This window comes from Metabacillus sp. B2-18, assembly GCF_021117275.1.
GTDB lineage: Bacteria > Bacillota > Bacilli > Bacillales > Bacillaceae > Metabacillus.
Genome location: NZ_CP088245.1, coordinates 3842473 through 3900143 on the forward strand (window position 1 = coordinate 3842473; position 57671 = coordinate 3900143).

At 37.3% G+C, this 57671-nt stretch carries 47 protein-coding genes, 21 tRNA genes, 3 rRNA genes, 1 pseudogene and 1 riboswitch (1 of these 73 running past the window's edge); of the genes and pseudogenes, 20 read left to right on the plus strand and 52 right to left on the minus strand.

Annotated features, from left to right (window positions below; genetic code table 11):
* Positions 1–30: 30 nt before the first annotated feature.
* A complete protein-coding gene (locus LPC09_RS19475) occupies positions 31–363 on the minus strand; it encodes a hydrolase (protein ID WP_098794914.1) in 333 nt (110 codons plus the stop codon).
* 141 nt (positions 364–504) lie between these two features.
* Between LPC09_RS19475 and LPC09_RS19480 the strand changes: the two genes are divergently transcribed.
* Entirely contained in the window at positions 505–717 is a 213-nt protein-coding gene (locus LPC09_RS19480) for a DUF6154 family protein (protein WP_231308066.1), read from the plus strand.
* A 42-nt stretch (positions 718–759) separates the two neighbouring features.
* On the opposite strand, the gene LPC09_RS19485 is transcribed toward LPC09_RS19480, so the two are convergent.
* The gene (locus LPC09_RS19485; protein ID WP_098794912.1) at positions 760–1200 is read right to left on the minus strand and encodes a Dps family protein; all 441 of its coding nucleotides are present in this window, start codon (positions 1198–1200) and stop codon (positions 760–762) included.
* A gap of 158 nt (positions 1201–1358) precedes the next feature.
* On the opposite strand from LPC09_RS19485, the gene ytzI reads away from it, so the two are divergent.
* Positions 1359–1532 carry a YtzI protein gene (gene ytzI / locus LPC09_RS19490; RefSeq protein WP_098794911.1) on the plus strand — a complete coding sequence of 58 codons (174 nt, stop codon included), beginning with the start codon at positions 1359–1361 and terminating at the stop codon, positions 1530–1532.
* 25 nt (positions 1533–1557) lie between these two features.
* Here ytzI and LPC09_RS19495 read toward each other — a convergent pair whose 3' ends face one another.
* Both LPC09_RS19495 and LPC09_RS19500 read right to left on the minus strand, forming a co-directional pair.
* Positions 1558–2499: a TIGR03943 family putative permease subunit gene (locus LPC09_RS19495; RefSeq protein ID WP_231308067.1), complete on the minus strand. Its 942-nt coding sequence runs from the start codon at positions 2497–2499 to the stop codon at positions 1558–1560.
* Positions 2500–2521: 22 nt separating this feature from the next.
* Complete coding sequence (locus LPC09_RS19500; protein WP_098794909.1) at positions 2522–3526, minus strand: permease; 1005 nt, start codon at positions 3524–3526, stop codon at positions 2522–2524.
* A 218-nt stretch (positions 3527–3744) separates the two neighbouring features.
* Between LPC09_RS19500 and folE2 the strand changes: the two genes are divergently transcribed.
* A complete protein-coding gene (gene folE2 / locus LPC09_RS19505; protein ID WP_098794908.1) occupies positions 3745–4653 on the plus strand; it encodes a GTP cyclohydrolase FolE2 in 909 nt (302 codons plus the stop codon).
* Positions 4654–4690: 37 nt separating this feature from the next.
* On the opposite strand, the gene LPC09_RS19510 is transcribed toward folE2, so the two are convergent.
* Positions 4691–5164, minus strand: coding sequence for an S-ribosylhomocysteine lyase (locus tag LPC09_RS19510; protein WP_098794907.1), 474 nt, complete (start codon positions 5162–5164; stop codon positions 4691–4693).
* Positions 5165–5298: 134 nt separating this feature from the next.
* Here LPC09_RS19510 and yidD point away from each other — a divergent pair, with 134 nt between their 5' ends.
* Together yidD and LPC09_RS19520 are read left to right on the plus strand one after the other, a co-directional pair.
* Positions 5299–5529: a membrane protein insertion efficiency factor YidD gene (gene yidD / locus LPC09_RS19515; RefSeq protein WP_098794906.1), complete on the plus strand. Its 231-nt coding sequence runs from the start codon at positions 5299–5301 to the stop codon at positions 5527–5529.
* A gap of 103 nt (positions 5530–5632) precedes the next feature.
* The gene (locus LPC09_RS19520; protein ID WP_231308068.1) at positions 5633–6991 is read left to right on the plus strand and encodes an IS1182 family transposase; all 1359 of its coding nucleotides are present in this window, start codon (positions 5633–5635) and stop codon (positions 6989–6991) included.
* A gap of 142 nt (positions 6992–7133) precedes the next feature.
* Here LPC09_RS19520 and LPC09_RS19525 read toward each other — a convergent pair whose 3' ends face one another.
* A complete protein-coding gene (locus LPC09_RS19525; protein ID WP_098794905.1) occupies positions 7134–7697 on the minus strand; it encodes a beta-class carbonic anhydrase in 564 nt (187 codons plus the stop codon).
* 216 nt (positions 7698–7913) lie between these two features.
* Between LPC09_RS19525 and LPC09_RS19530 the strand changes: the two genes are divergently transcribed.
* The 5 genes from LPC09_RS19530 to LPC09_RS19550 all read left to right on the plus strand — a co-directional run bounded on the left by LPC09_RS19530 (position 7914) and on the right by LPC09_RS19550 (position 13259).
* Positions 7914–9059, plus strand: coding sequence for a metal ABC transporter solute-binding protein, Zn/Mn family (locus LPC09_RS19530; protein WP_231308069.1), 1146 nt, complete (start codon positions 7914–7916; stop codon positions 9057–9059).
* A 91-nt stretch (positions 9060–9150) separates the two neighbouring features.
* The gene (locus tag LPC09_RS19535) at positions 9151–10059 is read left to right on the plus strand and encodes a nuclease-related domain-containing protein (RefSeq protein ID WP_231308070.1); all 909 of its coding nucleotides are present in this window, start codon (positions 9151–9153) and stop codon (positions 10057–10059) included.
* Positions 10060–10584: 525 nt separating this feature from the next.
* Positions 10585–11937, plus strand: a complete 1353-nt coding sequence (locus LPC09_RS19540) for a cytochrome ubiquinol oxidase subunit I (protein ID WP_231309785.1) — start codon at positions 10585–10587, stop codon at positions 11935–11937.
* Between the two features lie 24 nt (positions 11938–11961).
* The gene (locus LPC09_RS19545; protein WP_098794902.1) at positions 11962–13002 is read left to right on the plus strand and encodes a cytochrome d ubiquinol oxidase subunit II; all 1041 of its coding nucleotides are present in this window, start codon (positions 11962–11964) and stop codon (positions 13000–13002) included.
* Positions 13003–13073: 71 nt separating this feature from the next.
* Positions 13074–13259, plus strand: coding sequence for a hypothetical protein (locus LPC09_RS19550; RefSeq protein ID WP_098794901.1), 186 nt, complete (start codon positions 13074–13076; stop codon positions 13257–13259).
* 46 nt (positions 13260–13305) lie between these two features.
* Here the strand turns inward: LPC09_RS19550 and LPC09_RS19555 are convergent, their stop codons facing one another.
* The 10 genes from LPC09_RS19555 to LPC09_RS19600 all read right to left on the minus strand — a co-directional run bounded on the left by LPC09_RS19555 (position 13306) and on the right by LPC09_RS19600 (position 25332).
* Positions 13306–14217: a metal ABC transporter permease gene (locus tag LPC09_RS19555; protein WP_098794900.1), complete on the minus strand. Its 912-nt coding sequence runs from the start codon at positions 14215–14217 to the stop codon at positions 13306–13308.
* Positions 14207–15523, minus strand: coding sequence for a metal ABC transporter permease (locus tag LPC09_RS19560; protein ID WP_098794899.1), 1317 nt, complete (start codon positions 15521–15523; stop codon positions 14207–14209). The genes LPC09_RS19555 and LPC09_RS19560 overlap by 11 nt, the downstream gene beginning before the upstream one ends.
* 81 nt (positions 15524–15604) lie before the next feature.
* On the minus strand, positions 15605–16354 hold the full coding sequence (locus LPC09_RS19565) for a metal ABC transporter ATP-binding protein (protein ID WP_098794898.1): 750 nt from the start codon (positions 16352–16354) through the stop codon (positions 15605–15607).
* Positions 16355–16458: 104 nt separating this feature from the next.
* Positions 16459–17412 carry a metal ABC transporter solute-binding protein, Zn/Mn family gene (locus LPC09_RS19570; RefSeq protein ID WP_231308071.1) on the minus strand — a complete coding sequence of 318 codons (954 nt, stop codon included), beginning with the start codon at positions 17410–17412 and terminating at the stop codon, positions 16459–16461.
* Between the two features lie 473 nt (positions 17413–17885).
* On the minus strand, positions 17886–18992 hold the full coding sequence (gene menC, locus LPC09_RS19575; protein ID WP_098794897.1) for an o-succinylbenzoate synthase: 1107 nt from the start codon (positions 18990–18992) through the stop codon (positions 17886–17888).
* Complete coding sequence (locus tag LPC09_RS19580; protein WP_098794896.1) at positions 18989–20458, minus strand: o-succinylbenzoate--CoA ligase; 1470 nt, start codon at positions 20456–20458, stop codon at positions 18989–18991. Before LPC09_RS19580 ends, menC begins: the two co-directional genes overlap by 4 nt.
* Positions 20459–20548: 90 nt before the next feature.
* Positions 20549–21367, minus strand: a complete 819-nt coding sequence (gene menB / locus LPC09_RS19585) for a 1,4-dihydroxy-2-naphthoyl-CoA synthase (RefSeq protein WP_098794895.1) — start codon at positions 21365–21367, stop codon at positions 20549–20551.
* 11 nt (positions 21368–21378) lie between these two features.
* Positions 21379–22182, minus strand: a complete 804-nt coding sequence (gene menH / locus LPC09_RS19590) for a 2-succinyl-6-hydroxy-2,4-cyclohexadiene-1-carboxylate synthase (protein WP_098794894.1) — start codon at positions 22180–22182, stop codon at positions 21379–21381.
* Positions 22179–23930 (minus strand): 2-succinyl-5-enolpyruvyl-6-hydroxy-3-cyclohexene-1-carboxylic-acid synthase, encoded by a 1752-nt coding sequence (gene menD / locus LPC09_RS19595; RefSeq protein WP_231308072.1) that lies wholly within the window; start codon positions 23928–23930, stop codon positions 22179–22181. The genes menH and menD overlap by 4 nt, the downstream gene beginning before the upstream one ends.
* The gene (locus LPC09_RS19600) at positions 23917–25332 is read right to left on the minus strand and encodes an isochorismate synthase (RefSeq protein ID WP_231308073.1); all 1416 of its coding nucleotides are present in this window, start codon (positions 25330–25332) and stop codon (positions 23917–23919) included. Before LPC09_RS19600 ends, menD begins: the two co-directional genes overlap by 14 nt.
* A gap of 380 nt (positions 25333–25712) precedes the next feature.
* Between LPC09_RS19600 and LPC09_RS19605 the strand changes: the two genes are divergently transcribed.
* From LPC09_RS19605 to LPC09_RS19620, 4 genes are all read left to right on the plus strand, one after another.
* On the plus strand, positions 25713–26645 hold the full coding sequence (locus LPC09_RS19605) for a 1,4-dihydroxy-2-naphthoate polyprenyltransferase (RefSeq protein ID WP_098795063.1): 933 nt from the start codon (positions 25713–25715) through the stop codon (positions 26643–26645).
* 123 nt (positions 26646–26768) lie between these two features.
* On the plus strand, positions 26769–27524 hold the full coding sequence (locus LPC09_RS19610; RefSeq protein WP_231308074.1) for a yteA family sporulation protein: 756 nt from the start codon (positions 26769–26771) through the stop codon (positions 27522–27524).
* 147 nt (positions 27525–27671) lie between these two features.
* Positions 27672–28643, plus strand: coding sequence for a bile acid:sodium symporter family protein (locus LPC09_RS19615; RefSeq protein WP_231308075.1), 972 nt, complete (start codon positions 27672–27674; stop codon positions 28641–28643).
* 144 nt (positions 28644–28787) lie between these two features.
* Complete coding sequence (locus tag LPC09_RS19620; RefSeq protein ID WP_098794889.1) at positions 28788–29579, plus strand: TIGR00266 family protein; 792 nt, start codon at positions 28788–28790, stop codon at positions 29577–29579.
* Between the two features lie 100 nt (positions 29580–29679).
* Here LPC09_RS19620 and LPC09_RS19625 read toward each other — a convergent pair whose 3' ends face one another.
* From LPC09_RS19625 to LPC09_RS19770, 31 genes are all read right to left on the minus strand, one after another.
* Complete coding sequence (locus LPC09_RS19625) at positions 29680–32085, minus strand: glycogen/starch/alpha-glucan phosphorylase (protein WP_231308076.1); 2406 nt, start codon at positions 32083–32085, stop codon at positions 29680–29682.
* Positions 32075–33520: a glycogen synthase GlgA gene (gene glgA, locus LPC09_RS19630; protein WP_231308077.1), complete on the minus strand. Its 1446-nt coding sequence runs from the start codon at positions 33518–33520 to the stop codon at positions 32075–32077. Before glgA ends, LPC09_RS19625 begins: the two co-directional genes overlap by 11 nt.
* Positions 33517–34545: a GlgC family sugar phosphate nucleotidyltransferase gene (locus LPC09_RS19635; protein ID WP_231308078.1), complete on the minus strand. Its 1029-nt coding sequence runs from the start codon at positions 34543–34545 to the stop codon at positions 33517–33519. The genes glgA and LPC09_RS19635 overlap by 4 nt, the downstream gene beginning before the upstream one ends.
* A 151-nt stretch (positions 34546–34696) precedes the next feature.
* Positions 34697–35851, minus strand: coding sequence for a glucose-1-phosphate adenylyltransferase (locus tag LPC09_RS19640; protein WP_231308079.1), 1155 nt, complete (start codon positions 35849–35851; stop codon positions 34697–34699).
* A complete protein-coding gene (glgB, locus tag LPC09_RS19645; RefSeq protein WP_098795062.1) occupies positions 35808–37730 on the minus strand; it encodes a 1,4-alpha-glucan branching enzyme in 1923 nt (640 codons plus the stop codon). The genes LPC09_RS19640 and glgB overlap by 44 nt, the downstream gene beginning before the upstream one ends.
* Positions 37731–38373: 643 nt before the next feature.
* Positions 38374–38445 (minus strand) — tRNA-Glu (locus LPC09_RS19650).
* Positions 38446–38461: 16 nt separating this feature from the next.
* Positions 38462–38552: transfer RNA gene (locus LPC09_RS19655), tRNA-Ser, on the minus strand.
* Between the two features lie 4 nt (positions 38553–38556).
* Positions 38557–38631, minus strand: a tRNA-Asn gene (locus LPC09_RS19660).
* 14 nt (positions 38632–38645) lie between these two features.
* Positions 38646–38722 (minus strand) — tRNA-Ile (locus LPC09_RS19665).
* 6 nt (positions 38723–38728) lie between these two features.
* Positions 38729–38802, minus strand: a tRNA-Gly gene (locus tag LPC09_RS19670).
* A gap of 5 nt (positions 38803–38807) precedes the next feature.
* Positions 38808–38883 (minus strand) — tRNA-His (locus tag LPC09_RS19675).
* Positions 38884–38901: 18 nt separating this feature from the next.
* A tRNA-Phe gene (locus LPC09_RS19680) sits at positions 38902–38977 on the minus strand.
* Between the two features lie 158 nt (positions 38978–39135).
* Entirely contained in the window at positions 39136–39261 is a 126-nt protein-coding gene (locus LPC09_RS27415) for a hypothetical protein (RefSeq protein WP_255301512.1), read from the minus strand.
* Positions 39262–39355: 94 nt separating this feature from the next.
* Positions 39356–39432 (minus strand) — tRNA-Asp (locus tag LPC09_RS19685).
* A 64-nt stretch (positions 39433–39496) separates the two neighbouring features.
* Positions 39497–39573 (minus strand) — tRNA-Met (locus LPC09_RS19690).
* 169 nt (positions 39574–39742) lie between these two features.
* Positions 39743–39835, minus strand: a tRNA-Ser gene (locus LPC09_RS19695).
* A 10-nt stretch (positions 39836–39845) separates the two neighbouring features.
* Positions 39846–39922 (minus strand) — tRNA-Ile (locus LPC09_RS19700).
* Between the two features lie 30 nt (positions 39923–39952).
* Positions 39953–40029 (minus strand) — tRNA-Met (locus tag LPC09_RS19705).
* 153 nt (positions 40030–40182) lie between these two features.
* Positions 40183–40258 (minus strand) — tRNA-Ala (locus LPC09_RS19710).
* A gap of 23 nt (positions 40259–40281) precedes the next feature.
* Positions 40282–40358, minus strand: a tRNA-Pro gene (locus tag LPC09_RS19715).
* 104 nt (positions 40359–40462) lie between these two features.
* Positions 40463–40539 (minus strand) — tRNA-Arg (locus LPC09_RS19720).
* A 62-nt stretch (positions 40540–40601) separates the two neighbouring features.
* Positions 40602–40690, minus strand: a tRNA-Leu gene (locus LPC09_RS19725).
* A gap of 8 nt (positions 40691–40698) precedes the next feature.
* Positions 40699–40773 (minus strand) — tRNA-Gly (locus LPC09_RS19730).
* A 37-nt stretch (positions 40774–40810) separates the two neighbouring features.
* Positions 40811–40896: transfer RNA gene (locus LPC09_RS19735), tRNA-Leu, on the minus strand.
* Between the two features lie 12 nt (positions 40897–40908).
* Positions 40909–40984, minus strand: a tRNA-Lys gene (locus LPC09_RS19740).
* 185 nt (positions 40985–41169) lie between these two features.
* Positions 41170–41245 (minus strand) — tRNA-Thr (locus LPC09_RS19745).
* Positions 41246–41427: 182 nt separating this feature from the next.
* Positions 41428–41503: transfer RNA gene (locus tag LPC09_RS19750), tRNA-Val, on the minus strand.
* A gap of 5 nt (positions 41504–41508) precedes the next feature.
* Positions 41509–41624, minus strand: a 5S ribosomal RNA gene (gene rrf, locus LPC09_RS19755).
* A gap of 261 nt (positions 41625–41885) precedes the next feature.
* Positions 41886–44818: ribosomal RNA gene (locus tag LPC09_RS19760) — 23S ribosomal RNA — on the minus strand.
* A 366-nt stretch (positions 44819–45184) separates the two neighbouring features.
* A 16S ribosomal RNA gene (locus tag LPC09_RS19765) occupies positions 45185–46735 on the minus strand.
* The 16S, 23S and 5S rRNA genes sit together here with 14 tRNA genes alongside, the layout of an rRNA operon.
* Before the next feature lie 282 nt (positions 46736–47017).
* Positions 47018–47647, minus strand: coding sequence for a hypothetical protein (locus tag LPC09_RS19770; RefSeq protein WP_098798972.1), 630 nt, complete (start codon positions 47645–47647; stop codon positions 47018–47020).
* A gap of 142 nt (positions 47648–47789) precedes the next feature.
* Positions 47790–47892: riboswitch (TPP riboswitch) on the plus strand.
* A gap of 102 nt (positions 47893–47994) precedes the next feature.
* Here LPC09_RS19770 and thiT point away from each other — a divergent pair.
* The 3 genes from thiT (at position 47995) to LPC09_RS19785 (ending at position 50239) form a co-directional block, all read left to right on the plus strand.
* Positions 47995–48567: an energy-coupled thiamine transporter ThiT gene (gene thiT / locus LPC09_RS19775; RefSeq protein WP_231308080.1), complete on the plus strand. Its 573-nt coding sequence runs from the start codon at positions 47995–47997 to the stop codon at positions 48565–48567.
* Between the two features lie 211 nt (positions 48568–48778).
* The gene (locus tag LPC09_RS19780; RefSeq protein ID WP_098798970.1) at positions 48779–48967 is read left to right on the plus strand and encodes a hypothetical protein; all 189 of its coding nucleotides are present in this window, start codon (positions 48779–48781) and stop codon (positions 48965–48967) included.
* Positions 48968–49333: 366 nt separating this feature from the next.
* The gene (locus LPC09_RS19785) at positions 49334–50239 is read left to right on the plus strand and encodes a peptidase MA family metallohydrolase (protein ID WP_141549724.1); all 906 of its coding nucleotides are present in this window, start codon (positions 49334–49336) and stop codon (positions 50237–50239) included.
* On the opposite strand, the gene LPC09_RS19790 is transcribed toward LPC09_RS19785, so the two are convergent.
* A complete protein-coding gene (locus LPC09_RS19790) occupies positions 50236–51144 on the minus strand; it encodes a DMT family transporter (RefSeq protein ID WP_231308081.1) in 909 nt (302 codons plus the stop codon). The two genes, LPC09_RS19785 and LPC09_RS19790, sit on opposite strands and share 4 nt — an antisense overlap.
* Positions 51145–51319: 175 nt before the next feature.
* Between LPC09_RS19790 and LPC09_RS19795 the strand changes: the two genes are divergently transcribed.
* Positions 51320–51820 carry a DinB family protein gene (locus LPC09_RS19795; protein WP_098798967.1) on the plus strand — a complete coding sequence of 167 codons (501 nt, stop codon included), beginning with the start codon at positions 51320–51322 and terminating at the stop codon, positions 51818–51820.
* A gap of 159 nt (positions 51821–51979) precedes the next feature.
* Positions 51980–53158, plus strand: a complete 1179-nt coding sequence (locus LPC09_RS19800; RefSeq protein ID WP_231308082.1) for a GDSL-type esterase/lipase family protein — start codon at positions 51980–51982, stop codon at positions 53156–53158.
* A 36-nt stretch (positions 53159–53194) separates the two neighbouring features.
* Here LPC09_RS19800 and LPC09_RS19805 read toward each other — a convergent pair whose 3' ends face one another.
* Positions 53195–53932, minus strand: a complete 738-nt coding sequence (locus LPC09_RS19805) for a hypothetical protein (protein ID WP_231308083.1) — start codon at positions 53930–53932, stop codon at positions 53195–53197.
* A gap of 219 nt (positions 53933–54151) precedes the next feature.
* Between LPC09_RS19805 and LPC09_RS19810 the strand changes: the two genes are divergently transcribed.
* Positions 54152–55564 carry a protoporphyrinogen oxidase gene (locus LPC09_RS19810; protein ID WP_231308084.1) on the plus strand — a complete coding sequence of 471 codons (1413 nt, stop codon included), beginning with the start codon at positions 54152–54154 and terminating at the stop codon, positions 55562–55564.
* A gap of 106 nt (positions 55565–55670) precedes the next feature.
* Here the strand turns inward: LPC09_RS19810 and LPC09_RS19815 are convergent, their stop codons facing one another.
* The 3 genes and pseudogenes from LPC09_RS19815 to LPC09_RS27680 all read right to left on the minus strand — a co-directional run.
* Positions 55671–56549, minus strand: coding sequence for an SMP-30/gluconolactonase/LRE family protein (locus LPC09_RS19815; RefSeq protein WP_231308085.1), 879 nt, complete (start codon positions 56547–56549; stop codon positions 55671–55673).
* A gap of 43 nt (positions 56550–56592) precedes the next feature.
* Positions 56593–57438, minus strand: coding sequence for an ABC transporter ATP-binding protein (locus tag LPC09_RS27675; protein WP_442920045.1), 846 nt, complete (start codon positions 57436–57438; stop codon positions 56593–56595).
* A gap of 84 nt (positions 57439–57522) precedes the next feature.
* Positions 57523–57671: pseudogene (locus LPC09_RS27680) on the minus strand (ABC transporter permease); its annotated part runs 765 nt beyond the window's last position; the annotation flags it as partial.

Sequence of the window (57671 nt, forward strand, 5' to 3'; positions counted from 1 at the left end):
TATCACAATGTCAAAACTCTGTATAACGGTTTATTCTTGTTCATTAATTTTTGACATGAGCTGATTTGTCCGAATATGCTCTTTTGCCTCTTCATCACCTAGCTCATAAATCATACGATATATTTTCATATTCGTATCATCAATTGCATCATTTTCTCGATCATAATGGTACTGAACATATGGTGTATGTGAGCGAAGGAAACCTTGAAAATCGCTTGAGTATACTTGATCGAAATACTCCCTGAGCTGAACGATTTCTTCATCGGTTGCCTCTATTTTAAAATCCCATGCAGAAGCTGTACTTAACTGTGAAATTTGCCCACTTCCCACCGTAATATAATACGTTTTCTTATTATTCTCCATGTCGACAACTCCTTCAATTATCCTTATGTTATGTTTTGTTCATATTCTTTGTAATATTCAGCGAGATATTAATTAGAATAGTTCTACTCTTAATAACAAAAAATACGAAGAAGCTACGATTAAAAACTGGAGGACAATACTGTGAACATTGAACTTTTTACAAATCCAGAGCTTAGTAAATTCCGCGCAGATGAAGAAGATGTGTATGCCTATGTTAAATCAATCCTAGAAAAAACAAGCAAGCAGGACATGCTCTCTTGGCTCAATACTCTATCAGAGGAAGACCTGCACTCTCTTATGATTCCATATTTTTCAGAGAAGCTTTCTGAAGACCTTGCTGATAGAGAGCTTTAACAGTGAAAAAAGCAGGCGATGATCACATCACCTGCTTTCTGCTTATTTTCCTAAGAAAGACTTTAACATCCAATTATGCTTTTCTAAGCTTTGATGAATAGCCAATAGCATATCACCAGTTGTTTCATCTCCTACCTCACCAGCTAAATCCATTCCTTCTTTTAGCTCATCTACTAACACACTAAAATCATCGTAGATGTTTTGAACCATTTGTTCTGCTGTTTCACTTCCATCAGCTTCTTTAATTGAAGCAAGCTCTAAGCTTTCTCTCATTGTAGCAACCGGTGCTCCTTCAAGAGCTAATAAGCGTTCAGCTAGTTCATCAATATGGACAGCTGCTTCGGTATAGAACTCCTCAAACTTTTCATGCAATGTAAAGAAGTTTTTCCCTTTAACAAACCAATGATAATTATGTAGTTTTACATAAAGCACCGTCCAGTTGGCAATTTGTTTATTTACTGTAGTTACTAGTTTCTCTGACATCTTAATTCCTCCTTTATTATCTACTAGTACTTTACCCCAGTTTTTCTACTTTAAACGCCTGAACATACTAAAAACATTGTATAAACATGTTAGATCTTTCATGATATGATAACTAGTAATAGAATAAGTAGAGGAAGATTTTTTGGGAGGATAATGTATTGAAAAATGTTTTTATTATCTGCATCATCATTGTCATTATTGTGCTTTTGCTTAGCCTTTTAACGACAAGAAAAGCCTATCAATATAAACATACTGTTGATCCAATTAAAAAGCCAGTTAACAATCAAGAAACACAAGAGAAAGATCAAGAAAAACCCACGCAAAATCAATAAATTGCGTGGGTTTTCTCTTAGCCTTTTAGTAACTTTCATAAACATAAGGTGATTCCGGTTGTTCAACACGGTCAATTTCGGAAACCTCAATTGAAGGTAATGTCCAATCTTGATACTTTACTGTTGTAATTGTACCAGTTAGTTTCACCCATTGATCATCACCCAATGTCTCTGCTTCTGGAGATGTTGCCAATGTTCCAAACACTGATGCATCTGCCACACAACATGATAAACCAAACCTTGCGATGACAAATTGATTTTCTTTAAAATCATGTTCTCTAAAAACAAACCCTAACATCTCTACCTTTTTTCCAACGAACTTATCAGGGTTTTCGTCAAGTATCGAGGTCATTGCTATAAAATTTTCTTCAGTAAATTGAATGGTTTCCATTTCAAGCATTTTCTGCTCAAGTTGTGCATAAAAGTCCACTGGTTTTTCCTGAACCTCAAATCCTTCAGGGTGTTCAAGTGGTACATCCGGAATGTTGGAAGACTGCGCAACTTTATTTCCTACACTTTCATCTAACTCATTCAAATAAGCTTCAGGATCACTTAAGTAAGCCTCAGCCTTTGATGTATCTTGCTCTTCTAGATTTGTCTTAAATCCTCTTTTGGCAGCAACAGAGCTATCCAACACAACATCTGGAAATAAAAATCCAGTTATAATAGGAAAAACAAATAAGGAATAAACAAGTAGCGTTTTTATTGGAGAAGATGAAACAGCATGGTCTGTTCCACAATCACAGTAAAGCTCAGCTTGCTTTTTAGAACCACTTCTCCAGATTTGGATCGCACCTAACAGGGCAAAAACAATAATTGCAAAATTCATAAAAGGCATCATTTTTGGTGCAATAAAATGAACCATATTTCCTGTGATGACTAACTTAAGCATTAATAAGGTAAATCCAATTAATATAATTCCTCGGATATATAGTTGAAATCGATACTGCGCATGTTGTTTTTCCATATAATCTCTAAACCTCCTTTACTTATAAAAATAGAATCTGGTAAATAATAATAGAGATATAAACAACAATAGTAACGACTAGAATAAACGCTGCAACAAACCTTGCTTTAAAGAAAGCAAAAAGCATAATTGTATTCTTCAAATCAAGCATTGGACCATATACTAAAAAAGCAAGTAATGAACCGGCAGTAAATGTACCACCAAAAGAAGCTGCAACAAAGGCATCTGCTTCAGAGCATAGTGATAGAATATAACCAAACCCCATCATTAATGCAGGAGAAAGGAACTCGTTCGTTCCAAGCTCAGTCAACAGAGTACGATCAAGAAATGTTTGAAAAAGACTGGCGATTAATGCCCCCATTATTAAAAATTTTCCCATTTCAAAAAATTCATCACTTGCATGAAATAACGTAGATTTTAACTTTCCTACTTTTTCTTCTTGATTAGTATTCCCTTCTACTACTACATCCTCTTTCGTCCATTTTAATTGATTGGTGTTCTTAAACAAAAGATAAATGATAAACCCGATCACAATCGACAAAACAAACGCTAACCCCATTCTTGCATAAGCAATATGAAGCTCTGAAGAAAAGGCATAATAGGTTGAAGCAAATACAACTGGATTTAAGATCGGTGCCCCAACCAGAAAGACTACCCCAATATGTAACGGCATTCCCTTTTTCATCAACCTTCTTACAATCGGAACAATTGCACATTCGCAAATAGGGAAAATAGCTCCTAGTAATGCTGCTGGCAAAAGAGCAAGAATCGCATTTCTAGGCAATGCTCTTTTAATTAAATCTTCAGAAACATATGTTTGAATAAGCGCTGAAACAAAAACTCCTAACAAAATAAAGGGTATCGCTTCTAATAGAATACTTAAAAACATCGTGTTGACTGTTAATAATTCTGAAGGAATGTTAAATGATAGATCCTGAAAATCAACAAATAGGAATAAGTAAAAAAATAAACCTATTAACCCGAGAGCAATAAATTCACGAAATAGTGGTATGACGATTTTATTCATTTTTGAACTCCTATCCTATTAATCTTTGTTCTATATCATACTAGTTTTCTTGCGAGATTATGTCTTTTTAATTATGAACTTTTCTTTACATTCTTTTTTCATTCTAGTTCTTTTACTAAAATTCGACACATCCCAACACATTCCAGAGATTTATTCGTTGAAGTTTTCTATTGACTTACAGTATACTCTCAATATCGAGTAAGTGAGAGGGGATTAAAATGACAAGAAAGATAAATTTACCACCAAAAAAGGAACGACACCGTTTATTCGGCTCTGTTGAACCAGGAGTAAAGCTAAAACCCACAGAAAAAGAGCAGATGCCTGATTTACAAAACACAAAAAAAGATTTTCTTTTTACTATAGACGCTGTAGGAATTAGTAATGTTAAACATCCTATCATTATTCATTCTGACTTACTGCCAAAGGAACAAACGACTATTGCTACTTTTAAAATGACAAGTAAAATTTCATATGATTCAAAAGGCACAAACATGAGCCGTTTTACTGAACAGCTTGAGCAATACCGTCAAAATGGAGGATTTGTTCTTACTCTTTCAAATCTGTATGATTTTACGAAAGAATTGGCAGAACGTCTAAAGCAAAAAGACGCAAGTATAGAGGTAACATTCCCTTGGTTCTATGAACGCAAAGGACCAAGCTCAGAATTAGTAGGATTAAATCATGCCGAAGCTACTGTTTCTGTTACCTACGAAGATGGTGTTGGATTTACAAGCTCAGCTTCTTTAACTAGTGCAATCACAACACTTTGTCCATGTTCTAAGGAAATTAGCGAATATAGTGCGCATAATCAACGTGGATTCGTAACAATGAACGTGGAGTTTACTGAGGGTTATGATGAAAAAACAGATTGGAAAGCAGCACTATTAGAAGCAGCTGAATCAAATGCAAGTGCAATGATACACCCTGTTCTTAAGCGTACAGATGAAAAGGTTGTAACAGAAACTGCATATGAAAATCCTCGTTTTGTGGAAGATATGGTTAGACTTGTTGCTGCTGACTTATATGAATTAGATTTTGTACAGGCATTTACAGTAGAATGTCGTAACGAAGAATCTATTCATTTACACGATGCGATTGCTAGTTTAAGTTATAGAAAAGAAGACTAATGAAAAACGGTGTCCCATTTGGAACACCGTTTTTTTCTTAACCAAATACTTTGGCTAATTCTTCTTTATCTTGATCAAGCCAAAAACGCATTAAACGCTTTGCTCCTTCTAAGTCATGAAGCTTTGCTTGACCACATTGTTTTTCATTAGCTGCTGGAATTTCCGTAATTTCAACAGCAGTTTTCATAGTATCTTCTAAAAGATCAATGATTTCACTTACTTCTGGCTTTCCACTTACAACTAAATAATAGCCTGTTTGACATCCCATTGGTGAAACATCAATAATATCAAAGTGATCATATTTTTCTGAATGCTCACGAATATTAAAAGCCAGTAAATGCTCTAACGTGTGAATGGTATCAGGCTTCATCGCCTGTTTATTTGGCTGACAAAAACGAATATCAAATTTATTTACTTCACCGTCACTACCAACTTTATGAACGCCACAATGACGAACATATGGTGCCTTTACGGCATTATGATCTAATTCAAAGCTTTCTACTGAAGGCATCTTTTTCACTCCTATAATGTTAATAGACTAGCATACTATGCTCGTTTATATTGTAACACATGAATGAAAAATGGCGAATGATCAACTATTCTAGTTATGAAAAACTGCATTATTAAAAGTGAGGTCAACAAGTTATGAAGCAAATTTTCATCTCCGGTATCCGTTTCTATCAAAAATTTATATCGCCCCTTACACCACCTACCTGTCGCTTTTACCCAACATGTTCACATTACGGACTCGAAGCGTTTCAAAGGTTTGGGGTACTTAAAGGAAGTTATTTAACGATAAAGCGTATTTTAAAATGTCATCCGTTTCATCCCGGTGGTGTTGATCTAGTACCGGAAAAACAAGAAAAAAAGCTATGAAATTTTTCATAGCTCAGACTGTAGACAAACTCAAAAAAAATTGAGTTTGCTTACAGTCTTTTTTAATTTAAACTTGTATTAAGAAAATCTTGAGGTGATAAATATGCTTTCGAAACATAATTCCATACAACGAGATCAAATTGAAATGATCGCTTTAGATCAACTTGTACCAGCGGACCATTTGGTTCGCAAAATAGAGGCTGCGATTGATTTCTCTTTTATTTATGACTTAGTGGAAGATATGTATTCTGAAGTAGGCCGCCCGAGTATTGATCCAGTCATTCTGATTAAACTAACCTTCATTCAATATACCTTCGGTATTCGTTCGATGCGAAAGACAATTGAAGAGGTTCAAACAAACATGGCCTATCGATGGTTCTTGGGCTATGGTTTCCATGATAAAGTGCCGCACTTCTCTACCTTCGGGAAAAATTACGAACGTAGATTTAAAGATACAGATATATTTGAACAAATATTCTATCGTATATTAAAGAGTGCTGCCGAGAAAAACCTTATTAGTGCAGAACACATATTCATTGATTCTACTCATGTAAAAGCTAGTGCTAATAAGCATAAATTTCAAAAGAAGGTCGTACGGAAAGAAACAAGAGCTTACCAAGAGCGTCTTCAAGAAGAGATTAATCAAGATCGTGAAGATCATGGGAAAAAGCCTTTTCCACCAGATAAGTTTGACAAGGCAGAATCAAAAGAAATCAAGGAAAGTACAACTGATCCAGAAAGTGGTTACTACGTTAAAGACGAACGCACAAAACAGTTTGCCTATTCATTTCACGCAGCAGCAGATCGCAAAGGTTTTGTATTAGGCGTGGATGTTACACCAGGTAATATTCATGACAGTCAAATGTTAGAGCCATTGGTTGAAGATGTAAGCGAGATAATAGGAAAACCAAATGCTGTTGCTGCAGATGCTGCTTATAAGACTCCAGCGATTACAAAGTACTTAATAGAAAACAATATTATTCCAGCAGTACCTTACACAAGACCACGTACAAAAGATGGATTCTTCCGAAAACATGAATATGTTTATGATGAACACTTCGATTGTTACTTATGTCCAGCTGGGGAAATCTTGAAATACTCTACAACAACTAAAGAGGGATATAGAGAGTACAAATCTCCAAATCACATTTGCGCAACGTGTCCATTATTGGCTCAATGTACAGAGAGTAAAGATCACCAAAAAGTGGTGACGCGCCATATCTGGCAAGAATACGTAGAAGAGGCAGACCATCTACGTCATCATCAAGATGTAAAACCGATATATGCAAAACGGAAAGAAACAATTGAACGTGTATTTGCAGATGCCAAAGAAAAGCATGGGATGCGTTGGACAACTTTGAGGGGACTCAAAAAATTGACAATGCAGGCGATGCTTACTTTTGCTGCCATGAACTTAAAGAAGATGGCCAACTGGAATTGGAAAGGTCCAGTAATAGTATAATATAGAGACTCGAAGAGTCTCTTTTTCATAAAAGTTGAACGAAATTAATATAAAATCGCAAAAAGGGTTTGGAATGTATTACATTCCAAACCCTTTTTGTCGACAGTCTGAGCTATGAAATTTTTCATAGCTTTTTCTTATCTTAATCTTCGTATCCATTTACAACAACATCAAGTTTTCCTGTTGCAGGATCTATAACAAGACCATGCACTGGAATATTCTCTACTAGTAATGGGTGATTTTTAATTGTTTCTACACTATCACGAACACTATCTTCAACTTTCTCAAAGCCTTTTAGCCATTGATCTAAATCTATTCCAGAATATTTAATTGTATCAATTTTTTCAGAGGAAACTCCGCGTTCCACTGCTTTTGATAAGAAAGATTCTGAATTTAATTTACTCATTCCACAATCATGGTGACCTACTACACAGATTTCATCTGCTTTTAATTCATACACAGCGACTAAAATACTTCTCATGATACTTCCAAAAGGATGAGCAACAATGGCACCAGCACTTTTCACAATCTTTACGTCACCATTTCGAATGTTCATTGCTTGTGGCAAAAGCTCCACTAATCTAGTGTCCATACAAGATAAGATGACAAGCTTTTTCTCAGGAAATTTTGTTGTTTCAAATTTTTCAAACTCTTTATCTGCTACAAATTTTTCATTATGTGCTAAAATTTCATCTACTAATCTCATATTCATTCCTCCACTATTCTAGTTTTCTGTTTTTTTATCATATCATAACTCTTGAAATTTCTCTAATGATGAGTTACTATGGTTAAGGAAATTAAATCGTAACAGTTACTATTTGTTTTTTAGAAATAAAAATTAGTTCTCAAATCGTAATCATTAAGATATAATAATGAAGTCTTAATCGTAATCATACTGATTTATTGAAAGGAGATTATTTACATGAAAAAGCACACATTACTCATGAGCTCATTCCTGTTACTATCAAGCTTTTTAATCGGCTGTAATGCAAGTAACGAAGAAGGACAATCAGCGAATGAAACAAATACAGAAAATACATTAAAAATCTATACTACGATTTATCCACTAGAAGATTTCGCAAAAAAGATAGGTGGAGATCTAGTTGAAGTTGAAAACATTCTTCCTCCTGGAGTTGACGCCCACACATACGAGCCTACTACTAAGGCGATGGTTGAAATCGCTGAAGCAGATGGGTTCATTTATTCAGGTGTAGGATTTGAAAGCTTTACAGAAAAAGTTCAAGAATCATTAAATTCTGAAGATGTTGCCTTTATCAACGCTGGTGAAGGAATCGAATATATAGAAGGTCATGAAGAAGAAGCTGCTCATGATGAAACAGAACATGCTGAGGACGAAGCCGCTCATGATGAAAGTGCACACACTGAGGACGAAGCCGCTCATGATGAAAATGCACACGCTGAGGCTGAAGCCGCTCATGATGAAAGTGCACACACTGAGGATGAGGCCGCTCATGATGAAAATGCACACACTGAGGATGAGGCTGCTCATGATGAAAGTGCACACGCACACGATCACGGTGATCAGGACCCACACGTTTGGATTGACCCTATTCATTCAATTACTCTAGCAGAAAACATCAAAGATGCATTAATAGAACTTAATCCAGAAGGAAAGCAAACATTTGAGGATAACTTCCAAGCTTTAAAAACACAGCTTGAAGACCTTGATCAATCTTTTAAAGATATAATAAGCAATGCAGAAAAGAAAGAGATCCTAGTATCTCATGCTGCTTACGGTTATTGGGAAAACCGTTATGGAATCGAACAAATCAGTGTACTAGGGCTTTCTCCAACTGAGGAACCTTCACAAAAAGAATTACAAACAATTATTGAAACTGCTAAAGAACATGAAATCAACTACATCATTTTTGAAACAAATGTTACAAGCAATGTAACAGATATCGTTCAAGCTGAAATTGGAGCAGAAGCATTAACCCTTAGCAACCTAGAGTCTATTACAGAAGAAGATGTAAAAAATAATGAGGATTATTTTAGTATTATGGAAAGAAATTTAGAAACTTTAAAAACAGCCTTATCAAGTAAGTGAGCGAATATTTCGTTCACTTTTTTTATTTAGACAGAAAGATACATCTATCATATAATCAACTTGATCTTCAAAAATAAAAAGGATGTGAAATATGATTTACAAGCACCGAAAGGAACCTAATGAATTATGTATTCTAAAAAGCCTAAATACCCGAATGAGTTTGGATGAAAAGGACAAGCAGTATTATTTTAATCTTAAGAAAGGGTATGAAGGCGAGGTATTATTTGATAGTTTACTAGAAAAGCTTAGTTGTGAATGCATTATCCTAAATGATTTGCTTTTAAAACAAAATAACACATTGTTCCAAATTGACTCTTTACTTATCAACCGAGACTCTCTTTACCTTTATGAGGTGAAAAATTATGAAGGAGATTATTATTACGATTCTGATCGACTATATAAGAAAAACCAAAAAGAAATAAGCAATCCTCTCATTCAATTGAATAGAACCGAATCATTATTAAGACAATTACTCAAACATCTTGGTTACCCCACACCGATTTTTGCTTCAGTCGTTTTCATCAACCCAGAATTCACTCTATATCAATCACCCCTAAACAAACCATTTATTTTTCCTACACAAATTAATAGGCACTTGAAAGAACTAAATACAGTATCGTCAAAGTTAAAAGATGATCATAAGAGGCTTGCTGACAAGTTACTTTCTTTACATGTCACGGACTCTCCTTATAGGAAGTTACCTAGTTATGAATATAAGGAGCTACGTAAAGGGGTTGTTTGTGGGGAGTGTTTGTCTTTCACAATTAGTGTTGAGGGAATGCAATTTTCATGTTTAATCTGTGGTCACAGAGAAGAAATTGAGGCTGCTGTTATGCGAAATGTAAGGACATTTAAGCTTCTTTTTCCTGACAATAAGCTCACGGCAAATGTCATTCATGAATGGTGTAATGAAGTTGTAACTAAAAGAAGAATAACAAGAATTCTTCAAAAAAACTTTAAGGTAAAAGGGGTTCATCAGTGGACTTATTATGAGGAATAAAAATTAAATAAAAAACTGTGATATATATCAAATAGCTATTTCACTTAATGATGGTCTTCATTTCACTGATGAAGACCATCTCCTCTGTTTTTTCACTCAATGTTGGTCTTCATCCCGTTGATGAAGACCATCTCCTCTAATTTTTCACTCTATGATGGTCTTCATCCCGTTGATGAAGACCATCTCCTCTGTTTTTTCACACTGTGTTGGTCTTCATTTCACTGATGAAGACCATCTCCTCTAATTTTCCACTCCATGATGGTCTTCATTTCACTGATGAAGACCATCTCCTCTGATTTTTCACTCGATGTTGGTCTTCATCCCGTTGATGAAGACCATCTCCTCTAATTTTCCACTCTCTAATGGTCTTCATCACTTTTATGAGCTTCACCTCCAGCTCTAGCCATGAGTACTTATTTGAAAATTTCCTTCTCCCCTTCAAATAGAAAACACAAGAATATTCTCTAGAAAATAGTGGACACTATGGGTGATTACGACAAGGTAGGAAAAGAAAGGCGGATCGCAATGGATGATTTAGTATTAGCGCGTTCACTGTTCGGAACCACAATGGGCTTTCACATTATTTTTGCCACTTTGGGTGTTGGGTTGCCTTTAATGATATTATGTGCGGAACTTCTTTTTCAAAAAACGAAGGATCAGGATTATGCCATAATGGCAAAGCGTTGGACAAAAGGACAGGCTGTTTTGCTTGGGGTTGCCATTCCAACAGGAACAATTGCCGGGGTTCAGCTCGCATTATTATGGCCGGGATTTATGGAGGTAATTGGGAGAGTCATGTCATTACCTTTCCAAATTGAAATTTATGCTTTCTTTATTGAAGCCTTGTTTATGAGCATTTATGTTTATGCGGCTGATCGAATTTCTCCTAGAATGAGAATCATCAGCGTTACCCTCGTCCTTATTGGGGCAAGTGCTTCTGCCGTTCTCATAACAAATGTTCATGCATTTGAAGGAACTCCCGCTGGTTTCAGGATTCAAGATGGAGAAATTGTGGATGTGGATCCATGGGCTGCGTTTTTTAACCCTAGCTTCTTCATTTCAGCTGCACATGTAGCCGTTTCAGCCTATATGACAGGTGCTTTTATGATTAGTACAATTGCATCATTCAAAATGTTAAAAAGCAGGAAAAATGAACGTGTATACAAATTTCATCGAAAAGCGCTTATGTTAAGTTTGGTTATTGGAGGAATCTTTTCTTTTCTAACAGCAATCAATGGCCATGAGTCGGCTCAAATGTTACATGAATACCAGCCTGAAAAGCTTGCTGCTGCAGAAGGCCTTTTTGAAACACAGGATTACGCTCCCCTTGCTATTGGAGGATTTACAGATCGTGAAAGCCAAGAAGTAAAGTATGGGATTGAAATTCCTTGGGCCTTAAGCTTCTTAGCAGGAGATAGCTTTAAAACAGAGGTTGTTGGTTTAAATGATTTCCCTGAGGAATACTGGCCACCGTTATTTGTGCACACACTTTTTAACGGAATGGTTCTTATTGGGAGCTTTTTAATCTTTTTATCACTTGCTGGGTTTGTTTGGTACAAATTTTTGAAAAAACCACATTTTCCTAAGCTATTTATGTATGCCTTCGTTGTAGCTGGGCCACTGTCCCTTCTTTCCATTGAATTTGGATGGATTTTTGCCTGTACGGGGAGACAGCCATGGGTGATTTATCGCATTTTAGCTACCGAAGATGTCGTAACAAAGTCAACTCAAATCGGGATGTTGTTTCTTCTTTTCTCTTTAATTTATGTTATTTTAGGTATTGCGGTTTTAGCTGTATTAAGATATTACTTTAAGCGCCACCCTGTTGAGGATGAGCTTGATGGAGGAGTACCTAAACAAAATAATCTTAGTTATTAATCCTTAGAAAAGGTGTGAATCAAAATGACTGCAGATTCATTACTCGCAATCACAGTATTATGGGGGTTTGTGTTTATTTATGCCGTTATGGCGACAATGGATTTTGGAGCAGGCTTCTGGTCCATGGTTTATTTTAATAAAGAAAAAACAAATGCAACAAACATCGCAAACCGTTATCTTTCTCCCACATGGGAAGTAACAAATGTATTCATTGTGGCAATTGTTATCGCGCTAGTTAGCTTTTTCCCGGGAGCAACGTTTATCTTAGGCACAGTCCTACTCCTTCCAGGGAGTTTTATCTTGATTTTATTAGCATTACGAAGTGGTTTCTTAGTGTTTTCACATGTTGCAAAAGACTATGAAAAAGGCTTAACATATGTTTCCGGAATCTCTGGATTTATTATTCCAGCGTTACTTATGCTTGTTTTGCCGATTACACATGGTGGCTATATTGATGTTGTAAATGGTGTCCATCAACTTAACTTCGCTGCTTTATTCACAAGTCCAAACATATACGCCTTCATTGGATTTGCTGTTAGCAGTACATTGTTTTTATCATCACTACTGCTTGCTGACTATTCAAATGTAGCAGATGAACTCGAAGCATATCGTGTTTATCGTCGTGATGCATTAATTCTTGGTCCCATTTCCTTATTTACAGCATTGTTAATTATGCTAACCCTAAGGGCCGAAGCAAATTGGCTTTATACGAATATGCTTGAGTACCTCCCCTTTTTAATTGGATCTGTTCTTCTGTTTGTTATTGCTGGAGCTGCTTTATTCATTCCATCTGCAAAACATAAGCAACGTATTGGAAGACCTAGATTAGCAGTAGTAGCTGTAACCATTCAATATTTATTAGCAAGTTATGCATATGGACGAGCTCATCTTCCATACATGATTTATCCTGACGTCACAATTGAATCTGGTTTTACGCATCCGAACACTTTTCGAGCGTTATTCATCACATATATTGTTGGGTTTCTAATTCTCTTCCCAGGATTTGTTTACTTTTGGAAACTCTTTATGAAAGATAAGCGCTATTTAAAACAAAACGAATCTTAAATAAGCTTTACATATTTTTTCTTCTTTTAGAAAAAATAAAGTGGTGATAAAACGAGCAAGGGGGATGTAACATGAAGGAAAGCCTGATTGAGTCATTTCGTCAAGATGTAAAAAATTCAAATGCTGACTCGTTTCCGATTTTTGTAGATTCTTTTACAAATTTATGGGACTATGAGTTCGGCTCACTGGATGACCTTCCTCAAGATGTTGATGACTTAGTTGCTGATCGCGCGATTGAATATGGATTAATGGAATAACAATAACATACTAATGATACCCATAATACTTAAAAAATCCCGGCTGTTAGAGGCCGGGATTTGTTGTTGCAGTTTTAGCAGTAGCTTTTGATAGCTTTTTTTGTGCTCGTTTTTTTGCAAGTAATCCATGCTTTGGTGAAAACAAAAACGCAAGGGCGAAAAGAACACCAGTTGACGTTGCCATAGCACCTGCAATCGACACATTTAATACGGTTGCCATGTAATATCCACATATCGCAGAGAAAACACCTATTCCCGCACTAATAAAAAGCATATTTAGTAGTTTATCTGTTAGTAAATAGGCTGTAGAGGCAGGGACAATGAGCATTGCCACAACTAAAATGGCACCAACACTATCGAATGAGGCAACAGTAGTAATTGAGAGCATCCCCATCTGTAAGTAATGAATAAATAAGACGGGAATTCCAATTGCTACAGCCATCTCAGGATCGAATGAGCTAATCTTAAATTCTTTATAAAAGAAGATAATGATTAGTAAGTTTACAATGAACACAAAACCTAAAAGCCAAACTGCTTTTGGACCCATCTCCATCCCATTCCACTCGACTGTATCCCACGGGATAAATGTGATTTCCCCCATTAAGGCGTGATCCACATCTAAATGGATATTTCCTGCAAAAACAGAAAGAAGAATAACTCCGACGGCAAAAAGAGATGTAAACACAATCCCAATCGCAGCATCACCTTGAACACCCTTACCACTCAAAACCTGAACAAGTAAGGCTGTTAATAACCCTACTATAACTGCACCAATTAAAAGGGATGGACCATCTAGACTACGACTAACTAAATATCCACCGACTATTCCTAATAAAACAGTATGTGAGATCGCATCTGCTAGCATCGCCATTTTTCTTAAAACGAGGAAACAGCCAATCATTGCACATGTAATGCCTACTAATGATCCTGTTATGATAATCCAAGCATCATAAGTCATTTACCATCACTCTCCTATCTCCGAGACTCGTTGACTTAGGTATTAGTAATGGTGCGCGATCATGGATACGCAATAATTTAAGCAGCTGATCTTTCGTTTCTTTTGAAATGGCATTTAAATTAAGATCCTCTCTTGTTTTCAACTCTAAATGGGCAAATTCCATTTCATGCATTAAATACATTTCATATAAACGCTGTTGTAAAACAAGTTCGTATCCTGCCTCAATTCCTTTTTCAGTTAACATCCATTTACCATTACTTGATGGTTTAATATACTCCTTCTTTTCCAATACATTTTTAGCATGTTGGAAAAGGCTTGGTGTAACTTTTCTTTTTAATAAAACCTCATCTTCAGAAATTTCACGCAGATTTCCGCCTTCTGCTACATCATAAAAACTTAAGAAAATTTGCTCTACTGCCGTTCGTTTTCTTAAATGTAGTTGTTTTATTGCCTTTGCAAGCAAGCCTCTTTTTGGAGCAAAAATAAGTGAAATGATAAACATGATTGTTGCAGCAATAATAATAAGTGGTCCAGTTGCCATCCCTTCCATAATCGTACTTAATAGTGTTCCAAATACTCCAGAAATGCCGCCGATAAATCCTGAAATAATGATCATTGAGCTTAATTTTTCTGTCCAATATCTTGCGCTAATCGCGGGAGTAATGAGCATAGCTGCCATTAACACAACACCCACTGTTTGTAAGCCAATTACAACTGAACAAACAATGAGTAAAAGCAACAGCCCATTAAAGAATTTCGCTGGAATTCCAATTCCCTTTGCAAACTGGGGATCAAACGTTAGCAATTTAAACTCTTTATAAAAGATTGCCGTGATGGCTAGCAAAATGATGGCTATGATGGTAATTAAACGTACATCTGCTGCAACCATTGAAGCTGCCTGCCCAAAAATAAAGTCATCTAAACCACTTTGATTTCCAGCACCATTATGCTGGATATAGGTTAAAAGAACAATCCCGAATCCAAAAAACACAGAAATGATAATACCTAGTGCTGAATCCTCTTTTATTCTGGAATGATTAATAATCACTTGAATGAAAAAAGATGAAATTAAGCCTGCAATGACAGCTCCAATTAAAAACCAAAGAAGCGATTTTGAACCATATAGTAAATAGGCAATACATACTCCAGGTAAAGCTGAATGAGCCATCGCATCACCTATTAAGCTTTGCTTTCTTAATAATGTAAAGCTTCCGACAACTCCACTAGCAATTCCCAGGAGCATTGTGCCAATTAAAACCCATTGGGTATTTGGATTTTGAAGTTGTAACAATAGTTCTTCAAACATTTGCTTCACTCCTATTTATTCTAAAGGAACTAACCGTTCCCTACCCTTCTTTAGGAAGGCTATGATCTACTATCTATCTTTTTATTTCCCTTCAACAACAACCGATTGATCTTGTAGAAATGTTAGTTTTCCACCATACGTTTTTTGAAGATTATCGATTGAGAAAGCATCCTTAGTTGGACCAAACGCAACTTTTCTCATATTTAATAGAAGAACCCAATCAAAATACTCTTCTACTGTTTGTAAATCATGATGAACAACTAGAACTGTTTTCCCTTTTTCCTTTAATTCATTTAATAAAGCGATAATGGCTTTTTCAGTTGCTGCATCCACTCCAACAAATGGTTCATCCATAAAGTAAACATCTGCATCTTGAGCAAGTGCTCTTGCTAAAAAGACCCTTTGCTGCTGTCCACCAGAAAGCTGACTGATTTGACGATTTTCGAATTCAAGCATTCCTACTTTTTTAAGACATTCTCTAGCAAACTCAATATCTTTCTTACCTGGACGTTTAAACCAGCCAACATGACCATATCTTCCCATTAAAACAACATCTAAAGCATTTGTTGGGAAATCCCAATCCACAGATCCACGTTGTGGAACATAGCCCACACGTTTTCTCTGCTTCTTGTATTGTTCACCGAATATATTTACTTCACCAGAAGCTGCTGGAATTAATCCTAAAATTCCTTTAATCAAGGTTGACTTTCCAGCACCGTTTGGGCCAATAATGCCAATTAATTTTCCTTCAGGTACCTCAAAACTTACTTCTTGTAAAACAGGTTTCTGATGATACGCAATTGTTAAATTTTCTACTGTAACAGGATTCATTCGTTAACACCAACCTTTTTGCGGTTTCACTTTTAGAGATATACCAATAGCTAAGAACAAATTGTTTTCATTCTTAGCTATCAATCTTATAACCTATCGTTACTCTATTTTAAAGAAGATACAATTGTGTCTACATTGTGTTTGAACATACCAACGTATGTGCCTTCTTCTGTTCCTTCTTCACCCATAGCGTCAGAGAAAAGCTCACCACCGATAACTACTTCATGACCTTGTTTTTTTGCACCTTCTACTACTGCACTAATTGACTTTTCTGAAATACTACTTTCAATAAACACAGCTTTAATGTTTCTTTCTACTAATGTATCTACCAACGCTTGAACATCTTTTAGTCCATATTCAGAATCTGTACTTAATCCTTGTAATCCCATTACTTCCAATCCATATGCATGCCCAAAATAAGCAAAGGCATCATGAGCTGTTACTAGAACACGACTTTCTTCTGGAATGGTTTTAATTTGCTCATTTGCATAAGCATCTAAATCCTCTAATTCTTTTTTATAGTTGGCCGCATTTTCCTTAAATAATTCTTCATTATCAGGAGATTGCTTTGTTAATTCTTCTTCAACTGCATCAACAGCATGAATCCATGCTTTGATATCAAACCATACGTGAGGATCGTGTGCAGTTGAATCATCTGCTGCTAATAACTTATCCTCAGGAATAGAATCACCAACAGCAACTGTTGCTTTATCCTCTGACATCTTTTCGAAAATTTCACCCATTTTACCCTCTAAATGAAGGCCATTGTAAAAAATCATATCTGCTTCATTTAATTTCTGGATATCTCCTTGAGAAGCTTGATAAAGATGAGGGTCGACTCCGGGTCCCATTAATGAAGTAACTTCCACTTTATCTCCACCCACATGTTTTACGATATCTGCTACTTGACCTGTAGTTGTTGTAACGTTAATTGTTTCACTAGAAGTTCCGTTTCCTTCAGCTACATCACCATTTGTCTGTTCACTATCACTACCACATGCCGATAATAAAAATACTGCTAGAATCGCTGTTCCTACACCTGCCAACCATTTTTTCACCTTTTACTCCTCCATTTCGCTTTTCATTTTTATATTCATGGTTGAAACTTTCCTATTTTTGCTGGGTCAAAAGTAGTTTATGTAGTTATTTAGTATGTGTGCTACATTTTTTACTTGCATCATTTTTTGTTAGTTCATCTAAAAAAGTTTCCTTAACGCAACAATAATTCATTTAGACTTTTATGTCAAACATCTTTTCTCGACAATTTAGGAGATAAAAAAAGGATAACTCAAACTATGTACTCAGTGAGTATACTGAATTCATAGTCTAGAGTTATCCTTAAAAGAGCAGAAAGAGAAACTAACTTTCATTAAATTTGTTAATCTTTCTTCATAATTATACTCGGTTGTTAGCTTTCATTAAAAATCTTGATCATTTAATTTTGACAAACAAATTTACTATAAAATTAATTTTTCATAGGCTAATAATTAAATTTCCCCTCTATATTCTAATTAAAAATATCTTTTTATCATTATTTTAAAACTGTGACTGATGAAGCTATTGATTTTAACAGATCTTTCTTAACCTTATACCCTATCCCAATTTCATTTGGTACACTAATTTTCCCTGAAACACTTCTTATTTCCGGATCAACGATATCCTTCTCCCAATATCTTGAAGATGATGAGATATCTCCCGGAATTGTAAAGTTTGCTAGTGATGCTAAAGCAATATTATGGGCTCGTGAAATACTTGTTTCAAGCATCCCACCACACCAGACGGGTATTTCGTTTTTAAGACATAAATCATGTATTTTCTTTGATTCAGTTAACCCACCTACGCGCCCCGGTTTAATATTAATAACTTGGCAACTTCCTAGTTCAATCGCTTTTCTGGCATCTTCACTAGTTATAATACTTTCATCTAAGCAGATAGGAGTTGATAGTTTCTCTTGAAGTTTGGCATGATCAACAATATCATCTGCTGCGAGTGGTTGTTCAATCATTATTAATCCAAATTGATCTAGTTCTTTTAATCTTTCAACATCATTCAGTGTATAAGATGAATTTGCATCTGCCATTAAAGGTAAATCAGGAAACCTTTTGCGTATTTCCTCAACTATTTTCATATCTTGATCTGGTGAAATCTTTATTTTAAATCGTTTATAGCCTTCCTCATGATATCGAGTAATTTGTTCAATCATATTTGAAAAGGAAGATATCCCGACAACAACACCGCACTCAATTTCATTTCTTACGCCACCTAATGCCGCTGATAAGGATACATTTTTCTTCTTAGCATATAAATCCCATATTGCACCCTCTAGAGATGCTTTTGCCATTTGATTTCGCTTTATTCTTTTAAAAATTTCCTGCAGTTCATCTGGGTGTTCAAAAGTCTCAGAAATGACTAATGGGATAAGAATGTCTTTAAGAAGATGAAAGCAGGTTGAAATCGTTTCTTCTGTATACCAAGGTGTTGAAAAAGCCACAACCTCTCCCCATCCACTTACTCCATCACAATCAATCACCTCAACTAAAATACTATCTCGATCCGTAACATGTCCTATGCTTGATGTAAACGGGACTTTCAATTTCTGAGTGATATGATACAACGTGACTTTTTCAACTTTTATCATATAGACATTCCTTTTTCTAGATATTTTCTAAGATTTTTTCTCAAAAGCTTATTAGATGCATTTCTTGGAAGCTCTTCTAAAAATGTTATATGATGAGGAACTTTGTATTTTGCCAATCGTTCTTGACAGTATGTAAGAAGATCTTCACGATCAATTTTTTCAGTTGTAACAAGAAAAGCATATGGAACCTGTCCCCATTTCTTATCTTCTATACCAACAACACCCGCATCCTGGACAGCTGGGTATGAGAGGAGAACATTTTCAATTTCTGCAGGGTATACATTTTCTCCACCAGAAATAATTAAATCTGATCGTCTGTCTAATATATATAAAAATCCATCATTATCGATATAACCTTGATCACCTGTGTGAAACCAACCATTCGTAAATCCGTTTTTTGTCGCTTCCTCACGCTTCCAGTAGCCCTTTGTAATATTTGGACCTTTTACGAAAATCTCACCCTCTTCAAATGGTGCACATTCTCTATCATTTTGCATGATTTTCATTTGACATAAAAATAATGGTTTACCTGCTGATCCTACCTTTTTCATGCTATATTCAGGAGATAAGGTAACAATTTGTGAAGAAGTTTCGGTCATTCCATATGTTTGAAAAACGGGGATTTGTTTTGTGAGGCTTTTTTCAAGCAAGTCTTTTGGAACTGGACCTCCTCCTGCAAGCATACATCGAAAGCTCTCCGGGTATTTGTTATGGCCAAGGTCAACTAGCATTTGATTTAACATCGTTGTGACAACTGACACAATGGTTACCCCATCCTCCAAGATGGCACGATTCATTTTTTTAGCATCAAATCTCTCAAATAAGACAATACCAATTCCATAAATAACACTTCGAAACAAGATCGATAATCCGCTAATATGAAATAACGGAACAGCTAATAACCAACGATCTTCTTGTACTATTCCCAGATTTAATGCAGAGCCGATTGCACTTGACCAATGATTTCCAAACGTTTGTAGTACACCTTTTGGATATCCAGTTGTTCCAGATGTATACATGATGGTTGCCACTTGATCTGCCTTGAACTCCTCAATTTCTTCTATGTAAACAAGACTTTCTATTTCTTTGAGGTGGTCAACAACAATTACATTTACCTTTTCACCTAGTTTTCCCGCTAATTCTTCATGACAAATAACAGAAACAGCTTCAGCATCTGATAGTTGAAAAGCTAGCTCTTGATTTGTTAAGCGATGATTTAATAATACAGCTATAGCACCGACAGAGAAGAGCGCATGAATCACTTCAATCATATCTACACTGTTTTTCATGAGCACTCCTATATGCTCATCTCTTTTTACCCCAAGAGAGATTAATTGTTTTACTCTATTTTGAACACGTTTATAAAGCTCATCAAACGTCAATTCTTCATTTTCTACTTTAACAGCCAAACGATTTGGCGTAAGATTTGCTCGTTGCTTTAACCAATTAGGGAATGTCTCGTTCATAAAAATACCTTACCTCCTTTGGTTTTTATTTTTAATAAAAAAAGCTTGATGAGAAAAGTATCACCAAGCTTTTTGAAAATCGTATAAGGCTTAAGGGAAACGCGGGAATTGTTTGAAGTCCGGAGTACGTTTTTCTTTGAATGCATCGCGGCCTTCTTTTGCTTCATCCGTTGTATAATAAAGCAATGTTGCATCCCCAGCAAATTGCTGAATTCCTGCAAGTCCATCTGTATCCGCATTAAATGCTGCTTTTAAGAAACGAATAGCTGTTGGACTTTTTTCCAATATTTCCTCACACCATTTTACCGTTTCTTCTTCTAACTGATCTAACGGAACAACTGTATTGACTAAGCCCATATCTAAAGCTTCTTGTGCGCCATATTGTCTGCATAGATACCAAATTTCACGTGCTTTTTTATGTCCTACTATGCGAGCTAAATAGCCTGAGCCATACCCTGCATCAAAGCTTCCCACTTTAGGACCAGTTTGTCCAAATACAGCGTTATCCGCAGCAATTGTTAAATCACATACGATATGTAATACATGTCCTCCACCGATTGCATACCCTGCAACCATCGCGATAACAGGCTTTGGAATGACACGAATCAATCGTTGTAAATCAAGTACGTTTAAGCGGGGAATTTGATCATCACCTACATAACCACCATGGCCACGCACTTTTTGGTCTCCACCTGAACAGAAGGCTTTTCCACCTTCACCTGTTAAAATAATAACACCTACATTTTCATCATCTCGAGCACGAGCAAATGCATCAATTAACTCTGTCACCGTTTTCGGTGTAAATGCATTATGTACATGTGGACGGTTAATTGAAATCTTCGCTATTCCATTATATGTTTGATAAATGATTTCTTCATACTCACGCTGTGTAACCCATTCAATTGCCATTTTTGTACCTCCTAATTATTTTGAGATAAAAACTCACTTACTATTTTACCAAAAATTCGCGGTTGTTCTACATGAATTGTATGTCCTGCATGATTTATTTCCTTTAAGTAGCTAGTAGGAAGGTATTTGTGCATATTTTTAGCTATATCACAAAACTTTAAATCCCATTCACCACACAACAATAACACAGGGATCTCTATAGTTGAAAGCTGCTCCCACCAGGATGGTTGAGATCCTGTCCCCATTCCAATCAAACTGTTAGCAAGTCCTACAGGATTATTTTGTAGCCTAAGTGCTCTAAGCTTTTGTTTTGTTTCCAGTGACAATTGGTCTTGCGTTGAGAATAAGGGAATTTTCTCCCATCGTTGAACAAATTTTTCTACCCCATGACTCAAAATTTCTTTTGCAAGCTTTTCATCGGATCTTTTTCGATTGTTTCGTTCCTCCAGGTAATTTAAGCCGGGTGAGCTACTCTCAAGAATCAGTGTTTTTACACGTTCAGGAAATGTTGCTGCAACAGATAAAGCTAATCTACCACCCATAGAATATCCCAAAATATTAGCACGATCGATTGATAAAGTATCTAATATTTCAACAATATCTTTAACAACCTCATTCATTTCATACCTTGAAGGATCTGAAGGAGATTCTGTCCTACCATGTCCAATAATGTCAATTAAAACAAGTTGTTGCTGTGGAAATTCCGCTAATATATGGTTCCAATTGGCAATACATCCAGTAAAACCATGTAATAAAACAAGTGGCTCACCCTTTGAAACGACTTCAACGTTATAATCAATACCTCTTATTTTCATTGTTTCAACACTTTTCTTATTTCCTGGGAAACATGATCTAACAATTCCCGATGAATCTTGACACGTGTTATTCGATCTGTTGCAAGTTCAACAACCTGTACTCCGCTGTTGTTCCATTCATTTGTAAGATAATTTCGGAATTCGTTCCAGCTCTCAATCTTTACATGTTTCCCCTCATACATTTCTACCACTTTTGAAAAATTCAAACCAGTTGGAGTTCCATAAAGTGTTTCAAAATGCTTTTCTTCTTTTGACTGAGGAAGAAAAGAAAAGATCCCGCCACCGTCATTATTAACTAAAATGACTGTTAGATTAAGTTGATTCATTTTCGCTACTAAAAGACCATTTAAATCATGAAAGAACGATAAATCACCTATTAATAAAAACGTAGGCTTTTTATGATCTACACTAACACCTAATGCAGTAGATACAATTCCATCAATACCGTTGGCTCCTCTATTAGCAATGATTTCTATTTCTTTATCATGATTTCTAAAAAACGTATCAACATCCCGTATCGGCATGCTGTTTCCAACGAATAATCGGCTGCCATCAGGTAGAAGTTGTTGAAGTTCACTAACTACTTTCCCTTCAAATAATTCATCGATTTTATGCAGCTCATGATCAATTCTTTCTGAAAAGACCTGATTACTTAGCAACCAATTATTATAATAATCTGAGAATTCCTTAGCTTGTATTAAGTTCACCAGCTCTTTACAAAAATAATGCGGCATACAAGTAATAAGATGTGAAGCATTTAAAGTTGGGTCCCGATATTCTTCACTTGAATCGACAATAATCTGTACAATATCCGGATTATTTTTCAATAAAAGCATAAGCGGCTTGGAAACAGGCATAGGGCCAAACCGAATAATCACTTCTGGTTTAAGCTCATTAACTAATTCAGGATCTTTTAATATCGAGTCATATCCATCAATGACACCCTGCTTTTTATGCTTACCTGCTCTTAATTGAGAAAGAGGGTCGGCAAGGATCGGGAATTTCAGTTTTTCAGAAAGCTTATTCACTTCTGTAATAAAATCTGAATCGTTTTGTTCTCCACAAACAATCATTCCTTTAGAAAACCTGTTCACGAGTTGAACCAACATCTCCATTTGTTCTTTCGATAAAAGTACTTCACCTAGTGTAGTATGTAAATAGGTTGTTCGATCTTCTGTTGTACTCCATAAGTCATTAAGAGTTAAATTGGGGAGTAAAGGCTCTCTAAATGGAAAATTCAAATGAACCACTCCCTCAGGTTGTGCAGAAGCAATTGACACTGCTCTACCTGCAATAGTCCTAACATAACGAAACATCCCTACTTGTTCTTCAGGTAAGGCTACGTCAACAAACCATTTTGGATAATGACCATACATTTGAATTTGATCAATTGCCTGGGGTGCCCCAACATCTCTTAACTCATGAGGTCTATCAGAAGTAATGACTATTAATGGAACTCTTGAGTAACGCGCTTCAACAATTGCTGGATAATAATTAGCTGCTGCAGTACCAGATGTACAAACTAATACAACAGGTCTTTTATTACACTTAGCCATTCCAAGTGCAAAAAAGCCTGCTGATCGTTCATCAATATTAATGTAACAAGTAAGATCTGGATGCTCCGCCATTAAAATAGCCAGAGGAGTTGAGCGAGAACCTGGACTAATAACAACCTCCGCAACTCCTAAACGAGCCAGTTCATCAACAAAGTTGGCGACGTATCTGGTTAGTGTATCACCAGTCTTCATTTACGATTCCTCCCAAAGCAGACAGCATTGGCTTAAGTTTTATTTTGGTTTCTAGATATTCCGATTTCGGATCTGATTCTTCCACAATTCCACATCCTGCAAATAATGCAGCATTCTGACCTTCCAATAACCCTGAGCGAATGGCTACAACAAATTCACCGTTGTTATCATGATCAAGCCAACCAATCGGACCTGCATACCATCCGCGATGCATTGGTTCGCGCTCTCTAATTTTTTCAATCGCTTTATCTTTAGGATACCCACCCAAAGCAGGAGTGGGGTGTAATCTTTCAACCATAGAAAGAAGGGAAATTCCTTCTTTTGCAATCCCCTTTACAGGAGTGTATAGATGTTGAATGTTTTTCGTTTTATATAAGGTTGGGTATTCCGGTACACTTACTTCATCACAGCATGCATCAATAGCAGCTTTAATCATTTTAACAACGATATTATGTTCAATTAAGTTTTTGTCATCATTTAATAGTTGATGACCTAACTTTTGGTCTTGCTCTTTTGTGGTTCCTCTTTTAATCGATCCAGCAAGACAGGTTGATAATACCTGAGTGTTTTTCTTTTTAACTAATCTTTCTGGAGTAGCTCCAACAAAGTGCTGATTTCCATTTTCAAAATCAAAAACATAGCTTGTTGGCTGTTCCATCAGAAGATTATTTATGACTTGATAAGAATTTATTTTCTCTGTGAACTTTAGATGTACTTCACGAGCTAAAACAACCTTATCCATTTCTTTTGCTTGTATATCCTTAGTTGCCTGTTGAACAGCCTTTAACCATTCAGAAGTTTTATACTCAATAGTTGAAAATTCGTTAACCTTTTCACAATCTAATGAATAAGGAAAGGAATGGCTAAGTTCAATACTATTTTCAAAGTGTTTGATACAAACATCAAGTTCATCGTAAGGTGAAATGATTTTGTTAATAGTAAGATATGTTTTATTCTGAACAATGGAAAGCATTGTAGTTGGAAGTACAAATTTTGCTTCTGCAAATGAATCCCAAAGAGGACTTTTCTCTTTTATAGGATCAAATGAAAAACCTCCGAATAGCAGAGGGCCTGTCCCTATTTCATTCTTCCGATCAGAAATAACCTTTTTAGGGAAGCGCTTCCATTCCTTTTCAATTTCCTGAAATCTTTGTTTAGACTCTTTATTATTTTCGATAACTAATTCATTTCCTAGACCAACCATCGTAAAATCCCGTTCAGGTGTTGACCAAACAAATCGTTCTCCTAAGGAAAGTTCTTCACCGGAAGCAAAGAAATGAAGGGGGTCCATTGCATCCACTTCTTTTACACTGCTGACGATCACCGATTGATTCGTCTGCTTTGCCTCTTCCAATGCCTGCTGTATAAATTCTTTTATTGTATGATCCAAAGTAGTTATCAAGCTTATCCCCCCGACACCAAAAATTGCTTATATTAAGATACACCTAGCTAGGTTGTGTGTCAATATAGAAAAGCGCAAGGCACTTAACTTGCCAGTCCTTTGCCTTAATAGGGCTTTGTAGAACTATACACCAAACTAAGTACAAATTTATCAATTCTGTTTTTAGAACCAAATTGTTATAACCTTATTATATATCTTGTTGTTCAGGATTAAAATGAAAACGTCTTGATTACAGAGTCATTTTATAGGTACAAATGGTAATAATAAGCTAGGATCTTTGATTTGAAAAGCATTGACACCCCTTGGTTATTTTTCTAAACTATGTTATGGAGTCGTTTTACATGTTATATTTGTTTTTTGCTAAAAAAAGGAGAGATATTATGCAACCTCAGACAACGCCACATGCTCCTATGATTAAAAAGGACAAAGGCTGGAGAGTTTGGTGGATGCTATTAAGACCGCATACACTATCTGCAGCATTTATTCCTGTTACAATTGGGACTGTGTTAGCTTTGCATGAAGGATCAATAAAGCTCTCATTATTCATAGCTATGCTTGTTGCTTCTATTCTAATTCAAGCAGCAACAAATATGTTTAATGAGTATTTTGATTATAAACGTGGTTTAGACAATGAATCATCTGTTGGTATAGGTGGTGCCATCGTTAGAAATGGAATTAAGGCAAACACTGTCTTAACATTAGGTTTTTCATTTTTTGGTATTGCTACATTATTAGGTGTCTACATTTGTATGATGTCCACTTGGTGGATTGCTGTTATAGGAATAGTATGTATGCTAGCTGGGTATTTTTATACAGGAGGTCCCGTTCCAATTGCATATACACCATTTGGTGAAATTGTTGCCGGGTTTTTTATGGGAAATGTTATTGTATTAATTGCCTACTTTATTCAAACTGAGACACTTTCCTTAGGCAGCATACTTTTATCTATTCCTGTTGCGATCTTAATTGCAGCTATTTTAACTGCGAACAACATTCGAGATTTAGATGGCGATAAAGAAAATGGCAGAAAAACACTTGCCATTTTACTAGGAAGAAAAAACTCAATTCGTTTTTTAGCTGGTATGTTTATTACAGCATATTTCATTATATTTGTACTACTTATAGTAGGTTTAGCACCAGCTTGGGCATTGCTCGTATTAATTAGTATTCCTAAAGCTTATTCTGCTGTAAAACAATTTATAGGGAAAACAGCTCCAATTGAAATGATGCCTGCAATGAAAGCAACTGCTCAAACGAATGTTCAATTTGGATTTTTATTGGCGTTGGGTTTATTCGTCAGCCACTTCTTATAAATACTTCTTACACGGTATGTTCAGGTACCGTGTTTTTTTTGTGCAATTTTAACAATCATGTTTTCCTTCTTACTGCTCATAATAGGTATAGAAACATTTATTTAAGGAAGGAGCGTGGATGGCATGCTAAGTTCACAACAAGTAGAGACCTTCCGTTCACAGCTAAACCAAATGAAAAAAGATATAGAAGATCGCTTCGAGATGAATGGTCATTTTGGTCTTGAAGAAGGTCATGGGCATGAATCAATGGGGGAACTCTCAAGTTATGACAATCATCCAGCAGATGATGCTACAGAATTATATGAAAGAGAAAAAGACATTGCATTAAATGAACATACAGAAGAACAACTATTAGATATTGAAAGAGCTCTTCAAGCTATTGACAATGGTTCTTATGGTAAATGTGAAGTTTGTGGAGTTGATATACCAGTTGAACGACTTGATGCAATTCCTACAGCTACTACCTGTAAAGAACATGCACCTGAACAGGTTGTTTCACATAATCGCCCAATAGAAGAAGGAGTTTTAATGCCTCCCTTCGGAAAATTTAATTATGATGATCAAGATGAGAACGTAGCGTTTGATGCAGAAGATGCTTATCAAATTGTGAATAGTTACGGATCATCTGAAACTCCATCTGATTTTAATGATCCACAAGATCACTACAATGATGTATACATGGAATCAAATGATCCTGATGGATATGTTGAGGCTTATGAAAACTTTGTCGGCACTGATATAGAAGGAAAAGAAATTACCATATTCCCTTCAAATCAACATCAGCAATATGAAGACATGCTAGATGAAGAAGGTACAATGACAATCTTTGGTGATTTACCTCCTTATGAGAAAGATCCTTATACCGAGGATGAAGTATAATTAGTAAAGCTCCCCCATACACAAAGGGGAGTTTTTTTGTGTAAGACTTTCTTCCCTTTTACTTGATATTTTTATTATAACTGATCTCAAATGATTGAATTTTTCGAATATATAGTTATATAATTTCAAAAAGGAGGTTGTATGAATATGCAATTATTAGAAAGAATTAGTAAGGGTGCTGGAAACACTTTTGCAATCTGGGTCATTATTTTTGCTGTGTTAGCCTTTTTTATTCCTGGTGGCTTTACTTGGATTGCCCCTCATATTGCACTATTATTAGGTATTATCATGTTTGGAATGGGCTTAACTTTATCTCTGCAAGATTTTAAAGCAGTGTTTCAAGCACCAAAAAGTGTTCTATTAGGTGTTGTTGCACAGTTTACAATTATGCCATTACTGGCTTTTTTACTCGCTACAGTTTTTCAACTACAACCTGAAGTTGCTGTTGGAGTAATCTTGGTAGGCTGTTGTCCTGGTGGAACAGCATCTAATGTTATTACCTTTTTAGCGAAAGGTAATACAGCATTGTCAGTTGCTGTAACGTCAATTTCAACATTACTTGCACCAATATTAACACCAGCTCTTACACTTTTGTTTGCTAGTAAATGGCTGCCGGTTTCTGCTGGTTCCTTATTTTTATCAATTGTTCAAATCGTACTTATTCCAATTATTTTAGGTATTGTTGTGAAGTTATTATTTACAAAGCAAGTTGAAAAAAGTGTAACTGTTTTACCTCTAATATCTGTCATAGGAATTGTTGCGGTTGCTTCAGCTGTGGTTGCTGTGAATGCAGAGAAAATTGCAGAAACAGGTCTTTTAATCTTCACCATTGTTGTTCTACACAATTTACTAGGCCTTTTATTAGGATTTGTGTTGGCAAAAGCATTAAAATTAAACTTTGCAGACCAAAAAGCTATCTCTATTGAAGTCGGTATGCAAAATTCAGGGCTCGGTGCTGCTTTAGCAGTTGCACATTTTTCCCCATTATCTGCCGTTCCAAGTGCGATTTTCAGTGTATGGCATAATATATCAGGTCCTTTACTCGCGACATGGTGGGGGAAAAAAATGGAGCAAGAATCTAATATAGAAATGACTACTGACAATTCAAAAAAGGCATAATGATGAGGGGGGCATTCGTGCTCCCTTTCATTATGCCAAAATTTGTTTTTAATTTTTCTTTCAAAAATTTCTTTAACTAGTAAAATAAAAGATAAGCAGGAATTTACCGTTAATCACCTGCTACTTACATATGGGGGGATCCTGATGAACGCTCATGAAATTGATTATGTTTTACATGGCGATGACATGCAATGTGTTGAAATTGAGTTAGATCCGAATGAAAGTGTTGTAGCTGAAGCTGGCGGCATGATGATGATGGAAGATGGCATCGATATGGAAACCATTTTTGGTGATGGAGACAACAACCAAAAAGGCTTTTTTGGTAAGCTGGTTGGAGCTGGTAAACGTGTCATCACGGGTGAGAGCTTATTTATGACAGTTTTCACAAACAAAGGTGTTGGTAAAAAGCGTGTCTCATTTGCTGCTCCTTATCCCGGGAAAATCATACCTGTTGATTTGAGTGAGCTTGGTGGAAAGATTATTTGTCAAAAAGACTCCTTCCTTTGTGCAGCAAAAGGTGTATCAATTGGCATTGATTTTCAAAAGAAGCTTGGAACTGGCTTTTTTGGTGGAGAGGGTTTCATTATGCAAAAGCTTGAAGGAGATGGTCTTGGCTTTTTACATGCTGGAGGAACCATTATCCGCCGTGACCTTCAACCTGGAGAGAAATTAAGAATTGATACAGGTTGCTTAGTCGCATTAACAAAAGAAGTTGATTACAATATTGAATTTGTTGGAAAAGTAAAGACTGCTTTTTTTGGTGGAGAAGGCTTATTCTTCGCTACTGTACAAGGACCAGGAACAGTTTGGGTTCAAACATTACCATTCAGTCGCTTAGCAGATCGAGTAATTGCAAGTGCACCATCTGCTGGCGGTGAAGGTCGTGGTGAAGGCAGTCTACTTGGCGGTTTAGGTCGACTTTTAGACGGTGATTGATTAATATATCCAATAAAAAGGTGCTGACTAATATAGTCAACACCTTTTTTGTACATGAAATGTCTTCATTTATCTGTAAAAAAGAGCCAAACCTTTTTCTTTACATTTTCACTCCAAGCGGCTCAATATTCCAAATTCCTTCAGCATATTGCTGTATGGTTCTGTCACTTGAAAAGAAGCCTGAATGTGATACGTTTATTAATGCCTGCTCCAGCCATTTTTCTCGGTTTTGATAAGCTATGCCAACCTTTTCTTGTATATCAATATAAGAAGCAAAATCACGTAAAACAAAATATTGATCATTTTGAACGAGTAAGGAATCAGCAATTGACTCAAATTCTCCTTCATCTTCTGAGAAAAATCCATTTGTTAATTGATTGATAACTTGTCGAATTCTTAAATCATGGTGATAATATTCCATTGATCGATAACGGCCGTTTTCTTCATACTTGAGCACCTCTTGTGCAGTAAGACCAAAGGTAAAAATATTATCTTTACCAATCTCCTCCATGATCTCAATATTTGCTCCATCTAATGTCCCAACTGTTAAAGCACCATTCATCATAAATTTCATATTTCCTGTACCAGATGCCTCTTTGCTTGCAGTCGAAATCTGTTCACTAACATCTGCAGCTGGGAAGATATCTTCAGCCAATGAAACACGATAATTTTCCATAAATACAACCTTTATAACCTGCGAAACTCTTGGGTCATTGTTTACTTTATCAGCTAAGGAATGGATAAGTTTTATGACCTTCTTTGCGTAATAATACGTTGGAGATGCTTTTGCTCCAAAAATAAATGTACGAGGTTGTATCACATAATTAGGATCTTCTTTTATTCGATTGTATAAATACATAATATGAAGAACATTTAATAACTGTCTTTTATATGCGTGTAATCTTTTAACTTGAACATCAAAAATAGAATCAATGTCTACTAGAATCCCATTTTTTTCTGCTATTTTCTTCGCTAGTATTTCCTTACGCTTCCTTTTCACCTGTGCAAATTGTTCTTTTACTGATGGATGATAAACATGTCTCTTTAAATCTATTAATTTTTCAGGCTGTTTTACCCAATCCTCACCAATTGTTTCTTTAATTAAGTTTGTTAATTCAGGATTTGCTTTAAGTAGCCACCTTCTATGTGTAATACCATTTGTTTTGTTATTGAATTTTTCGGGATAAACCTCATAGAAAGATTTCATCTCTCTATTTTTTAAAATATCAGAGTGTATTTTGGCTACCCCGTTAATACTATTACTCCCAACTATTGCGAGATGAGCCATTTTCACAAGGCCGTGAGCGATAATGGCCATATGCTCAATACGTTGCCATTCTCCCGGATATCGATCCCAGAGCTCTGCACAAAATCTCTCATTAATTTCTTCTATAATCATATAAATTCTAGGAAGTAATGGCTTAAATAAATAAATTGGCCATTTTTCTAGTGCTTCCGCTAAGATCGTATGATTTGTATAAGACACTGTATTTGTTGTTACATGCCATGCTTCATTCCAAGTTAATCCTTCAATATCAACTAATATTCTCATTAATTCAGGAATAGCCAAAGCCGGATGTGTATCATTTATATGAATAGCCACGTAATGATGAAGTTCTCTAATGTTAGAATTCTCTTTTTTAAACGACTGAATGATACTTTGTAAACTTGAAGAAACAAGGAAATACTGTTGTTTTAACCTTAATATTTTGCCCTCATCATGTGTATCATCAGGATAAAGGAAATCTGTAATTGCCTCAGTATCTCTCTTATATGATAAAACATCTTGATTTGGACCAAATGAGGCAGGTTCAGCATTCCAAAGCCTCAACGTGTTAACTGTATCGACCTGGTAGCCAACAACAGGCATATCATAAGGAACGGCTAACACCTTTTGTTCTCCTACATGCTTAAAAGTGAGAGAATTTCCTTCATAACTTGATTCTATTCTACCCCAGAATGATACCTCAACAGCTTGATCAGGCTTCCGTACTTCCCACACATTTCCATGTCGTAACCATTGCTCCGGGAGCTCAACTTGATATCCATCCACTATTTTTTGATCAAATAGTCCGTGCTTATATCGGAGCCCATAACCGTGACCAGGAAGATTTAATGTAGCCAAAGAATCTAAGAAGCATGCTGCTAATCTTCCTAATCCGCCGTTTCCTAGAGCTGGGTCTGACTCACACTCTTCTATTTCATTTAAGTGAATATTAAGCTCTGCCAGACCTTCCTCAACAACCTCTTTAATTCCTAGGTTTAATAAGTTTTGACAAAGTAAACGACCTAAGAGAAATTCAATTGATAAATAGTATACTTGCTTTTTATTTTCAGCCCGGTAAAGCTCGTTCGTATCAATCCATTTAGAGCTAATATATTCTCTTACCATATTCCCTAATGTAAAGTACTGATCACGTCTAGTTGATTCTTCAAAGCCTTTGCCACACATACTTTCAAGCCTTTTTAAAAAGCTTTTTTTAAATGAATCTTTATTAGAGAACATGCTCATCACTCCCAGTGATCAAATCAGTGTAAAGCTGCTTATATTTTAATGCTGATTGGCTCCAACTATAATCTTGTGTCATGGCAGTATTGACGATCTTGTGCCAAACCTCATCTTGATGATAATACTCGATAGCGCGATTTATTGAATACAACATATCATGGGCATTAAAATGACTAAACGTAAATCCATTACCTTCATTTAACTCTTCCTGAAAAGGAAACACTGTGTCATTTAATCCGCCTGTTTCACGGACAATTGGAATAGTGCCATATCTTAGAGCAATTAACTGCCCCAAACCACATGGTTCAAATTTTGATGGCATTAAAAATAAATCGGAGCCGGCATAAATTTGATGTGCAAGCTTCTCATCAAATCCTATGTATGCTTTAAACTTTGTCGGATAAACCCATTCCATATGTTTAAAATAATCTTCAAATTCCTTTTCTCCTGTACCAAGAACGATCACTTGAACATCCTTAGCTAATACCTCATCAAAAACACGTTTAACTAAATCTAAACCTTTTTGCTTCGTTAACCTTGTTACCATTGAAATAATTGGTGTATCTTTACTCTCAGGTAACCCAAAAGCAGCTTGTAGAGCAGCTTTATTCTCCGCTTTTTTTATGAGTGTTTCCGGTGTAAACTGTGAATAAATATTTTCATCTGTTTCAGGATTATAAACTGTATCATCAATTCCATTTAAAATTCCTATAAGAGAAGAATTTCGGGATCTTAATAGACCATCCAGTCTTTCTCCATAGTAGGCTGTCTGAATTTCCTCTTTATATGTTGGACTAACAGTTGTTATAAAATCTGATGAGATTATTGCTGCCTTCATGAAGCTAATATCTCCATAAAACTCTAGATTTTTAAAGTCTTCATCCCCCAGATTTAAAAGATCGTGGAGAATACTGTATGGAAATACACCTTGAAATTGGAGATTATGAATCGTAAACACTGTTTTGATTTCCTCATAAAAAGGTTTCTCTCTGTATTCTTTTTGTAATAAATAACTAATCATTCCTGTATGCCAATCATGTGAATGTATGATGTCAGGCTGAAAATCAATAGCTTCTAATGTTTCTAGTACGCCTCTACAAAAGAATGAGAAGCGCTCACCATCATCATAATGTCCATACAAAGAATCACGATAAAAATAATATTCATGATCTAAGAAATAATACGTAATTCCTTCATATTCTAATTTTTCAATTCCACAATACTGCTGTCTCCATCCAACCGGAACAATTATTTCATCTAATTTAGTCATCTTTTCACGATAAGACTCTGATATCAAAGAATATTTGGGTAGAATGACTCTAACGTCAGCTCCTAGTTTTTTTAATTCCTTTGGTAATGCACCTGCAACATCAGCTAATCCTCCTGATTTTACAAAAGGTACACATTCTGAAACAGCAAATAATACTTTCACGAGTTCATCATCGCTCCTTGAATGGTTCTTTTTCTTAGTATCGTTGGCTCTAAATGTGATCCACTTAATTTAGAATAGTCTAATACTTTAACATCTTTATCTGTAATAATATTCTCTAGTACACAGTTCTCTCCAATATTTGTCTTTTGCATAACGACACTATTTTTAATAACTGTATCTTTTCCGATATGAACTCCTCTAAAAATAATACTATTTTCCACATAACCTTCTATTTTACATCCATTAGCAATTAAGGAATTTTTTACAACTGCATTTTTTCCATATTTGGTTGGTGGCTCATCTTTTGCTTTCGTTAAAATTGGTCGGTTTTTCATGAAAATTTCTTTCCAAATAGCTGGGTTAAGCATTTCCATACTATGTTTATAATAATTGGCTAATGAATCTATAACAGCTGCATAGCCTCTAAATTCATAATCACAAATAGTGAAATTATGTTGATTTTCTATAATAACGTCAGCAAGTGTTTTGCATCCTGTTTTTTCTTTATCCTGAATAAGATCAAGAAGAAGTTTTGTTGACATAATATACATTTGTAACGACTGACCATCTTTTCGAACTTCTGTTATATCACAGCCATTTTCTATATGACGACTTAATACCTTCTGAAAATCAATATTACAAACTGTATGACTATTGGTAATAACCGCATACTCCTGTTTACTTCTTAAAAAGAAATCAATGTGATCAGAAAATTGTCGGAAAGATCCAAACTCATCATATTCATTGTGTAAATGAGGAGATGGGAAGAAAAATAATCCATCTGTTTTACGATTTAGATCCCACTGTTTTCCGGAACCAATGTGATCCATTAGGGAGCGATAAGAATACTTAGGAAAAATAGCAACACTTTCAATCTCAGAATTTGTCATGCTAGATAGAACAAAATCTATTAAACGATATCGACTACCAAAAGGAACTGCTGCTAATGAACGATGGATCGTTAAATCTTCAATTTCTGGTTTATATGCTGTAGCATCAATAACACCTAACATTTTAATACTCATTTCTTCCTTCTCCCCTTTTTGGAAAAAGTAAGGTCATATGTTTCACATGCTTAGAAAATAATTAAAAAAGAATAAATGCAATGATAAAGAAAAACATGCTTACATCTGAACCTTCCTACTTCCAATGTATTGTAGTCATATGATTTTTTTATTAATTAACTTTGTTCTCAGTCAAGGATATGATTTCATCTGTAACAAGTAAAATTTCATCTGAATTCGTATCAGGACATATCACAGTACCATCTGGAATTTCTAAACCACATGGAACGATTGCATTTTCAATGTAGACATTTTCCCCGATTATTGTGTCAGGCATTAAGACCGTATTTTTTATTTTTGTATTTTTACCAACCGTAACGCCTTGGAATAAAACGGAATGATGAACATTTCCCATAATGACACAACCGTCATTAACAAGAGAATCAGTTACTACCGCATCCTCAGCAATAAATTGAGGTGGATGATTAGAATTAACCGTGTAGATCTTCCAGTCTCGATCAAATAAATTTAGCTCCGACTCATCATTTAATAAATCCATATTTGCTTCCCAAAGACTCTTAACCGTTCCTACATCTTTCCAATATCCTTTAAAAGGATAAGCAACAACATTGCGTTTCTCTTCTAGCAATAAAGGAATAATATCTTTCCCAAAATCATGACTTGAATATTGATTACGTTCATCCATCTCCAAGTATTCTTTTAAAAGTGACCATTTAAAAATATAAATTCCCATTGAGGCCAAATTATTTTTAGGATTAGCAGGCTTTTCATCAAATTCAACTACCTGCATTTTGTCATTGGTATTCATAATTCCAAATCGACTAGCCTCATCCCAAGGCACTTCTATAACAGAAATGGAGGCATCAGCATTTTTATCAATGTGGTAGTCAAGCATTTTAGAATAATCCATTTTGTAGATATGATCTCCCGACAAGATTAATACATATTCAGGATCATATTGTTTAATATAATTAATGTTTTGATAGATTGCGCTTGCTGTCCCTTTATACCACTTCATTTCAGAGGATTCAGAGTAAGGAGGAAGAACGGTTACCCCACCATTTTTACGATCTAAATCCCACACACTTCCAATTCCTATATATGAATTTAAAACTAGTGGTTGATATTGTGTTAATACACCTACAGTATCAATGCTAGAGTTGGTACAATTACTTAAAGTAAAATCTATGATTCTATATTTTCCCCCATACGGAACTGCCGGCTTTGCCAAATTTTTAGTAAGAGAGCTTAACCTGCTACCTTTACCCCCTGCTAGTAACATTGCTACGCATTGTTTTTTTCCCATTCTTATTCTCCCCTCTTTTTTTAACTGCACGTAGAATAACTGCTCCATACGGTGGAATTGTCATAGATAGATGATATGGCCTCCCATGAAACTCGCCTTCTATTGCCCTAAGATTCTTTTTGTTCAATTGATTTGAACCACCAAACTCTTCTGCATCACTATTTATAATCTCTACATATTCTGTGTCAATTGGTACCCCAATTTTGTAATCATAATAAACAATTGGTTTAAAGTTACAAACAACAACAAGTATTTCATTTTCTTTTTGTCCTTTTCGGATAAAAGAAAAAATACTTTGATCGCGATTATCTGCATCTATCCACTCAAAACCTTCAAATGAATGGTCTACTTCAAACAATGACTTTTGCTTGTTATAGTTTGAGAGCAAATGCTTAAAATAGCTACGCATTTTGTTATGCATCTCATACTCTTCCAACATCCAATCAAGTTGCTCTAAATCCTTCCATTCATCATACTGACCAAATTCACCTCCCATAAAAAGAAGTTTCTTTCCAGGATGTGTAAACATATATGCATACAGAAGCCTTAATTGGGCAAATTTTTGCCAATAATCACCCGGCATCTTATTTAATAATGATTTTTTTCCATGAACAACTTCGTCATGAGAAAAAGGTAAAATGAAGTTTTCTGAAAAAGCATATAAAAAGGAGAATGTAACTTTATGGTGGAGTTCATTTCTATTCTCTGGAGAGGCCTCCATATAAGAAAGAATATCGTTCATCCAACCCATATTCCATTTGTAGTTAAAGCCAAGACCACCTGACGAGGTTGGAGAGGTAACCATCGGCCAATCAGTTGAATCCTCAGCAATCATAAGTATATTCGGATCATTTGCAAATACTGCTTCATTAAGTTTTTTAATAAAAGAAACAGCATAAGGGTTTTCAACAAGTTCATTCGAATTTGGCCAATAGAGCATGTTGGCGACTGCATCAACCCTAAACCCATCAATATGAAAATATTCCATCCAAAACAAAGCATTGGACACTAAGAAACTTTGTACTTCTGTTTTTCCTAAATCAAAATTTGCAGTACCCCAGATATAATTTTCACGATCTTTTTCATTTGTGTACTCATACGTTGGTAGCCCATCAAACATATATAATCCATGAGCATCTTTACAAAAATGACCTGGAACCCAATCAATGATGACACCAATATTTTCTTCATGACAAGCATTTATAAATGCCATAAAATCTTTTGGCGATCCAAAACGACTTGTAGCAGAATAATACCCTGTTCCTTGATATCCCCAAGATCGATCATATGGATGTTCAATTATAGGTAAAAGTTCAATATGAGTGAATCCGTGTTCTAATACATAAGGAATAAGCATCTCCGCAAGTTCAATATAGCTATATAGCTCACCATCCTCTTTTATTTTCCAAGAACCTAAGTGAACTTCATAAATAGCTAACGGACGATCATACACTTCTCTTAACTTTTTCCTTCTTTGCCACTTTTGATCTGACCATTCGAACCCGGATAAATCATAAACAATCGATGCAGTATCAGGCCTTACCTCAGAATGAAAAGCATAAGGGTCTGACTTAAGAAGCTTTTGACCATTTGAAGAATGTATTTCATATTTATAGATCTCACCCTCAGTAACTCTAGGAATAAATAAGCTCCATATCCCCTCCTCATTTAATTTCTCCATTTGATGTTCCTGACTGTTCCATTTGTTAAAGTTCCCTACTACATTTACCTGTCTCGCATGTGGTGCCCAAACACAAAAATTAGTACCCAGCTCACCATCTCGTTCCAGTATATGAGCTCCTAAGAACCGGTAGCTTTCAAAAGACTGTCCTTCATGAAATAAATGAATATCAAAGTCTGATGGACACATGAGCATCACAGAATTCACCCTTCCTCTTATTATCTATGCTAAACATTCAAGACTTACAAATAATTCCCTTTAATGAAAACGTTCTTTTTTCCGACATAAACCAACAAGAGTACAACAATGTTTTTGTATTATTATTCTTTTAAAATGTAGACAATTTAAAGCAGTTTGTTAGAATAACTAACAATAATATAAGAAAACACTAGTGATTTAGGAAAAAATTTATGAGTTGAAAATAATATATTTTTAATGAAGGAAACCGTTTTACATACTTAATGGGAGACTAATTACTCATAGAGGATGTTATATAACCAAAATATTTTTTTCGACTTTTTGTAGAATTTTGTTGAAAGAAATTTCCGCAGGATTTGAAGGTATTTTAAAAAAGCAAAAGGCTAAAGAGAAGAACTATGCGTATGTTTTTCCTAGGGAGTGTTAATAGATGAAGGAATAAATATTATATTTTATATAATATTTATTAGGGGAATAATTGTTTTTCAACAAAGCATGTTTTGTAAAGATAAGCACATTCAATAATAGGGAAATAGCAAATCTTTATAATTTATAAGGATTTACTTAAAAGAAATGCTACTTTTTATTTGACTTCTATATTTATAGAAAATAAAAAAGCACTGCATGAATGCAGTGCTTTTAATGACCCGTACGGGATTCGAACCCGTGTTACCGCCGTGAAAGGGCGGTGTCTTAACCGCTTGACCAACGGGCCTAAACAATATAAAAACTGGCGGAGAAGGAGGGATTTGAACCCTCGCGCCGCTTACACGACCTACACCCTTAGCAGGGGCGCCTCTTCAGCCACTTGAGTACTTCCCCAATTTGGCTCCGCAGGTAGGACTCGAACCTACGACCGATCGGTTAACAGCCGATAGCTCTACCACTGAGCTACTGCGGATCAATAACATTTTATGGTGGGCCTAAATGGACTCGAACCATCGACCTCACGCTTATCAGGCGTGCGCTCTAACCAGCTGAGCTATAGGCCCATTTTTTGGAGCGGGTGAAGGGAATCGAACCCTCATCATCAGCTTGGAAGGCTGAGGTTTTACCACTAAACTACACCCGCAATAATGGGGCGACTGATGGGAATCGAACCCACGAATGTCGGAACCACAATCCGATGCGTTAACCACTTCGCCACAATCGCCATATTTCATTTTATAAGTGGTGGCTCGGGACGGAATCGAACCGCCGACACATGGATTTTCAGTCCATTGCTCTACCAACTGAGCTACCGAGCCATATAATTAGTAAGTATTAACAAATAAGATACAGGTTTGCTCTTTACGTATTATTTATTTGTTCCTATAACTTGTTAGTATTTTAAGGTTTTCAATTAGTGAATCGTCCTCATCTCAGAGGGATTATTCAAGAAGCAGCTCGATGAGTACGCTGAAGTTTATTCAGAGAAGCATATTCGAACGTGCTCTACCAACTGAGCTACCGAGCCAATATAGTTTACGGCTTCCACTAAGCTTCGAATCTCTTCGTCAGCTCTCTCACTCACATCCTCACGTATAGTCATACGCTCCGGTGTTCGTTCACTCGCTTCCTCGACCTTCTCGCTTATTGAAACCCTTTTGCTTTATACTTAAGTTATAAGTTAACTCTCAAAGAAATGGCGGTCCGGACGGGACTCGAACCCGCGACCTCCTGCGTGACAGGCAGGCATTCTAACCAACTGAACTACCGGACCAATTTTTTTCACGTAGTGAAAATAACTAAGCTTAACATAATATTTAATCATAAATATTAAAATTTGGTTGCGGGGACAGGATTTGAACCTGCGACCTTCGGGTTATGAGCCCGACGAGCTACCAGACTGCTCCACCCCGCGATGATAAATATAAAGATTTTATTACACATGAACTTTGTTTATTATCTTGTACGGACCGTCCCGATTTCAGAAAGATTATTCAAGATGTTGCTCAATCGGTACGCTGATGTAACTCAATGAAGCCTATTCACGTGCTCCACCCAGCGATGATAAAATATAAAAATAAATATGGAGGAGGAAAGGGGATTCGAACCCCTGCGGGCTTTGACACCCCTGTCGGTTTTCAAGACCGATCCCTTCAGCCGGACTTGGGTATTCCTCCTCAATTCAAATGGTGGACCTTGTAGGACTCGAACCTACGACCGGACGGTTATGAGCCGTCTGCTCTAACCAGCTGAGCTAAAGGTCCAATCAAATGCTTTGCAACTAAAACTTAATATGGTAGCGGCGGAGGGAATCGAACCCACGACCTCACGGGTATGAACCGTACGCTCTAGCCAGCTGAGCTACACCGCCATAGTTATCAAACGCTCTTTGTAAAAAAACATGCTCGTCATGTCTCTTTGTCAAGACACATTCCTCGCAAGCCTACAATGATGATATTCGAGATGTTTACGGCTCGCTCTAGCCTGCTGAGCTACACCGCCATGTTTTAAAAAAAGATATTATTGGTGGAGCCTAGCGGGATCGAACCGCTGACCTCCTGCGTGCAAAGCAGGCGCTCTCCCAGCTGAGCTAAGGCCCCATTTTAAAGTTTAGATCAATTAATGGTCGGGAAGACAGGATTCGAACCTGCGACCCCTTGGTCCCAAACCAAGTGCTCTACCAAGCTGAGCTACTTCCCGTTCTAGAATTCAGAGGTGGGATTTGGGAGGTCAGAGACTTTATTGTTGCTTTAGAGCGAAAAGTTTATTCTCGCTTCTGACTTCTGATTTCTCACTTCTATACTTGGCGCGCCCGAGAGGAGTCGAACCCCTAACCTTTTGATCCGTAGTCAAACGCTCTATCCAATTGAGCTACGGGCGCTAATAATCTAAATTAATCTATAAAGATTAAGGTAAGTTATTTTCGCTAGCGCGAAAAAACTATGGTGCCGAGGACCGGAATCGAACCGGTACGGTAGTCACCTACCGCAGGATTTTAAGTCCTGTGCGTCTGCCAGTTCCGCCACCCCGGCACTGTCTTTGGAGCGGAAGACGGGATTCGAACCCGCGACCCCCACCTTGGCAAGGTGGTGTTCTACCACTGAACTACTTCCGCAATATTGTTAGTTATTTTCGCTAACGCGAAAAAACTTTGGTGCGGGTGAAGGGACTTGAACCCCCACGTCACAAGGACACTAGATCCTAAGTCTAGCGCGTCTGCCAATTCCGCCACACCCGCAAGGTGTGTAAATGGTGAGCCATGAAGGACTCGAACCTTCGACCCTCTGATTAAAAGTCAGATGCTCTACCAACTGAGCTAATGGCTCATTTCATAATGAGTAATAATATTAAATTTATCTCTTGTTATAGACACCCAAATTTCAGTAAGCTTATTCAAGCTGTAGCTCAATTTGTGTGCTGATGTAAAGCTTCGACGCATATTCGTTCGTGCTCTACCAACTGAGCTAATGGCTCATTTTATAATGAGTTGTATATTATTAATAAAATAAAATGGTGCCGGCGAGAGGACTTGAACCCCCAACCTACTGATTACAAGTCAGTTGCTCTACCAGTTGAGCTACACCGGCATTGGTATAGATGTATATAAGGTTTTATCTTACTTACCAGTCACCCAAATCTCAGAAAGATTATTCAAGTAGCAGCTCGATTTGTGTGCTGAAGCAGGAGCTTCGAAGCATATTCGATCGTGCTCTACCAGTTGAGCTACACCGGCATATGGTAAGTTATTTTCGCTGGCGCGAAAAAACTATGGTGGAGGATGACGGGATCGAACCGCCGACCCCCTGCTTGTAAGGCAGGTGCTCTCCCAGCTGAGCTAATCCTCCATTATACCTGGCAACGTCCTACTCTCACAGGGGGAAACCCCCAACTACCATCGGCGCTGAAGAGCTTAACTTCCGTGTTCGGCATGGGAACGGGTGTGACCTCTTCGCCATCATTACCAGATATATAATATGACCTTTAGCGACAAAATCTATTATATAATATTTTATCGAAAAATCAATATGTTTTTTAAAGAAAATATATTCCTTCAAAACTAGATAACGAATCACAATTCAATTCACTACTGAGTTTACGTTTTTACATGTCCAGCTCCAGAAGCTAAATCCTACGGCAATTTCACTCTCTCGAAGAAGTCAAAGAACGACTTCATCTCGATCGCTCCAATTCCCTATGGATTTGAACGAGCTTCTTCCGCTTTTCTAATAGGTTAAGTCCTCGATCGATTAGTATCAGTCAGCTCCACACGTCACCGCGCTTCCACCTCTGACCTATCAACCTGATCATCTTTCAGGGATCTTACTCACTAATGTGATGGGAAATCTCATCTTGAGGGGGGCTTCATGCTTAGATGCTTTCAGCACTTATCCCTTCCGCACATAGCTACCCAGCTATGCCTTTGGCAAGACAACTGGTACACCAGCGGTGCGTCCATCCCGGTCCTCTCGTACTAAGGACAGCTCCTCTCAAATTTCCTACGCCCACGACGGATAGGGACCGAACTGTCTCACGACGTTCTGAACCCAGCTCGCGTACCGCTTTAATGGGCGAACAGCCCAACCCTTGGGACCGACTACAGCCCCAGGATGCGATGAGCCGACATCGAGGTGCCAAACCTCCCCGTCGATGTGGACTCTTGGGGGAGATAAGCCTGTTATCCCCGGGGTAGCTTTTATCCGTTGAGCGATGGCCCTTCCATGCGGAACCACCGGATCACTAAGCCCGACTTTCGTCCCTGCTCGACTTGTAGGTCTCGCAGTCAAGCTCCCTTGTGCCTTTACACTCTACGAATGATTTCCAACCATTCTGAGGGAACCTTTGGGCGCCTCCGTTACATTTTAGGAGGCGACCGCCCCAGTCAAACTGCCCACCTGACACTGTCTCCCAGCCCGATCAGGGCTGTGGGTTAGAATTTCAATACAGCCAGGGTAGTATCCCACCGACGCCTCCACCGAAGCTAGCGCTCCGGCTTCTCAGGCTCCTACCTATCCTGTACAAGCTGTACCAAAATTCAATATCAGGCTACAGTAAAGCTCCACGGGGTCTTTCCGTCCTGTCGCGGGTAACCTGCATCTTCACAGGTACTATAATTTCACCGAGTCTCTCGTTGAGACAGTGCCCAGATCGTTACGCCTTTCGTGCGGGTCGGAACTTACCCGACAAGGAATTTCGCTACCTTAGGACCGTTATAGTTACGGCCGCCGTTTACTGGGGCTTCGGTTCAAAGCTTCGCTTGCGCTAACCTCTCCCCTTAACCTTCCAGCACCGGGCAGGCGTCAGCCCCTATACTTCGCCTTGCGGCTTCGCAGAGACCTGTGTTTTTGCTAAACAGTCGCCTGGGCCTATTCACTGCGGCTTTTCCGGGCTATTCACCCTAAAAAGCACCCCTTCTCCCGAAGTTACGGGGTCATTTTGCCGAGTTCCTTAACGAGAGTTCTCTCGCTCACCTTAGGATTCTCTCCTCGCCTACCTGTGTCGGTTTGCGGTACGGGCACCTCTCACCTCGCTAGAGGCTTTTCTTGGCAGTGTGGAATCAGGAACTTCGGTACTATAGTTCCCTCGCCATCACAGCTCAGCCTTATGTGACAACGGGATTTGCCTCGTTGTCAGCCTAACTGCTTGGACGCGCATATCCAACAGCGCGCTTACCCTATCCTTCTGCGTCCCCCCATTGCTCAAATGGTGAGGAGGTGGTACAGGAATTTCAACCTGTTGGCCATCGCCTACGCCTTTCGGCCTCGGCTTAGGTCCCGACTAACCCTGAGCGGACGAGCCTTCCTCAGGAAACCTTAGGCATTCGGTGGAGGGGATTCTCACCCCTCTTTCGCTACTCATACCGGCATTCTCACTTCTAAGCGCTCCACCAGTCCTTACGGTCTGGCTTCACAGCCCTTAGAACGCTCTCCTACCACTGTTCTAAAAGAACAGTCCACAGCTTCGGTGATACGTTTAGCCCCGGTACATTTTCGGCGCAGAGTCACTCGACCAGTGAGCTATTACGCACTCTTTAAATGGTGGCTGCTTCTAAGCCAACATCCTGGTTGTCTAAGCAACTCCACATCCTTTTCCACTTAACGTATACTTTGGGACCTTAGCTGGTGGTCTGGGCTGTTTCCCTCTTGACTACGGATCTTATCACTCGCAGTCTGACTCCTGAACATAAGTCTTTGGCATTCGGAGTTTGACTGAATTCGGTAACCCGATGGGGGCCCCTAGTCCAATCAGTGCTCTACCTCCAAGACTCTCATTTCAAGGCTAGCCCTAAAGCTATTTCGGAGAGAACCAGCTATCTCCAAGTTCGATTGGAATTTCTCCGCTACCCACACCTCATCCCCGCACTTTTCAACGTGCGTGGGTTCGGGCCTCCATTCAGTGTTACCTGAACTTCACCCTGGACATGGGTAGATCACCTGGTTTCGGGTCTACGACCACGTACTTATTCGCCCTACTTAAGACTCGCTTTCGCTGCGGCTCCGTCTTATCAACTTAACCTTGCACGGGATCGTAACTCGCCGGTTCATTCTACAAAAGGCACGCCATTACCCATTAACGGGCTTTGACTACTTGTAGGCACACGGTTTCAGGATCTCTTTCACTCCCCTTCCGGGGTGCTTTTCACCTTTCCCTCACGGTACTGGTTCACTATCGGTCACTAGGGAGTATTTAGCCTTGGGAGATGGTCCTCCCTGCTTCCGACGGGATTTCACGTGTCCCGCCGTACTCAGGATCCACTCTGGAGGGAACGAAGTTTCAACTACAGGGTTGTTACCTTCTTTGACGGGCCTTTCCAGACCTCTTCATTTACTCCGTTCCTTTGTAACTCCGTACATGAGTGTCCTACAACCCCAAGAGGCAAGCCTCTTGGTTTGGGCTTCTTCCGTTTCGCTCGCCGCTACTTGGGAAATCGCGTTTGCTTTCTCTTCCTCCGGGTACTTAGATGTTTCAGTTCCCCGGGTCTGCCTTTAATACCCTATGTATTCAGGTAAAAATACTACTCCATTACGAGCAGTGGGTTTCCCCATTCGGAAATCTCCGGATCAAAGCTTACTTACAGCTCCCCGAAGCATATCGGTGTTAGTACCGTCCTTCATCGGCTCCTAGTGCCAAGGCATCCACCGTGCGCCCTTAACAACTTAACCTTCGACAAACGATAAGCGTCGAATTTCTTCGTTGACTTCCCGAGCTAAGGGTGCTCATGTACTCTCGTACACTCCGCTCCTCATCAGGTCGTCGCCTCGAACTTCTCGCTTCTCCTTTGTCTCAAGACATAAGATCAAACTTAATATCTTGATTAACATTTATTAAGAGAATCACTAAACTAAGCGTTTAAACTCAGTGAATTACTTGAATTGTTTTCGTTATCTAGTTTTCAAGGAACATAAAACACAGGATGTTCAAATGCACTTTGCATTTAGACTCCTATGTATTGAGTCTTACTTATATAGAAAGATCAGAATGATCTCTCAAAACTAAACAAAATACCAAGCGTGCCTCATTTTCCTTAGAAAGGAGGTGATCCAGCCGCACCTTCCGATACGGCTACCTTGTTACGACTTCACCCCAATCATCTGTCCCACCTTAGGCGGCTGGCTCCTTACGGTTACCCCACCGACTTCGGGTGTTACAAACTCTCGTGGTGTGACGGGCGGTGTGTACAAGGCCCGGGAACGTATTCACCGCGGCATGCTGATCCGCGATTACTAGCGATTCCGGCTTCATGCAGGCGAGTTGCAGCCTGCAATCCGAACTGAGAATGGTTTTATGGGATTGGCTTGACCTCGCGGTCTTGCAGCCCTTTGTACCATCCATTGTAGCACGTGTGTAGCCCAGGTCATAAGGGGCATGATGATTTGACGTCATCCCCACCTTCCTCCGGTTTGTCACCGGCAGTCACCTTAGAGTGCCCAACTTAATGCTGGCAACTAAGATCAAGGGTTGCGCTCGTTGCGGGACTTAACCCAACATCTCACGACACGAGCTGACGACAACCATGCACCACCTGTCACTTCGTCCCCCGAAGGGGAACCTTCTATCTCTAGAAGTAGCGAAGGATGTCAAGACCTGGTAAGGTTCTTCGCGTTGCTTCGAATTAAACCACATGCTCCACCGCTTGTGCGGGCCCCCGTCAATTCCTTTGAGTTTCAGTCTTGCGACCGTACTCCCCAGGCGGAGTGCTTAATGCGTTTGCTGCAGCACTAAAGGGCGGAAACCCTCTAACACTTAGCACTCATCGTTTACGGCGTGGACTACCAGGGTATCTAATCCTGTTCGCTCCCCACGCTTTCGCGCCTCAGCGTCAGTTACAGACCAGAGAGTCGCCTTCGCCACTGGTGTTCCTCCACATCTCTACGCATTTCACCGCTACACGTGGAATTCCACTCTCCTCTTCTGCACTCAAGTTCCCCAGTTTCCAATGACCCTCCACGGTTGAGCCGTGGGCTTTCACATCAGACTTAAGAAACCGCCTGCGCGCGCTTTACGCCCAATAATTCCGGACAACGCTTGCCACCTACGTATTACCGCGGCTGCTGGCACGTAGTTAGCCGTGGCTTTCTGGTTAGGTACCGTCAAGGTACCAGCAGTTACTCTGGTACTTGTTCTTCCCTAACAACAGAACTTTACGACCCGAAGGCCTTCATCGTTCACGCGGCGTTGCTCCGTCAGACTTTCGTCCATTGCGGAAGATTCCCTACTGCTGCCTCCCGTAGGAGTCTGGGCCGTGTCTCAGTCCCAGTGTGGCCGATCACCCTCTCAGGTCGGCTACGCATCGTTGCCTTGGTGAGCCGTTACCTCACCAACTAGCTAATGCGCCGCGGGTCCATCTGTAAGTGACAGCTAAAAGCCGTCTTTCAATTTTGAACCATGCGGTTCAAAATGTTATCCGGTATTAGCTCCGGTTTCCCGGAGTTATCCCAATCTTACAGGCAGGTTACCCACGTGTTACTCACCCGTCCGCCGCTAACCTCAGGGAGCAAGCTCCCATTGGTTCGCTCGACTTGCATGTATTAGGCACGCCGCCAGCGTTCGTCCTGAGCCAGGATCAAACTCTCCAATAAAGAGTTGATATAGCTCATAATAACTTGTACTATAAAAGTACATTACTTACTTTTGTTAATCTCAGTAAGATTAACTTTAGCACGCTTGGTTTTGTTTAGTTTTCAAAGATCATTTCAAGCTCCGTTTCAGAAGCGACTTAACCAATATAACATTTAGTAATCTTCTCGTCAACACCTATTTTTTCGTGTTGTTTTTTTGTCTGCTTCAGAAGCGACGTTTAATAATATATCACGTTTATTTTATAAACACAAGCACTTTTAAAAAAATAAAAAAGATGACAATCAGCCACCTTCATTCATTGCCCCTCTATAATATTGTTCTTCAAGCAAAGATATATTCTCGCGCTCTTTTAATTTACCTTCTTTATCTAAAATATCCTTTAATAATTTAAATGCTAAAATTTCAGGGGGGGTAATATCTTTCTTTAATGCTTCTGTGAGTATTAAAGGTGCTAACTCAATATGATATTCACAGAGTTCTTTACATTTATATAGTATTTTATCATCTTCCTCACTTTGAGCATAATACATTTTAACTAATTCCTGGTGGGCACGGTGCAAAATAAAAGGACGCTTCGTACGGTTAATGATTTCAATTAATAATTTTTCAGCAAGAAGATATTCCTTTGATTCAAAAGCCCAAGAAACATTTCCTAATAAAAAACCACAATCACTTCTTTTTGTTTTGGCATGACTGTCAGGGTGATCTAAATCCTTAGGCTGAATCCTTCCTCCAAAGGACCACTTTATACAATTTCTAATAAATGCTCTTTCATAACTTTGAAGACTATCCCAAAAATCATCAAGTTCTAATTGATGAATAATACCACCGTATTGTCTTTCTATTTTTGCTACTTTCATTTGTTTTATTAGTGCTGGATTTTTAAAGTTGAATAGTTTTTTAATACCCATACATTCACCTCTTGGACAATTCTGATGAATTATATGTTTTATTCTCACCTTTCATTACACTGTAGACTAAACTCTTATTTATTCTATATTTATAGTTGTAGTAAGCACAGAGATCCTGTATAGTAATGACTAAAATAAATATTTAAACCACAAGGGGAGCCTTTAAGCTGAGATTGAATGTTTACCATTCTAACCCTTTGAACCTGTTAGTTAATACTAGTGTAGGGATGTGGAAGATCATGTTTAAAGTAATGCTTGGATTATATGATCATTCCAATCATTGCTTTTTTATTTTGAGGCTAAAATAAGGTTGCCTTTTGGTTTGATGTAAAAGAGAGGTAATTAGTTTGCGAGGAAATCAACGTTTATTATTTTTAATCGAAGTTGCAATGTTAGCTTCACTGGCCTTTTTACTTGATTTATTATCAAGTGTTATTGGTAAGTTACCACAGGGCGGTTCCATTTCACTGGGCATGATCCCAATTTTTATCATTGCTTATGGTTGGGGAATAAAAGGAGGACTTCTAACTGGTTTGTTACTAGGCCTTTTACAAGCTGTTCTTGGTAATCCTTATATTGTCCATCCTGTTCAAGGGTTTCTTGATTACTACCTGGCATTTACTGTTGTTGGGTTTAGTGGAGTCTTCTTCAAGCAGATTCAAAACGCTTTTCAAAATAATAGTAAAAAATTAGCGATTCTTTATATAACACTTGGGGCATTACTTGGAAGCTTACTAAGAATGGTCGCACATGTTGTTGCGGGTGTTGCATTTTTTGCGTCGTTCGCACCTGAAGGTACTCCTGTACTAACATACTCTATTGTTTATAATGCTTCTTATATGATTCCAACAATGATCGTTTCTGCAATTGTTGTTAGTTTACTATTAGTAACTTCTCCTAGATTAATAATAAGAAAATAACTCTAACAAAACCTTGGCCCCTCGCCAAGGTTTTTCTATTTTTCATAAATAATTAGTAATCATCATAGTAAACACTATTAACTCTATGAAACCCCTTATTACCTTATCTCTCCGCACGAATAAATTCTACTTTGTAGAAAAACATTCATATTTTCAATTCTTTCGGCATCTATTAATAGAAATAATAGATTTATAAACGGAGGAAAAAGAGATGACTATATCTTATGGAATTATATTATTAACATTATTTCTATCACTATTTCATTTCTCTTATGGCTATAAAGAGGCAATTCGAATTAGTAATGAAGAGGGTCCTGTTCAAGGCTTGTCTTTAATATTTAGCATTCCTTTAGGTTTTACCTTTGCTTACTTATGTTCGATTTTCTACATTTCATCTTAATTTTAAAAACTCGTCAAACGGCGAGTTTTTTTGAAAAATCTTATGCACGTCCTTACCTTCAAACGTCATTTTTACCACTCCTGCTTCATAAATATCAATAAAGATTCACCTTTGCAGGAGGTTGCTTTGGAGACATTTAAATTGGTATGTAAAAACCTTATATACTCCAGCTTTACTCTTATTTTACTATTTGTATGTTTTGTTTGTTTCCATTTATTTTTTCACATTAAAGTCAGTTTTGCTTTCAGCATCATTATGACATTAACATCTTTTGCTTTATTCTGTTTCTTTGTCTATATTTTGATAACTTTGAAAAAGACATTTACCTTTTGGTTTTTTAAAGGGCGGAGTGGCATTGTTTCTTTTATGATCATTACAACATTCACTTTCTTTTTTTCCATCTACTTTTTTTCCATCAATCTTATGATATCTAGTGAGTTGGGAGGAAATTTAACACTTGAGGAGAAGTACCAGCTTTATTTAATACCTTTTCAATCAAATAAAGTAACCATTGCAGATTATCAAGCGATGAAGAAGGATAAAATGGTGAGCTCATACAAAAATGTAATGATTTATTATGAAACACATGAGAAAGAGCTAATCCCAATTATAGAGGATGTTCTAAATCGTGCTGATGAACTTACAACAAATCTTTTGGGTGATGTCCACGATAACGAGATTGATCTTATTCTTCATTCTTCTATAGAAGATCTTTATGAAAAAACCTCCTTAGTTCAGACTATGGGCTACTTTGACGATCCGAATGATATTGTCGGGATTGCCATAACGGACTTATCAGATATCGTCTCAAATCAAATGCCACAATCATTTTATTTCCAAAGCACCATTTTACACGAATATACTCACTATCGATTACAAGCTTATATTAAAGAGCAAGAACTTTACGTCTATAGAATTCCTCTATGGTTTCATGAGGGAGTTGCAGAGTATGTTGGTATGTATAACGTTGCACATCGCTATTATCCCTTTCAAGAAACCTCATTTTCCCATCTTGTGACACATAAAGACTGGGAAAAATATCGTCTAGAAGATTATGATGTTTATTTGCAAAGTTATTATGCAATTAAGTATCTCGTTGATCAATTCGGAGAATCAATTCTTAAATCAATCATTATAGAAACGGCAAAAACTAATGATTTTAATGAGGGATTTACTAAAGCAACTGGTATTACCATAGAAGATTTACAATCACAGTATATTAAAGAAGAGAATCAATCACTCCAAACAAAAAATGAAAGCCTCCAGCATTAGCTGGCAGGCTTTAGTTCTTTGCGCATGTATTTTTTTATTTGTTTTTCTAATACAAAAAGCATAATCCCAACCATAATAATACTTCCTCCCACTACTTGAGATGGAATCATTTTTTCTCCTAAAAAGAAATATGCAAGGATTATTGAACCAACTGGCTCGAACAAAATCATCACGGATATTGTATTTGTGCTAACCCATTTTAAAGACCAATTGAATAATGAGTGTCCGAGTAATGTTGGAATAATGGCTAATAAAATAAAATTATACCAGTCTGATGTCGGATAAGGACCTAAGGGATATTGTAAGATTAAACAATAGAGTAATAGAGTTAACGAGCTAATTCCATATACAATGAATGTATATAAAGTAAGCGAGTGTCTTTTTCTAATTCCCTGTCCAAAGAGCAAATATGCGGTAATCATTGCACATGCTACTAAAGAAAGAATATCCCCAAACAAAGCAAGACCACTTATTTTAAAATCGCCCCAACTAATGATCATACTCCCAGTGATAGCGAGAATTCCACTACACAAAGCCATCTTTGAAACTTTTTCTTTAAAAAACAAATATGTTCCCACAAACGCAAACAACGGTTGAAGAGTTACTAAAACTACAGAACTAGCGACTGATGTATAGTTTAACGATTCAAACCAAAGAATGAAATGAAAAGCTAAAAATACACCGGCTATCGTTGAATATAACCAATCTACTTTTGATAAGACCTTCAATTCTGAGCGATGTTTGATTAGAAATATTGGCAAAATAAGAATCGTCGCAAAAAACAATCGATAAAAAGCAATAACCGGAGCAGGAGCTGATGTTATCTTTACAAAAATAGCTGAAGTTGAAACAGAAAGTACACCAACAACCAGAGCTGCATAAGGAAAAAAGCGCGGAGAGTTCAAAGTCGTTCCTCCTATCATTCAAAAACCTACAATATTCTACCATGAAACGTAATAGAATAGTTGCGAAATTTGTAGAAGAATTCATAATAGAGTTGGAAAATCTTTGTAGTATAATAGTATTAATTTCATATTTATTTTTTTTGTATGAAAAAATACTAACTCAAGGAGGAGTACAATGATCATTCAACTTGAAAATATACGTCAAGAAATTCTACATACTGTTGATGACATTCCAGAACATTTATTTAATGATAGAGAAAACGAACAAACATGGAGTGTTGGACAAGTTCTTGAACACCTACATAAAACTGAGGTGGAGATTACGAAAGCTATAAAGTACATGTTAACCTTACCAGAGCAAGAACCTCTTCCAGATCAACCACTTAAGCTAACATTAGATCGTTCCACAAAAAGAATGGCACCAGCAGCGATTACTCCAGCAATTGTAGTAAATAAAAACGACATTTTACAAGCTCTGTCTCAATCTCGAAATCAACTCCTACAACTTATTGATTCTATACCTCCAGAGCAGGACCTTACAACACGAGGATTTAAACACCCTGTTTTCCCAATTTTATCGATTAAACAATGGATTGAATTTGTTGGTTATCATGAACAAAGACATCTAGCACAAATTTTCGAAATAAAACAGTTTATCACAAATGAAAGCGTTTAATGACTAGGGGGATACAGCAATTGAATAAATATAAAAAACAATCACTAATTCTTGTTATTTTCACTGCATTAACTTTATTATTATCGACAAACTGCAGCCGAACAGGAAGAAACATTAACAGTTGTTTCTCTTGGTGACTCCATTACATTTGGGTGGAATTTGGAACAACCACAGACTCCTCCTGTTCAATCGGAAAATGCTTTCCCATTTCTAATAGGTAACGGAAATACAGAGGTTTTAAATGTCAGCTATCCTGGATGGACTTCAACTCAGCTCCTTGAAGCCATAAAAACGGAAGAATCCCAACAAAAGCTCCAACAAGCTGAAACTGTCACATTAAGTATTGGAGCAAATGACCTGTTACAAGCAATTGAACTAAGTAAAATTATAGAGAATCAGCAGCCCGTTGATCCAGAAGCGCTTCAACAAAAGGTTGCAGCTGCGACTGCTCAAGTATACAACAATATAACAGAAATCATTACTCTTATAAAAGGACAAACAGATGCACCAATTTTATTATATTCGTTATATAACCCATTCGGTATGAATGATCCAATCTACGGAAGTATACATATGTTAGGTGAAATGATTACGAACAGTGTAAACAGCAAGGTATATTCAACAATAGCAGCCCAACAAGGTGTACAATATCTTGATGCCTATTCTGCTTTTAATGGTAAGCAACAGGACTACATCATACCAGGAGATATTCATCCAACGATTTCCGGTCAACAAGCGTTAGCTCTGCTTGCAACAAATCGGCTTAATGAATTAAACCCAATTATGATAAACCCAATCTTGTCTACTGAGGAAGAAACAGCAGAACCTGTTTCCATTACACTTGAAAAAATTGAACATACTATAGAAATCAAATGGCTTTCTGGAGAAAAAACTGCATCTGATTTTGTAAACGAGGGAAATCTCGTAGAAAACAACTCCTTTACTGTTACTGAGAATGGTGTTTATACCATTTATGTAAAAACTGCTTTAGGAGAAAGTATTAGTACGATTGAAATCTCAAATATCACTCCTAAAGTTGAAGATCCGATAGAAGATGAGGAGCCTCCAGTTGACGTTGAACAACCAGAGGAAGAAGAACCTCCAAGTGATACAAATGAAGATGAAGATCAAGCCCCTACAGAGCAACCTGAAAAAGAAACTCAAGATGAAGCTCCAAAGGTGGAAAAACCAAAGCAAACAATGGTGAAAAGTGGACATGCTCTACCAGATACAGCCACTTCTATGTACAACATTTTACTAACTGGCCTTTGTTTCATAGGAATAGGTGGGGGAGTCTTATTTAATCAAAGACTACGAAAATCAAGGGTAAAGCAATAAATGAAATAAAGTACCCCACTTACGGGGTACTTATTTTTACTCTGAACCTTTCTGTTTAGGATGTTCCTCTTTATGTCTCATAAAATGAAAATCTCTTTCTTCATCAAAAGGAAAAAGCTTTTGTTTTTTCGCTTCATCTTTGTAATTTGTAAAGATTTCCTCCATAAGTTGTTGAGTTGTTTTATCTTTTGCATCAATTCCTAACTTCTTAGCAGTTTGTAACGTTTTCTTATCAATAACCTCTCTTGCAAGCTGCTTCATATCCTTACCTTCTGTTTCAATCCCTAATTTTTTTGCTTCATTCTTTATGCCAACCTCAAAAACTTCCTTGCCTAGTTCATCTAGAGTTTTCCCCTCTGTATCAATATTCAGCTCTTTAGCTTTATTCATAATGAGGGTTTCTCTAATTTCATTCGCAATATCCTCCATGTCTTTTCCATCTGTCTTAATTCCCAACTCTTTTGCTTTGTTCATAATGTGAGTTTCTCTTAATTCTTTTGCAACTTCTTCTACTTCTTTTCCTTCCGTTTCTATTCCCATTTCTTTTGCTTTTTCGATAATTTTTGCTTCATGTACTTCTTTAGCTAATTGTTCAGTTTCTTTTCCTTCTGCTTCAATTCCTAACTCTTCTGCTCTTTTTTCTAAAAAATCACGATTCATCTTGTGGTGAGGGTGCCCTTCCCCTGGTCCCTTCTCAGCTAAAGCAGGACTTGCCCCAATTATTCCCATAGCAAGTGCTCCAGTTAGTACGTATGTAACCATTTTTCTTTTCATTTTTCTACCTCCATTAAGTATAGATTGAAAAAAGTATTCACCATTTTCCGCTTCCTTCATAGAGTGTCCAAAAATCTTGAATAAATTGTTACTATTATGTTTCATCTTTTTGAACGAGTATGAAAGAATTATGTGACGTAAGGTAATAACATATATAATGATTATGATTAGGTGTATTTATATAATTTGTGTGCTTTTAGAGTTAGGAGTGAAAAATCGATGAAAACAGTTGTTGTCATAGGTGGTGGAATAACAGGTCTTACTGCCATGTTTTATTTACAAAAGCTTAAGAAAGAACAAAATTTAAATATAAATTGTATCCTTGTAGAACAAAACAAGTACTTAGGAGGAAAGATAAAATCTGTTAAAAACGCGGATTTTATTATGGAAACAGGTGCTGACTCTATTGTTGCAAGAAATGAAGGAGTAATACCTCTTATACATGATTTACAACTAGAAGATAAGGTAGTTTATAACGAAACAGGTATTTCGTATATTTATTCTAAAAACACATTAAAACCAATACCAGCAGACTCTGTTTTCGGGATTCCAACAAGTATTGGGTCATTATTTAACAGCACATTAATCTCACCAAAGGGTAAAATAATCGCTCTAAAAGATTTTGTGAAGAAAAACGAGACATTTACTAGTGATAGTTCGATTGGAGCTTTCTTAGAAGCTTTTTTGGGCAAAGAATTAGTTGAAGATCAAATTTCCCCTGTTCTTTCAGGTGTTTATTCCGGGAAACTAGATGAACTCACAATGGCTTCAACTCTTCCATATCTATTAGAATATAAAAATCAATACGGCAGTATTATACGAGGAATGTCCAAAAATAAAGAAAAATTCCTTTCAGCAAATAATAAAAAATTCCTATCATTTAAAGGTGGACTATCTACAATCATTGATCAACTTGAGGATCAGTTATCAGATACTCACATTTTAAAAGGCATAAAAACAGAAACCCTTAAACAGGTACAAGATGGCTATGAATTATCCTTTGATCAGCATGATTCAATTAAAGCTGACTATGTTGTTTTGGCTACTCCGCATGATGCAGCACAGAAATTATTAACGGTTAAAGAGCTTGACCAGGAATTTAATAAATTGAAAAACTCTTCACTCATCAGTGTTTATCTTGGATTTGATGTTCCTGATCAACAGCTTCCCGCAAACGGTACTGGCTTTATCGTAACGGAAAATAGTGATTTACTTTGTGATGCATGTACTTGGACGAGTAGAAAATGGGCTCATACTTCAGAAAAACAAAGATTGCTTGTTCGTCTTTTCTATAAAAGCTCTAATCCTGCTTATGAAAAAATAAAAAAAATGAATAGAGAAGAAATAATTGAGACTGCCTTGGATGATGTTCACAAAAGTCTTAACATAACGGCAAAACCAGAAGTTGTCGAAGTGACTAACTGGAATGAGCTTATGCCAAATTATCATCTTGAACATAACCAGGCAATCACATCACTTGGAGAGAAATTAGTGGAACATACACCCAATGTATTTATAGCTGGTGCGTCTTATTTTGGAGTTGGTATTGGTGCATGTATCAAAAATGGAAAAGAAACCGCTGAGAAAATTGTTCATCAACTTAAGAACAATAGCGCAAGTGCCTCGTTATAATTTTATAAACAATGAAAAGCAGGGTAAACTCCCCTGCTTTTGCATTTTTATACTCTTAGCTCCTCAATTACTTAGTCCACACCATGAGCCAATACAATAAAATGAATTATCCTTTGTAGCCATATCCCTTCATGCCCTTTGCTTTTGTTTTCACTTTAAAAAGCCCTCCAGACAATGGATATTTCTCCAGCTCTTCTTCACTTAATCCTTGTCGAGCTGTTGTGATATACAGTTCATCTAAATGTTCCCCACCAAATGTGCACGAAGTAACATGTTTAACAGGAACTACAATTTCATCTAACTGTTTTCCTGTATAAGGATTCCATTGTGTAACTCTCGAACCATCCCAATGTGCTACCCAAATCATCCCGTCTGAATCAATTGTCATACCATCTGGTGAACCCATTTCATTCGGAATAACAATAGATGTCTTCTTACTACTAATATTCCCAGTTAGTTTATCATAAGAGAAGACCGCCACTTCCCCAGTAGGAGTATCAATATAATACATAAACTTTTCATCAGGACTCCATGCTAAACCATTCGATATTGTCACTGAAGAAAGAATTTTTTGAATTTGTCCAGACGGATCCAAACGATACAATGACCCTTTGCCTTTCTCGATATTTAAAGCCATTGTTCCTATGTAGAAGCGACCTGAGCTGTCACATTTACCATCATTAAATCGTATATTAGGTTGATTTTCTTCTGGGTTTGCAACTAATAGTAGTTCCTCAGTCTTTAAATCAAAACGATAAATTCCATCATGCATGGCTAAAAGTATTTTTCCTGGCTGTGCGGGTACCGCTGCTCCTACATACTGATTGAATGTAAATGTCTTATTTTCTTTCGTTATAGGATCATAATGATGAAGTCTTTTCCCCATAATATCAACCCAATATAATACATGCTCTTCTCCATTCCAGTGAGGTCCTTCCCCTAGAGCAGCCTTTTGATCCACTACTAAATCAACAATATAACTCACTTTTCTTCCTCCCTCTCCCATTTCCTATTTCATGGCCTATCTTTTATGAAGCTGATTCATTTTCAGTAAACTGACTCTGATGTAAATCAGCATAAAAACCTCCTTTTTCAAGAAGCTCCTCATGTGTTCCTTTTTCTATAATATCTCCTTGATTCATGACGAGAATAAGATCGGCATCACGGATGGTAGATAACCGATGTGCAATCACAAAGCTTGTTCTTCCTTCCAAAAGTTTTGTCATCGCCTGCTGAATTTTCATTTCTGTCCTTGTATCAACACTGCTCGTTGCTTCATCAAGTAAAAGAATCTTTGGTTTTGCTAAAATGGCTCGTGCTATTGTGAGAAGCTGTCGTTGTCCTTGTGATAAATTTGTAGCGTCTTCTCCTAGCATCGTTTCATAGCCGTCAGGTAATGTTCGGATAAAATCATCAGCATAGGCATTTCTTGCAGCTTCCTCAATCTCTTCATTTGCGGCATGTTCATTTCCGTAAGCAATATTTTCCCGAATAGTTCCACTAAATAACCAGGTGTCCTGCAGCACCATAGCAAACAAACTTCGAACCTGCTCTTTACTCATATCAGTCAAACAAACACCGTCAATTTTAATAGACCCTCCATCCAATTCATAAAATCTCATTAAAAGATTCACGATTGTCGTTTTGCCAGCACCAGTGGGACCTACGATGGCAACAGTTTGTCCTTCTTTTACCTCAAGACTTACATCATTGATAATTGGCTGATTTTTCTCATACCCGAACCGTACGGAATCGAAAACAACATGTCCTTTAAGCTCAGATACTTTAACAGCAGCATCCTCTTCCTGTTTTTCCTCTTCTTCGTCCAACAGTTGAAATACACGTTCAGCTGAAGCAATGGCAACTTGAATCATATTAGCAATTCCCGCAGCCTGAGCTAATGGTTGAGAAATTTGCTGTGTATACTGAATAAAAGCTTGAACATCCCCAACACGAATACTTCCATTAATAACAAGCAAGCCACCTGATATCGCTACAATAATAAACCCTATGTTCCCAACAAAACTCATTAACGGCATCATTAATCCAGAAATAAACTGGGCTCTCCAGCTTGATTCATACAGCCGATCATTGATTGAATCAAAGG

Coding starts and splice junctions, on each gene's coding strand:
- LPC09_RS19475 (WP_098794914.1), bottom strand. CDS start 363: ATGGAGAATAATAAGAAAACGTATTATATTACGGTGGGAAGTGGGCAA.
- LPC09_RS19485 (WP_098794912.1), bottom strand. CDS start 1,200: ATGTCAGAGAAACTAGTAACTACAGTAAATAAACAAATTGCCAACTGG.
- LPC09_RS19495 (WP_231308067.1), bottom strand. CDS start 2,499: ATGGAAAAACAACATGCGCAGTATCGATTTCAACTATATATCCGAGGA.
- LPC09_RS19500 (WP_098794909.1), bottom strand. CDS start 3,526: ATGAATAAAATCGTCATACCACTATTTCGTGAATTTATTGCTCTCGGG.
- folE2 (WP_098794908.1), top strand. CDS start 3,745: ATGACAAGAAAGATAAATTTACCACCAAAAAAGGAACGACACCGTTTA.
- LPC09_RS19510 (WP_098794907.1), bottom strand. CDS start 5,164: ATGCCTTCAGTAGAAAGCTTTGAATTAGATCATAATGCCGTAAAGGCA.
- yidD (WP_098794906.1), top strand. CDS start 5,299: ATGAAGCAAATTTTCATCTCCGGTATCCGTTTCTATCAAAAATTTATA.
- LPC09_RS19520 (WP_231308068.1), top strand. CDS start 5,633: ATGCTTTCGAAACATAATTCCATACAACGAGATCAAATTGAAATGATC.
- LPC09_RS19525 (WP_098794905.1), bottom strand. CDS start 7,697: ATGAGATTAGTAGATGAAATTTTAGCACATAATGAAAAATTTGTAGCA.
- LPC09_RS19530 (WP_231308069.1), top strand. CDS start 7,914: ATGAAAAAGCACACATTACTCATGAGCTCATTCCTGTTACTATCAAGC.
- LPC09_RS19535 (WP_231308070.1), top strand. CDS start 9,151: ATGATTTACAAGCACCGAAAGGAACCTAATGAATTATGTATTCTAAAA.
- LPC09_RS19540 (WP_231309785.1), top strand. CDS start 10,585: ATGGATGATTTAGTATTAGCGCGTTCACTGTTCGGAACCACAATGGGC.
- LPC09_RS19545 (WP_098794902.1), top strand. CDS start 11,962: ATGACTGCAGATTCATTACTCGCAATCACAGTATTATGGGGGTTTGTG.
- LPC09_RS19550 (WP_098794901.1), top strand. CDS start 13,074: ATGAAGGAAAGCCTGATTGAGTCATTTCGTCAAGATGTAAAAAATTCA.
- LPC09_RS19555 (WP_098794900.1), bottom strand. CDS start 14,217: ATGACTTATGATGCTTGGATTATCATAACAGGATCATTAGTAGGCATT.
- LPC09_RS19560 (WP_098794899.1), bottom strand. CDS start 15,523: ATGTTTGAAGAACTATTGTTACAACTTCAAAATCCAAATACCCAATGG.
- LPC09_RS19565 (WP_098794898.1), bottom strand. CDS start 16,354: ATGAATCCTGTTACAGTAGAAAATTTAACAATTGCGTATCATCAGAAA.
- menC (WP_098794897.1), bottom strand. CDS start 18,992: ATGATAAAAGTTGAAAAAGTCACGTTGTATCATATCACTCAGAAATTG.
- LPC09_RS19580 (WP_098794896.1), bottom strand. CDS start 20,458: ATGAACGAGACATTCCCTAATTGGTTAAAGCAACGAGCAAATCTTACG.
- menB (WP_098794895.1), bottom strand. CDS start 21,367: ATGGCAATTGAATGGGTTACACAGCGTGAGTATGAAGAAATCATTTAT.
- menH (WP_098794894.1), bottom strand. CDS start 22,182: ATGAAAATAAGAGGTATTGATTATAACGTTGAAGTCGTTTCAAAGGGT.
- menD (WP_231308072.1), bottom strand. CDS start 23,930: ATGAAGACTGGTGATACACTAACCAGATACGTCGCCAACTTTGTTGAT.
- LPC09_RS19605 (WP_098795063.1), top strand. CDS start 25,713: ATGCAACCTCAGACAACGCCACATGCTCCTATGATTAAAAAGGACAAA.
- LPC09_RS19610 (WP_231308074.1), top strand. CDS start 26,769: ATGCTAAGTTCACAACAAGTAGAGACCTTCCGTTCACAGCTAAACCAA.
- LPC09_RS19615 (WP_231308075.1), top strand. CDS start 27,672: ATGCAATTATTAGAAAGAATTAGTAAGGGTGCTGGAAACACTTTTGCA.
- LPC09_RS19620 (WP_098794889.1), top strand. CDS start 28,788: ATGAACGCTCATGAAATTGATTATGTTTTACATGGCGATGACATGCAA.
- LPC09_RS19625 (WP_231308076.1), bottom strand. CDS start 32,085: ATGTTCTCTAATAAAGATTCATTTAAAAAAAGCTTTTTAAAAAGGCTT.
- LPC09_RS19635 (WP_231308078.1), bottom strand. CDS start 34,545: ATGAGTATTAAAATGTTAGGTGTTATTGATGCTACAGCATATAAACCA.
- LPC09_RS19640 (WP_231308079.1), bottom strand. CDS start 35,851: ATGGGAAAAAAACAATGCGTAGCAATGTTACTAGCAGGGGGTAAAGGT.
- LPC09_RS27415 (WP_255301512.1), bottom strand. CDS start 39,261: ATGACTATACGTGAGGATGTGAGTGAGAGAGCTGACGAAGAGATTCGA.
- LPC09_RS19770 (WP_098798972.1), bottom strand. CDS start 47,647: ATGGGTATTAAAAAACTATTCAACTTTAAAAATCCAGCACTAATAAAA.
- LPC09_RS19780 (WP_098798970.1), top strand. CDS start 48,779: ATGACTATATCTTATGGAATTATATTATTAACATTATTTCTATCACTA.
- LPC09_RS19785 (WP_141549724.1), top strand. CDS start 49,334: ATGATCATTACAACATTCACTTTCTTTTTTTCCATCTACTTTTTTTCC.
- LPC09_RS19795 (WP_098798967.1), top strand. CDS start 51,320: ATGATCATTCAACTTGAAAATATACGTCAAGAAATTCTACATACTGTT.
- LPC09_RS19805 (WP_231308083.1), bottom strand. CDS start 53,932: ATGAAAAGAAAAATGGTTACATACGTACTAACTGGAGCACTTGCTATG.
- LPC09_RS19810 (WP_231308084.1), top strand. CDS start 54,152: ATGAAAACAGTTGTTGTCATAGGTGGTGGAATAACAGGTCTTACTGCC.
- LPC09_RS27675 (WP_442920045.1), bottom strand. CDS start 57,438: ATGATTCAAGTTGCCATTGCTTCAGCTGAACGTGTATTTCAACTGTTG.